43 protein-coding genes and 1 pseudogene are annotated in these 57,671 nt (G+C 60.8%); 30 read left to right on the top strand and 14 right to left on the bottom strand.

The window, feature by feature from the left end; translation table 11 throughout:
* Positions 1–91 precede the first annotated feature (91 nt).
* The 4 genes from LB557_RS30460 (at position 92) to LB557_RS30445 (ending at position 3,806) form a co-directional block, all read left to right on the top strand.
* Positions 92–1,045: a DUF1403 family protein gene (locus LB557_RS30460; protein WP_027033388.1), complete on the top strand. Its 954-nt coding sequence runs from the start codon at positions 92–94 to the stop codon at positions 1,043–1,045.
* A gap of 2 nt (positions 1,046–1,047) precedes the next feature.
* Positions 1,048–1,743, top strand: coding sequence for an SMC-Scp complex subunit ScpB (gene scpB, locus LB557_RS30455; protein ID WP_027033389.1), 696 nt, complete (start codon positions 1,048–1,050; stop codon positions 1,741–1,743).
* Positions 1,744–2,144: 401 nt separating this feature from the next.
* Positions 2,145–2,654, top strand: a complete 510-nt coding sequence (locus LB557_RS30450) for a hypothetical protein (RefSeq protein WP_027033390.1) — start codon at positions 2,145–2,147, stop codon at positions 2,652–2,654.
* A 93-nt stretch (positions 2,655–2,747) separates the two neighbouring features.
* Positions 2,748–3,806 carry a hypothetical protein gene (locus LB557_RS30445; RefSeq protein ID WP_027033391.1) on the top strand — a complete coding sequence of 353 codons (1,059 nt, stop codon included), beginning with the start codon at positions 2,748–2,750 and terminating at the stop codon, positions 3,804–3,806.
* A gap of 207 nt (positions 3,807–4,013) precedes the next feature.
* On the opposite strand, the gene LB557_RS30440 is transcribed toward LB557_RS30445, so the two are convergent.
* Positions 4,014–6,230, bottom strand: coding sequence for a hypothetical protein (locus LB557_RS30440; RefSeq protein WP_152536314.1), 2,217 nt, complete (start codon positions 6,228–6,230; stop codon positions 4,014–4,016).
* A 223-nt stretch (positions 6,231–6,453) separates the two neighbouring features.
* A complete protein-coding gene (locus LB557_RS30435) occupies positions 6,454–11,109 on the bottom strand; it encodes a hypothetical protein (protein WP_032925927.1) in 4,656 nt (1,551 codons plus the stop codon).
* 96 nt (positions 11,110–11,205) lie between these two features.
* Here LB557_RS30435 and LB557_RS30430 point away from each other — a divergent pair, with 96 nt between their 5' ends.
* The 9 genes from LB557_RS30430 (at position 11,206) to LB557_RS30390 (ending at position 25,064) form a co-directional block, all read left to right on the top strand.
* Entirely contained in the window at positions 11,206–11,979 is a 774-nt protein-coding gene (locus tag LB557_RS30430; RefSeq protein ID WP_027033393.1) for a hypothetical protein, read from the top strand.
* A gap of 109 nt (positions 11,980–12,088) precedes the next feature.
* Positions 12,089–13,576 carry a hypothetical protein gene (locus tag LB557_RS30425; protein WP_027033394.1) on the top strand — a complete coding sequence of 496 codons (1,488 nt, stop codon included), beginning with the start codon at positions 12,089–12,091 and terminating at the stop codon, positions 13,574–13,576.
* Positions 13,576–16,053, top strand: coding sequence for a hypothetical protein (locus tag LB557_RS30420; RefSeq protein WP_027033395.1), 2,478 nt, complete (start codon positions 13,576–13,578; stop codon positions 16,051–16,053). The genes LB557_RS30425 and LB557_RS30420 overlap by 1 nt, the downstream gene beginning before the upstream one ends.
* Before the next feature lie 443 nt (positions 16,054–16,496).
* Complete coding sequence (locus tag LB557_RS30415) at positions 16,497–18,509, top strand: AAA family ATPase (RefSeq protein WP_027033396.1); 2,013 nt, start codon at positions 16,497–16,499, stop codon at positions 18,507–18,509.
* 40 nt (positions 18,510–18,549) lie between these two features.
* Complete coding sequence (locus tag LB557_RS30410) at positions 18,550–19,041, top strand: hypothetical protein (RefSeq protein ID WP_027033397.1); 492 nt, start codon at positions 18,550–18,552, stop codon at positions 19,039–19,041.
* A gap of 402 nt (positions 19,042–19,443) precedes the next feature.
* The gene (locus tag LB557_RS30405) at positions 19,444–20,661 is read left to right on the top strand and encodes an AAA family ATPase (protein ID WP_027033398.1); all 1,218 of its coding nucleotides are present in this window, start codon (positions 19,444–19,446) and stop codon (positions 20,659–20,661) included.
* 5 nt (positions 20,662–20,666) lie between these two features.
* A complete protein-coding gene (locus LB557_RS30400; RefSeq protein WP_051429772.1) occupies positions 20,667–23,210 on the top strand; it encodes a S8 family peptidase in 2,544 nt (847 codons plus the stop codon).
* Positions 23,211–23,278: 68 nt separating this feature from the next.
* On the top strand, positions 23,279–24,082 hold the full coding sequence (locus LB557_RS30395; RefSeq protein WP_152536313.1) for a YkgJ family cysteine cluster protein: 804 nt from the start codon (positions 23,279–23,281) through the stop codon (positions 24,080–24,082).
* Between the two features lie 79 nt (positions 24,083–24,161).
* Positions 24,162–25,064 carry a restriction endonuclease gene (locus LB557_RS30390; protein ID WP_027033400.1) on the top strand — a complete coding sequence of 301 codons (903 nt, stop codon included), beginning with the start codon at positions 24,162–24,164 and terminating at the stop codon, positions 25,062–25,064.
* Positions 25,065–25,490: 426 nt separating this feature from the next.
* Here the strand turns inward: LB557_RS30390 and LB557_RS30385 are convergent, their stop codons facing one another.
* From LB557_RS30385 to LB557_RS30345, 9 genes are all read right to left on the bottom strand, one after another.
* On the bottom strand, positions 25,491–26,336 hold the full coding sequence (locus LB557_RS30385; protein ID WP_027033401.1) for an HNH endonuclease: 846 nt from the start codon (positions 26,334–26,336) through the stop codon (positions 25,491–25,493).
* On the bottom strand, positions 26,336–27,871 hold the full coding sequence (locus tag LB557_RS30380) for an AAA family ATPase (protein ID WP_027033402.1): 1,536 nt from the start codon (positions 27,869–27,871) through the stop codon (positions 26,336–26,338). Before LB557_RS30380 ends, LB557_RS30385 begins: the two co-directional genes overlap by 1 nt.
* Before the next feature lie 805 nt (positions 27,872–28,676).
* Entirely contained in the window at positions 28,677–29,699 is a 1,023-nt protein-coding gene (locus LB557_RS30375) for a transketolase family protein (RefSeq protein WP_027033403.1), read from the bottom strand.
* Complete coding sequence (locus LB557_RS30370) at positions 29,696–30,535, bottom strand: transketolase (RefSeq protein WP_106406568.1); 840 nt, start codon at positions 30,533–30,535, stop codon at positions 29,696–29,698. The genes LB557_RS30375 and LB557_RS30370 overlap by 4 nt, the downstream gene beginning before the upstream one ends.
* 19 nt (positions 30,536–30,554) lie before the next feature.
* On the bottom strand, positions 30,555–31,307 hold the full coding sequence (locus tag LB557_RS30365) for an SDR family NAD(P)-dependent oxidoreductase (RefSeq protein WP_027033405.1): 753 nt from the start codon (positions 31,305–31,307) through the stop codon (positions 30,555–30,557).
* Positions 31,308–31,341: 34 nt separating this feature from the next.
* Positions 31,342–32,235: an amidohydrolase family protein gene (locus LB557_RS30360; RefSeq protein WP_027033406.1), complete on the bottom strand. Its 894-nt coding sequence runs from the start codon at positions 32,233–32,235 to the stop codon at positions 31,342–31,344.
* Positions 32,236–32,298: 63 nt separating this feature from the next.
* Positions 32,299–33,255 (bottom strand): substrate-binding domain-containing protein, encoded by a 957-nt coding sequence (locus LB557_RS30355; protein WP_407660607.1) that lies wholly within the window; start codon positions 33,253–33,255, stop codon positions 32,299–32,301.
* 28 nt (positions 33,256–33,283) lie between these two features.
* A complete protein-coding gene (locus LB557_RS30350) occupies positions 33,284–34,288 on the bottom strand; it encodes an ABC transporter permease (RefSeq protein WP_027033408.1) in 1,005 nt (334 codons plus the stop codon).
* Complete coding sequence (locus LB557_RS30345; RefSeq protein WP_080680414.1) at positions 34,285–35,817, bottom strand: ATP-binding cassette domain-containing protein; 1,533 nt, start codon at positions 35,815–35,817, stop codon at positions 34,285–34,287. The genes LB557_RS30350 and LB557_RS30345 overlap by 4 nt, the downstream gene beginning before the upstream one ends.
* Before the next feature lie 103 nt (positions 35,818–35,920).
* Between LB557_RS30345 and LB557_RS30340 the strand changes: the two genes are divergently transcribed.
* On the top strand, positions 35,921–36,916 hold the full coding sequence (locus LB557_RS30340; RefSeq protein ID WP_027033410.1) for a LysR substrate-binding domain-containing protein: 996 nt from the start codon (positions 35,921–35,923) through the stop codon (positions 36,914–36,916).
* Between the two features lie 647 nt (positions 36,917–37,563).
* On the opposite strand, the gene LB557_RS30335 is transcribed toward LB557_RS30340, so the two are convergent.
* Together LB557_RS30335 and LB557_RS31680 are read right to left on the bottom strand one after the other, a co-directional pair.
* A complete protein-coding gene (locus LB557_RS30335) occupies positions 37,564–38,121 on the bottom strand; it encodes an aminotransferase class I/II-fold pyridoxal phosphate-dependent enzyme (protein ID WP_027033411.1) in 558 nt (185 codons plus the stop codon).
* Complete coding sequence (locus tag LB557_RS31680; RefSeq protein WP_263496943.1) at positions 38,024–38,338, bottom strand: aminotransferase class I/II-fold pyridoxal phosphate-dependent enzyme; 315 nt, start codon at positions 38,336–38,338, stop codon at positions 38,024–38,026. The genes LB557_RS30335 and LB557_RS31680 overlap by 98 nt, the downstream gene beginning before the upstream one ends.
* A 203-nt stretch (positions 38,339–38,541) precedes the next feature.
* On the opposite strand from LB557_RS31680, the gene LB557_RS30330 reads away from it, so the two are divergent.
* Both LB557_RS30330 and LB557_RS30325 read left to right on the top strand, forming a co-directional pair.
* The gene (locus LB557_RS30330) at positions 38,542–38,733 is read left to right on the top strand and encodes a hypothetical protein (RefSeq protein WP_027033412.1); all 192 of its coding nucleotides are present in this window, start codon (positions 38,542–38,544) and stop codon (positions 38,731–38,733) included.
* Between the two features lie 687 nt (positions 38,734–39,420).
* On the top strand, positions 39,421–39,903 hold the full coding sequence (locus tag LB557_RS30325) for a ProQ/FINO family protein (RefSeq protein WP_027033413.1): 483 nt from the start codon (positions 39,421–39,423) through the stop codon (positions 39,901–39,903).
* Between the two features lie 312 nt (positions 39,904–40,215).
* Here the strand turns inward: LB557_RS30325 and LB557_RS31900 are convergent, their stop codons facing one another.
* Positions 40,216–40,464, bottom strand: coding sequence for a Tn3 family transposase (locus LB557_RS31900; RefSeq protein ID WP_027033414.1), 249 nt, complete (start codon positions 40,462–40,464; stop codon positions 40,216–40,218).
* 817 nt (positions 40,465–41,281) lie between these two features.
* On the opposite strand from LB557_RS31900, the gene LB557_RS30315 reads away from it, so the two are divergent.
* The 14 genes and pseudogenes from LB557_RS30315 to LB557_RS30255 all read left to right on the top strand — a co-directional run.
* Positions 41,282–42,484, top strand: coding sequence for a cytochrome P450 (locus LB557_RS30315; RefSeq protein WP_027033415.1), 1,203 nt, complete (start codon positions 41,282–41,284; stop codon positions 42,482–42,484).
* 94 nt (positions 42,485–42,578) lie between these two features.
* Positions 42,579–43,868: a cytochrome P450 gene (locus LB557_RS30310; RefSeq protein ID WP_027033416.1), complete on the top strand. Its 1,290-nt coding sequence runs from the start codon at positions 42,579–42,581 to the stop codon at positions 43,866–43,868.
* A 1-nt stretch (position 43,869) separates the two neighbouring features.
* Positions 43,870–44,151, top strand: a pseudogene (locus tag LB557_RS31800) (ferredoxin); the annotation flags it as partial.
* Positions 44,152–44,169: 18 nt separating this feature from the next.
* Positions 44,170–44,994 carry an SDR family oxidoreductase gene (locus LB557_RS30305; protein ID WP_027033417.1) on the top strand — a complete coding sequence of 275 codons (825 nt, stop codon included), beginning with the start codon at positions 44,170–44,172 and terminating at the stop codon, positions 44,992–44,994.
* The gene (locus LB557_RS30300) at positions 44,994–46,337 is read left to right on the top strand and encodes a cytochrome P450 (RefSeq protein ID WP_027033418.1); all 1,344 of its coding nucleotides are present in this window, start codon (positions 44,994–44,996) and stop codon (positions 46,335–46,337) included. Before LB557_RS30305 ends, LB557_RS30300 begins: the two co-directional genes overlap by 1 nt.
* A gap of 150 nt (positions 46,338–46,487) precedes the next feature.
* Positions 46,488–47,453 (top strand): polyprenyl synthetase family protein, encoded by a 966-nt coding sequence (locus LB557_RS30295; RefSeq protein ID WP_027033419.1) that lies wholly within the window; start codon positions 46,488–46,490, stop codon positions 47,451–47,453.
* A 310-nt stretch (positions 47,454–47,763) separates the two neighbouring features.
* Positions 47,764–49,314: a hypothetical protein gene (locus tag LB557_RS30290; protein ID WP_027033420.1), complete on the top strand. Its 1,551-nt coding sequence runs from the start codon at positions 47,764–47,766 to the stop codon at positions 49,312–49,314.
* The gene (locus tag LB557_RS30285; RefSeq protein WP_027033421.1) at positions 49,311–50,213 is read left to right on the top strand and encodes a terpene synthase family protein; all 903 of its coding nucleotides are present in this window, start codon (positions 49,311–49,313) and stop codon (positions 50,211–50,213) included. Before LB557_RS30290 ends, LB557_RS30285 begins: the two co-directional genes overlap by 4 nt.
* An 84-nt stretch (positions 50,214–50,297) precedes the next feature.
* Positions 50,298–51,353, top strand: coding sequence for a type 2 isopentenyl-diphosphate Delta-isomerase (gene fni / locus LB557_RS30280; RefSeq protein ID WP_027033422.1), 1,056 nt, complete (start codon positions 50,298–50,300; stop codon positions 51,351–51,353).
* Between the two features lie 406 nt (positions 51,354–51,759).
* Positions 51,760–53,412: an MFS transporter gene (locus LB557_RS30275; RefSeq protein WP_027033423.1), complete on the top strand. Its 1,653-nt coding sequence runs from the start codon at positions 51,760–51,762 to the stop codon at positions 53,410–53,412.
* Positions 53,413–53,771: 359 nt separating this feature from the next.
* Positions 53,772–53,984, top strand: a complete 213-nt coding sequence (locus LB557_RS30270; RefSeq protein ID WP_027033424.1) for a cold-shock protein — start codon at positions 53,772–53,774, stop codon at positions 53,982–53,984.
* 305 nt (positions 53,985–54,289) lie between these two features.
* Positions 54,290–55,153: a hypothetical protein gene (locus LB557_RS30265; RefSeq protein WP_027033425.1), complete on the top strand. Its 864-nt coding sequence runs from the start codon at positions 54,290–54,292 to the stop codon at positions 55,151–55,153.
* Between the two features lie 244 nt (positions 55,154–55,397).
* Positions 55,398–57,143, top strand: a complete 1,746-nt coding sequence (virD4, locus tag LB557_RS30260) for a type IV secretion system ATPase VirD4 (RefSeq protein WP_027033426.1) — start codon at positions 55,398–55,400, stop codon at positions 57,141–57,143.
* Positions 57,144–57,155: 12 nt separating this feature from the next.
* Positions 57,156–57,671 (top strand): hypothetical protein (locus LB557_RS30255; protein ID WP_224713145.1); only part of this gene is annotated, 516 nt, incomplete at its 3' end.

The following is a 57,671-nucleotide window of genomic DNA, read 5'->3' as shown; positions in this document are numbered from 1 at the left end:
ACATTATCATTCGTTGTTGACGCACGACAGGCTGTGCGTTTTGGCACAAAAGTCATGGCCATAAGCGCACCGGCACTTTACTCTCCAAATCATGATTCGCCTTGATCCCGCGACCGCCAGCTCGGGTGCGCCGCCCTCCGTTCCGGCTTGGGCGATCACAAGCGCCGGCGCGCCGAGCGACGGCGCCGCCGCCTTCCGGGCCGGCGCCGCCCTGGGTGTCCTCGACACGCTCGCCCGCGCACAGCCTGCCTGGGCCGGCGTTTGGCGGCAGCGGCTGGCGCTGAGCTGCGCCGCCGCCAGCATGCGGCTCGCCGGCCGCGCCGAGGACGCGGCCGCCTTGCGCGACGCCTGGTATCTGCGCCCAGCCGGGGCCGACTCCGGACCCGCGGGCACCATCTTTGGCGCCTGGCGGCAGTTGGCCGGACAGCCGCCCGTCGCTACCCCTGACCGGCTCGAAAAGATACTCGACCAGCTCGGGTTCCATTGGGAGAGCGCGGCGCTCGCCGACCTCTGTAGGGACATTGAAAACCTGGCGCGGTCGCAGCGACCGGCGCCGTTCGCCGCCGCGGCGATCGTCGCTCACGTCGTCGCCATGAGGCCCGATGCCGAGCTTTTTGGTTGGTGGCTCGCCGACCTAGTGCTGGCGCAAAGCCTGGGGTGGCCGCAGCCCCTGCCGCTGCTGATGGCTCAGGCCTTTGGTCCGGCTTTTCGCCCCGACGGCGGCGGCAAACGCATCCGGCCAGGGGACAAGAATTTTGAGCGGGCGGTCTGCGTCGCGCTGGTTCACGCTGCGGCCGATGCCTGCCGGCTGGCCACCGAGTTGTCGCGCCGCGCCGCAAAACTCCTGGCGGTGGCGCCGAAATTGCGCTCCAAAGGCGCCGGCGAGGTGGTCTTCCTGCTGTTCAACGAAGACGCCGTCTCTGGATCGCTGACGACGAAGAATCTGTCGCGCTTTGCATCCCGGCGGCTGTTCGAGCGGCTGCAGCAACTGGAGGCCGTGCGCGAGCTCTCCGACCGTCCCACCTTCCGGCTGTTTGGACTCTAGCGATGAGCGAAGCCTCTGCCCGCCGCAAGTCGAACGATCAGCCGGCGCTGCTTGACACCGAGCTCGATCACCTGCCGCCAGAACTGCGCTGGCGTGAGTGGATGGGCCGGGTGGAGGCGGTGATCTTTGCGGCAAATGAACCAGTGACACGCAGTGTCCTCGCGCGGGTGGTGGGAAGGAATTGCAATATCGAGCTGGTCATCGACGACATCCGCGCCGAGCTCGCCGGCCGCCCCTATGAACTGGTCGCGGTCGCTGGCGGCTGGCAGCACCGGACCAAGAAAATTTTTGGCGACGCCATCCGCGCCGCCTTCGGCACGGCAGCGGGCGAGGGGGCAAAAGAACTGTCGCAGGCGGAGGCACTGGTTTTGATGTGCATTGCCTATTTCCAGCCGATCACGCGCGGCGAGCTGTCTAGCTTTTTCGGCAAGGAGGTGTCGCGCGACCTGATCGGCGTGCTGCGGGGGCAGGACCTCATCGCCTCGGGGCCGCGCTCGCCGCAGCCGGGCGCGCCATACACCTATGTAACGACGAAGACTTTCCTGTCGCAGTTCGGGCTCGACACGCTGCGCCAGCTGCCCGAATTCGAGGCACTGGAGGATGCAGGCCTGCTGTCGAAGGAGAAGCTGCTGGCCGGCGACATCGTGCCGGGGTTTTCTTCCAACCATCGAAACGCCCACCCAGAGATCGAGGATTGACTGTCCGGGGCGCGTAGCAACCGCCGGCAGTTGCGTGTCCGAAATGTGTGCAGCATTCACCGCTGCATTCTCGCAATCCCGCGTACCGCGCGTCTTGGCGGCCACCCGGCTCCTCGCAGTGAAACGCCCCGACCTCTTCGTCTGCGTGAACGGTGGCAACACGGCAGGTCTCGCTACTCCCTCTCGTCTGCGCCCACCACCATCGGGTTGAAGAACTACTGGGAGCGGGTGATCGACCCCATCCAACAGGCACCTTGGTACAAGACCCCGCGCCCCACGACATGGGAAATGGAGATGTGGGATGTCCGTGTTGCTATGCTCGATGCTATCTACTACCAGCCAAAGCCCATTGAGGGCCCAACATAGGGCTGGATTACCCTCTTACTCGCCGAGCGTTCTTTATGGACGAAAACGAGACTTACCTGTGGTGCGGCGTCTTCCGCGATCTCAACTCGGAGGCCCGACTGTCGCTGACCCAACTCGTGATTAAGGGTGGCGCCGTCAAAGGCACCCCGGATCAAATTGGTGCGCGACTGGGGCGGACACGGACGCTGGCGCTACTCCGCGTCAAGGCGACTGACCGCATCGTCGGCGTCGCCACGCTAAAAAACCCCCACTCCGGATACCGGGTAAATACGTTCGCCGCAGCGGCGGCTCCGATCGCAGGCTACGAAACTGCGCCGGAGTTGGGATATGTTGTGATCGCCAAAGAGATGCAGGGCAAACGGCTCTCCGGCGGCCTCGTCGAGGCTATCCTCAAAGAGCTCCGCGAGCCTGCCTATGCCACGACCGACAGCAACACCATGAGAAACAATCTTGAGCGGTCCGGATTCACTAGGGCGGGGCGGGAATGGCAAGGCAAGAGGGGTACACTCTCGCTCTGGACGTTCGTTCCTCGTCAAGGGGCATGACCTTCTGCGAGAGATGCGCGAGGAAGGATCCTGCCGGACGTCTCATCATAGTCCGTTTGAAGAATTTGCCCGGCTTCACTGAGTAGGAATAGGATGACGTCGTACTGCACTTTCCTCATATTCAATCCCACTCACGTTGAGGCAGTCGATTTTATGTGCTCGGCTGCGGGCTGGAAAATTCGCTTTATTGCCGACCCGTCAGAACGATTTTGGTTCTACAAAAATGGGGTGACGGAAATCTCGCATCCTGACGCGCTCACTATGCGGCCGACCGGCTCTATAGCCGGCCAACTAATGGTCATCGATTCGGACGAGACGACGGCCAACAACATCATTGGGCTGGTTCGTGCGGCGAACGACGTTATCGAAGGAAATTACAAGCAAGACGCCCCATTCCGCCGAGGTTTTGAACTGCCTGACGATCCATCTGAACAAACAGGCGTTTTCTGCGATGTGTTTCGGAGTCATGGTTTCTTTGAGCAATTCAGCCATGATCCCGACTTCCCGCTTGCAGTGGCGCTGGCTGCAACTGCGTGGCAGGACAGACGTCTGGTGTATGCGATCCACAAACTATCGCGAAGCTTCGAAACGGAGAGCATCACATGGTGGTCAACCCACCCTAGGTATGGCCAGATCTTCGACAAGCGCTCCCAGCTCCACTCAGCTCACGTAAACACCTCGATAGCAATCAATCTTGCCTTCTCAGCGATTGAAGAGATCAAACTCCAAGTGAAGTCTAGCGCAGCTAAAGCGCGGTTTCTGGCGGGCGAGTGGAACCCTGCCGTGTTGAAAGATATTTTGGATAGACTCCAGGAGGCGGGGATAGACGTTGACCAAAAGGTGAATTGGATCGTGAGGGGCGAGATATCCAGGTCGGAAGATAGGATCAAGCCAACGCTTGGGGCGCCGGCTCCGTATAGCGACGGTCAAGTTGTTCGTGATGTCGAATTGACAATCCCCGACGCACTCCACATCAGTAGCTTCATTCGAAATTTCATGACGGCACATGGATTCAGCGATTCCTCTGAATTCCTTGGCCCGTATGAGGTTTTCAACGTTGAAAGTTTGGCTCGCCGGCTCATCCTCTCGAAAGCTCAATTGTGGAATGTCAGTACCGACGATATTTTACGGCGGACCAGTTCTGAAAATTGACGGCTAACCCATTCTTCCCGTGCTAGATCGTCAAGGAAATGCGGCTTGGCGGTAGATGCCTGCTGCGTGAGCATTGATCGCCGCTCAGCCATTGCCACAGTCGTCGGACATTGACGAATGCTCCTTAACCAGAAGGCAACGCATCGTTACCAATACGCTCGATTGCGATCACGGGTCCTGCGAAACCCGATCCGGAAAACTGACCGCCTAGCCGTCGACGTCGTGGAAAATTAAGCCAGGTCCGTCAGAGGGCAGTACTGCCGATTTCTCCATCGAGGTGGGGCTCCAGGCCGAGCTATCAGGAGCCGATTGTAGGGACTCAAGTTCTTCGATGTGGACGTCGATCTCGGCGTAAAGTTCGTCAAAAGAGTCGTCGCTTTTCAGCTCAAAGTAGGCCTGCGCGACCTTCAGATTTTCCTTGAATTCCTTGTACATGCCCGGCGCGTCCTCGGAGGAAAATCGACTAAATTCACCGAATACGCTGGGAATGTCTGAGAGCCATTCCTTACGAAACGCCTCGGCGTAGTCGGCGAACTCAGCATCCTTGAATATCTGTCGGAGCAATGTGTCCGTCAGCGGCTTGGCGTCCAGCCAAGTGATCGATTGCTCGCGGATGTCCGCCACCATTTTCTGGCGCACTTCTTCCGGCAGAAGGCCCCACGACGCCAGGGCGGCGATCAGGAGTTTTCCGCCAAGCGCCTGACCGCTCGCAGGCGCCCGTGCGGCCCACTCCAAAATGTCTGGCCGGGCCTCCAGTACCATGGCGAGAAAGGCTCTTTCACAGCGTGCGCCTAGGAAAGACTTCAACGATTCATCCAAAGGGCTGGCCTTCAGCCGCTCGATGAGCCCCGGGTAGAGAGCGGGAGGGACCCGGATCCGCCCGTCTTCTGCTGCCTTTGAATTACACGCGACTTCACCGAGCAGGCGGTCGAGTTTAGCGCCGTGAGCATAAAGCTCTACCAGTTCGGGCGAGGCTGCGACGAGGGTGGCGAAGGCGTCGGTAATCGTTGGATGGCGGAACACCCACCGGTTGCCATCATCCTCCGATATTAGTCGGGTCAAACTGTCGTTGAGATGCTGCATCGCACGAGCCAGATCGGCGGGCTTTACGCCCACGAGACGAGTGACCATTTCGAGAGCTGGACTCGCGGTGATAGGGGAGGGTACTCCGGCTTGCGAATTCAGGAAGATGAGGGCGACTGCGGCGCGGGACGCGTCGTCCAGCTGCGCCAGCACCTCGGTCAGGAACTCAACCGGGTGCTCCACTAGGCGCGTTAGACGTTCCTCGCCGATGATGAGGTTCTTGGTGAAGAGCGGATCGCCAAGCCGGCGAGCAGTTTCCGGCAAAAACGCTTTGCTGACGGCGATGGCGGGGAGGAATGGCTTCAGGCGATGGCGTATCTGCTGGGGCTGGGCGCGGCGAACGTGATTGTACAGCATCTGAGCTCGCTCCTCGTCGGAGAGCGCATGGACGTTGACAACCACTTGGCTTTCCTTGAGCAGAGAGAAGGAACTTGTTTTCAAGTGGGGTTTGGCGGCCTCCCAGATGTAGTTGCGGGAGGTGAAGACGATACGCGCGCCACCTTCGACAGCGGCGCGCAGGGTACCAAGTTCGGCATTCCAGCGGCTCATCCGAGAAGCGTCGAAGTGATTGGGACCAAACGCATCGTCGACCCAGAGGAACTGCCTCTCCCCCGGGTGCCACAGGTTAAGCTGATCCGGTGAGTTGATCTTCAAGGCGCCCAGGCAGCCGTCATCGATGGCGCCGAGCGCCAAAATTGCCGCGATCGTGGATTTGCCGGAGGCGGGGTCGCCCAATAGAATTACAAAGCCGTGTTCCTGCAATGCTTTCACTGCCGACCGGTAGGCGTCCGTCGGCACGAAGCAGCTGAGGTCGGACCCCATCGATTCCAGAATGGCCTTGGCCTGCTTGTAACCATGACCGGTTATGATGTGGGACAAGTCGCCGATGCCGTAGACGCGGGGCACCAGCATGCGCAGCTTGGGGTTCTCGGTCAGCTGCTGGATAATCCATGTTCCGCCGAATGTGCGGCATCTCTTGACGCCCGCACCTTCAAATGCCGCGCAGATCTGAGCGTCGGCATCACCGGAAACGCCGGCGTTGGTCAGGATGATGTAGTCTTCCGCGAGGCCATCAGCCGCAAGCTTTTCCGCTTTGGGCAGTTCGTCTTTTAAATCGGACAGAGCTAGGTTTGCTCCCGGCTTTCCAAGAAACTTGCATTGGATTGTTGACTTGGAGGTGGCACCGTCCGAGTCTTCCCAGCGCCCTAAGAACGCGGCGTCGCGTCCGCCGTCATTCGATCCGAGAAACGTTTGTACGGGCCGCTTCAATATCTCCGCGGCTACGGCAGCAGCTAAGTCCTGGAATGCCTTCCAACCAAGTGCACTGAGGTCGTAGCTCATAATCCCGCACCCCGTCTTCGATGTCTTAGGCCGGATCAAATCAATCTGCCAAAACTGCACTAATTCCCTTGCGGATCAACTACTTCGAGGGTGCGCTAGGCTCTAATTTCGAATTGGCTGCCCAAATGGCCGTCTGCCCCTTTTTGATTCAAGGCGGCCGGTGGTCTTAGCCCATCCCTGCGGCCTTGCGACACAGAACTGGGTCATCGCAGTTCCGGAAATCTCAATGATCCTTGTCAGCTTTCGCGGCTGCGTCTTCTCGGCGCTTCAGCTGCTTCTTTCCAAGTTGGCGTCCCTCGTGGAGGAATTCGAATGGAAGCGCGTCGAAGACTTCGCTCAGATTTGCGGGATCGTCACGAGCCCAGAGATAGAAAGGATCGACAAGTTCAAGTATGGTCAAAAGCCTGGCCCACTGAAGGGGCTTGGGGGACGAAAGCAGAAGATCACGGTGAGCCATCGCTGTCGTCTCGAGGCGACGTTGACGAAGCGCCATTCGGGCGGCTTGCTGCACAGCGGGCGACGAGTCTCTCGCCAGTCGGTCAAGCCAGGGCAGAGCTTCGCCAGGGGGAACCACAGCCGCTAACTGTGCGGCTGTTTTGCGGTCGGCCGCCGGCAAGGCGCTCGCGAGAGGCGTCACCAACGCCGCCAAAACATTGCCTCCCAAGTGCGCACGCAGTCTGCGCTCGAGCTGGAGGCGCAGCGACGGTTTTGCATGCCGATAACGCTCGATCAACTCGGGGCCGGCCCGATCGGGATTAATTTCAAGCATGAGGTCGCCCGCTACGGCGACCGCATGGCGACTGAGCAGGCGCTGTGCAGCGAAGTAGGCCTCGTCAGGTTCTTCTTTCCGCAGATAGTCGATCGCCGCGATTACATTCCCTCGGTCGAAACCAGAATAGCGATAGCTCGCGCGCACCAACTGTTCTTGGGCCCAGCCGTCGCCGGCCTCGGCAAGCAGCCGCAGCTGACCGCCATCCACCACGAGATGACCATTCGCGCGGGATCGTTGAAGGTACTCCACCACTGCCGCTTTGCCGCTGGGATGTTCGACGAGTGCCGTCAGATACCTCCTTCGCGACGCGGAAGCGCTACCGAGGTCTTGGCTCGACAACCAATCGATCACGGCCTGTCTCGCGCCATCGTCGCCGACCTCGGCCAAATACGTTGCTACGAACTGGGCCTCGTCGTCGATCCGTTCCGCAATCATGTCTCGAGCGATAGGGAGTAGCTCAGGGGTGTAAAAGTGAAGCGCGCGGAACGAAGCCAGAGTCCGGTGCCGAGTCTGCTGCTTTGTCGCTGGCGCCAGATAGATTGCCACCAGAGGCTGCGCCTCCTCGGCCCCCCCGAGGAAGCCGGTGAGAGCAGCCGCTATGTCGAGTGACTCGATGTCGCCCGATGCTAGCAGATCAGCAATGCGAGTACGCAAGCCCGACATGTCGCGATCGATCGAACAGCGCATCCCCACTGCGTTGACGTAAATCGGGGTGCCGGCACGAACCATCGCTTCGAGCTGCTCGTCGCAACAGTGCACGGCCAGTGCTTCCATCCGCACGACCTGATCAAAGGTCTGATTCTCAGGATCACCGGGCGACTTTGCGAGCGCCGCCGCGACCCGGTCATCGTTTGTCCAGCGCGCGGCGATGAACCCGTCCTGGCGACCAAAGACGTTTGGTCGACTGAGTTCAGCAAGGACCAGATCGTCATAACCGGACCCACCGATCATTGCGAGGATACGCTCACACTCATTGCCCGTGTTATCGCGAGTCATCGAGATACGGCCCCGCCGTGCGGCGGCGAACTGCACAAGCTCCTTCTCCAGCTTTGTACCTGAGCGCCTGCGCAGGGCTTCAAACTGCCAGCGCTCGCTAAGGCGCGGCAGGAAATTCAAGGGGTGGTGCAGGCGCCCTTCATGAGCATCGGTGTTCGCATTGCTTTCACTAAACACGCGGAGCTTTTCGGCGAAGGCGTCGAGCACCTCATCAAGGGTCCGCGCATCCATCGCCTCGGGATTGAAGCCATAGTACAAGACGGTATCCGTGAGCGGGTCGTCACCGGCGTGGGCGCGTGCGCGAATTGCGGCCGCAAGACCATCGGGATCCACCGCCGCCAGTTCGTCAAACCACCAGTTCGCCGCCCCCCATCCGTAGCTGTCGGTGCCTTCCGCGATCTGGCGAATTGCCTCGTGCGGTGCAACACGGGCGCGGCTTCGTAAGACGCGAGCATGCGTCCACTCTCCTGAGCTCGGGGCGGCATCCAGCATCGGAAGGAGTGACGCTTCTTGAAAATGACCGATCGCTTCGATAAGCGCGGCGCTGGGAGTTGGCATAAGCGCCACGATACGTTCACGGTGCCTCTCCCAAATTTCGGCGGCGAGGTCGCTATCGACTGTCTTCTCATCCTTGAGCATCCAGAGCAGTTGACTGACCGCGATCTCGTTGGTCTCGGTAGCAAGCTTGGGGTCTAGCCAACCTGGGTTCGCGCTTATGGCTACGTGAAGCGCCTCCGAGCTCAATTGCTGCGCGAAGATTGCCTGCGAGCGGGTGTCGACGTCCGAAGCTAACCTCGCCTGCTCATAGGCGAGAGCGCGTTTGAGATGCTCATCCCAAATGGCGGTCAGCGCGGCTGGCGCTTGCACCAAGCAGGCTGCACGCAGCCCTATGTCCACCGCCACCTCATTTGGAGACGCGACCTGGCGGGCGATCAGGTCGCCAACCGGCCCAGGGTCGGATGCCGCAACGGCCGCGAGGGCGTGCGGGACGTTGCGTAAAATGCCCAAGTCCCGCTCGTCAAACGTACCAAGCGTAAGAACCTCCAGCGCGGATAGTATCGCACCTCCGAGACTGCCGTAGCCGTTCCGCCATTGGTCTTCTGAGTGGGTATCCTCAGGAAGCCGTGCGACATGTTCCTGGATGAGGTCGGCAACGAATTCGGGCTCAGATTGACGCGCGAGCAGCCAAAGCGCGTCGAAATAGACATAGCCGAGACGCGATCCAATCGGTTCTTTCTTCTTTGTCTGGAGCCCGTCGATGGAGGCGAAAAGCGCTTCAGCTTGCTCGGCTGAAAGCTCGTCCTCCTGAATATTGTCCGCCAACGACTCCGCGATCGCCCAGTTCAGCATCCGGTCTGCAGCAAACAGGAAGCGATCGGGCACTGGCCGGCGAAGCAGCCCAACCTGTTCAAGCCTCAGTACCGCGTGATCGTCGAGGTTCACCGCATGGAGGTCAGTGACGCGCCAAGGATAGTAGCCCTTTCCGGTTAGAAGCCGAGCAGCGAGCGACCGCAACGCATATTTGTCGGTTGGATGATCAGACTGCTCACGTGCTCGCAGACTTGCATACTCCCAGTAGGCGCTGAAGAGTTCATATTCAGAAACGCCGGCCCAGGATGCTCGTTTTGGTAGCTGCACGAAGATGCTCGCGTGGACCGGCTTCAGGAGCAACTCGAAGACGTCGTCCGGCATCGTCTCCAACGCTTCTGCAAGGTCGTGGTGCCTCAAAAAGCGGTGTAGATCCGCACTGCGAAAATTGCCGATTTCGATGATCTGGACTCCCTCACGGATCGACCGGATCACGTTTGTGATGCGCGGCTGTGCGGAGACTACGATGCGGACGCCGTATTCATCCCACTTCGATCGAGCCAGCCTCTGCGCGAACTCGCGATCCTGAACATCGTCAATGTAGACGGTTAGCCAGTTACCGTTTTCGTCGCGAAACGCGTCCCCTAGAACCTTTGCGACGACCGCGATCGTCCCGCGGTCCGGATGCGCCGGTTGCCAAATCCGTTCGCTGATACAGTTGACAACGTCTTCAATCTTGGTGGGCGAACGCATCACAATGGCGAGTTCGCCACGCGCGATCTGGTCGAACGCGAGTTGGGCGAGTGTCCAGGTTTTTCCCTGTCCGGATTCACCGGAGAGGATCGCAAAGTTGGAGACCAGTTTGGGAAGTGCTAGACGAGCTTGTTGAGAAGGCACGTAGCCAATCAACTGGGCGTCCTCGTCTACGTGGCGGGCGAGAAGAGCTGGCAAGGACTGAATATGAGCGAGCAGGCGATGGGCCTGCGGATTAATCAGGGTGAGCAGTTCCGCAGGTGTCAGCTTCGCGCCATCGGTTGCGAGCGTCATTAACTGCCCAAGCAGCTGGAAACGCTTGTCACTGGCGACCTCGTCTTTCCTCAGCAGTGGTGTTAGGGCCTTGTCGATTGCATCCTGAGTAACGTCGGCGGCAATGATCTCGATCTCAAATCGGTCGAGCAGGTGTCGCAGCTCGGCATTGACTTTGATAAGACCGGCGGCCTCTGCCAACCGCTGTTCGAACGCGATGGTTGTGAGACGAGCGTTGCCCCAGCGATGCTGTCGCTCCGAGCTTTTACCTCGGGAGGCGATATACGCTTGGAGCGGCGCGAGGCCCTCAGCGTTATTTGTCACGAAGCGAAACTGCTGGTCGGCAGCCAGTTTCACGGCCTTGAGCAGATCTGGAAAGACTTTCGACGCGATTTCACCACTTGTCCATTTGCGACGGCTGGCGCGCATCTTTACCTGCTCGACGATGTCACTCGCACCGCCAACGACCTGATGATCGCTGCCCTCAGCTGGCTCAAGGTGGAGGACCATTTGTGTGCCGTCGGCTAGCGGCGACAGGGTCAGGGTCATGTCCAGACCAAGCTTGATGCTCCGCAGAATCTGAAGGAGGAAGCCGGCGATCGCCCGTCGTCCGGCCGTTTCTGAATCCAGGTTGATGCCGATCAATCCTCCGGTTGATGGCACGAGCTTATTCATATCTTTTTTTCCGGCGGCCGGCCCGACACCTTCTGTCAGCCCAGTGGATGGTCCGCTACCGCGTTGGTTCACCATGGAAATGTCATAGCCGTGAACACCCATCGACCCAATCCCTGCGTCGAAAAATACTAGTGCAATCCGTCAGAAATGACGTTGACAGATATGGCGTTTTAGAAGCTGTCGAGTAGAAGTTGTTTAATGGGGATCGTGCTCTATCGACAATACCGGCAATCTTTGAAGGTTACGCCATTCACTGGCCGATATATGCCCTACAACTGGTCGAGCTTGCCCAACCCCCTGGACGCCCAATGGATGGCGTATTCGTGGATGCTCGACGAATTCGGTCGTGAACTGGCCAATACAGTCAATGGATTTACTAACGACGTTCACAGCCTGACGGCTTGGTCGACTGTTGTCGAGCCGCTGACGCAACAGAGTCAGTTGGAGGCCAACCGCGAATTCATCGACAAGCTTGCAACCACCGCAGTGAACCTTCCCTATGTTGTGAAGGGGCGCTTTGCGTTCGCCGCGGCTCACCTGTGTCACCAGGCGAACATGCTAAAGTTTCCAGCTACTTGGCGCGACGACCTGCCGCTCGACTGCGAGATCTATCCTCACGTTGCTGACAGCTATGGCAAATCGTGGAAAGGCTACAAGCGGCTGAAGCGCGCGCTTGATGCCATTGGCGCACGTGCCTTTCGCGATGGCACCGGGGACTTCCGCCACGCCTACAATCATCGCTTCTCGCCGCGGTTCGTGGTTGGGATGACTCAGTTCGTAACGCGCACCGTCAATGCGTCTACGGGGCGGGTTCGTTACGGATTCGGTGGACGTTGCCCGCTTGATCTTGCCAAGATTGTGAAGCTGCTGGAGCAAGAACAGATGCGCTTCTACGCGGCCTTCGAGAGCTTCCAAGAACTCGTACGCGAACACGAAAGGGCAATCCGGGATCACGTCGAAGCCAAGCTTTGATTTCGCGTTCGACTGTGATGCAGATGTTCTATCCAAGCTTCGACTGCCCTTTCATGCGCGCGCTGCAGATTTTTCGTAGCCCAGTTATTGAACTCATTGGGGATCGAACATGAATATTGCTTGGGGTGCGCGTCTCAGCAGCGAGACTAAGGGCCTCGATGTTATAGGCATCCGAGCACTCGACCAAAATATCGAGGCCTCGCTGACCAATGGGCTCACGACCATCTCAATTCGTGCCCGATACATTTCGGTCCTTCCGTGGGCGATCGGCCAATATTTTGTTCACGAGAGTGCTGGCGGCCGCGTGCGGCATGACAAAGATGCGCTTGCCGTCCACCTAAACCGGGTTCGGTTTCTTGTGCTCGCAGCGACGTTCGTCGATGAGGGTGCCTCACGGATAGGTACCATGGGGTCGGACTTCTATCTCGACGAGATGGCCACCCTTGTCACTGGCAAGACCGTGCGCATGCCCGACGTCGGGAACCTCGCAGTGCTCGCGACGTATTTCGGGCCTGCCAGCGCGCTCGGTTTTGTCGAATCTCGTCCTGGATCAAGTGGCCTGCCATTCGGCCTGTCCGCGCGCGGCACAGCCATGTATCAAGAGCGTAGCAAGGCGCTCGGAAGCTCTCGATTGGTCGATTTGCTACGCGACGGCGGCGACCTCGACTACGACACGGCGCGCGAAGCGGTTTCAGCCTTCTCTCTCGCCAGAATTGCTGATTTTGGCCGCGAGGTGGATCTCTTGCGAGAAGCGTTTGAACAGCCATGGGTGCCGGGGAGCTCAATAGCGGCAAAGCTGGTTGCTCAAGCCTATCAGCGGATGATCGATACACGTTCATGGCTGCATCGAGAACTCGAAGTCGAGCCAGCCAGTGCCAGCGAGCTGATCGCCCGAAACTATGATCGTGCAGTACTCGAGGGTGCGGACGGTATAGAACTTGAGTGGGCGAGCTTCGAGTGGCACCGGCGTGTGCATTTTGCTCTTGAGTTGCTCCTCGCGGCTATGACGAGAACGCTCCTGGACGACGGCAGCATGTCGGTCGCGCAGTTGATCGCCATCTGGTCCTCACACGCTGTTGCTTCTGAGCCGCTCACAGATCACTGGAATTCACCGGTCGACGTCGCGGCACTTACTGTGCAGCCTGGAGCGTTTAGCGGCGGCCTGTTGCGTCCCGCCGACTTTCATCTCGAACCACACATCCAGGCAATCCGCGCCTTCGAAATTCTGGTGACGCAGGCGCGGGACGCACAATCCATCGGCGTCGTTCCAGGCGCAAGCAGCGGGGCGTCGGCGCCCTCTGCACGAGCGATCCAGCTGGTGGCAGCCGGAACTGGCACACTCGGGGCGGTGCTCCGCGCTATCTGCGATGAGTGCGTCGCGCAGCGCCATATCGCCAATACGATGCGAAAGATGGGTAACCATCAGGACTGTTCGCTGCGCTTCTATCCTGAAGGTCCAGTTCTCGTTCCCACGGATATTGACTTCAGCCCCAACTATTCTGGCAGCCGTCTGCAGAATACGATGCGTATCCTTGGCGACATAGGGATGCTCAACATTGGCTCTGGTGGCGTGATCGCCGCAGATGTGGTCGGCTGATGGGTGAGGTCAACGTTCTCCAGCGCTTGGTCGATGCGAGTAAGCGCGCCACGACGGCCGTGGTCCTAACCCACAACATCGACTTCATGTTTGCGCAAGCCATCCTGGTGAACCAGTTGCGCAAGAGCGGCGCACCGCGGCTCACGGTGTTCGCCGATGCAGGCTGTGCCGCCGCATCTTTTAATCGGCAAAGCGTGATCGCTGACCGCGTTGGTCGGTCATACCGTGTAGTCCCGATCGATCTTGGAGTCGGGCGGCGCTTCCATCCCAAAGCAATCTTCCTCGCAGGCGAGGAAGGCACCCGACTTGCTATCGGAAGCGGCAACCTTGGCCATGGGGGATGGAGCAGCAATCGCGAGATCTGGACCTATTTCAACTTTCCAGGTGAAGGCGGACCGGCAATCGCCGCTTTCCGTGACTACCTCGAAAAGGTCTGTGGCATGGCTGGGGCGAGCGACGCCGTGCGTGCGACAGTCCTCGACCCGTTCCGCTCAGAAGCATGGGCAGCCGACCTGCCTGAGCCCGATCGCCTGGTCGAGCTACCTGCGGACACTCCGCTCATGGATCGAATGCTTTCCCAGTTCCAGGAACCCCCAGCCTCGTTCGACATGATGGCCCCTTATTTCGACCCCGAGGGGGCGGCGGTGAACGAACTTGCAGCCCGTCTCGGCGTCCCCATGCGCGTGCTAATCCAGCATGGTAAGGAGGGGCTCTCTTCAAAGGCGGGGGCCAAACTGCCCTCGTCTGCACGTATTGTTGGGATTGCGCCGGGCGCCGGGGAACGGCAAACGATTCACGCCAAGCTTTACGCGGCGCGTTACACCGATCACGTGGTGATACTAGCCGGGAGCGCCAATTGCTCGCGCGCCGCATTGCTGCGTAGTGATAACGGCAACGCCGAGCTAATGGCGATTTCCCATCTTTCTAACGCAGAATACGAAGAGCTTCTTTCGGGCATCCAAATATCGGATAGTCCTCCCGACTTACCAGAAACCGCGCCTAATGCAGATTGGGACGAAATCGAAAATCCTCCGGTGCGAGTGCTTTCAGCCAGCTTCGACGCAGGTTCGTTGGTCGTGCGCTGTGCCTTCGCCGGCGGCGATACCCCGTCCGACATCAGGGTTGTTTTGCATACAGGTTCACTAATTGCAGTCGCTGACGAGACCGGCTCTTTTCGTGTGTCTGTTCCCGGTCCCGGAACCCGCCTTTGGGTCGAAATCGACACGCCTGCTGGCGCGGTCCGCAGCGCTCCGATGTGGATCGACCACGAGGCTGAACTCCGTGTTGGTCGGCCAGAGTTCGACGTTCAAACGAGGCTTGCCGGAAACGAGGGAACGATCAGCTCCGAAGGCCTCATCGACATCTTTACGCTTGTCGTCGAGCACTACAAGAGCCCGGTACCTTGGGCCGGCACGCGAGGCGCGAAGGGCGCTTCGGCGATAGACTACAATCTTGAAGACGTGTTCTCGACTGGGTTTGGCCGGCGCAGCTATGCGCCGGTTTCGGGTGGGGGATACCTCACGACCGACGAATGGAGTCTGATGAATGACTATTTCAGACTCGGCGGGGTCGGCCCGCGCAACGGAGATCCATCAGACAATTCAACCGACAATCCGGACGGGAACCCGCCGGAGCCGAAAGAACCACGGGCACCTGCCAAGCCGCTCGAACCAACGCAAGTCGAGAAACTCGCGCGGCTGATCGATAGAGCTGTGTCATCCATGTCGTCGATGGCATTCCTCGAAAGCAGGCCTCCGCCACGCCTTGCTGCCGACATCCGTACAGTTGCTCTGCTTTTGGGTATCGCGAGACGGCGCGAAGGCATGGACAAGGCGAGAGTCGACAGCGCCAGTGCAAGACTATTTCATGCGTTATTCTTCGGAAACGGAAGCCGCCCGCTTCTTGATCTCTACGTGGAGGCTCATCCAGAGGCACCCGCGCTTATGCAGTCGTCGGACCTGACGGCTGCGATGACGCTCTGGATCGCAGATCTCATCAACAAGCCAGAGGCAGGGACCTGGTTCAATTTTGCCGCGACACGTCTCGCTGCGGCCCATCCATGGCTAACCCTGGGCGATGATGAGGCTATGGACAGCCTCGAGCGACTGTCGGTACATATTGCGGGCCTCGTGGAAGCCCTGCCTGACTTTTGGCTGAGCTGGGTTCAAGGTGGCGCCGCCATCCGAGCATTGATGAAAAATCTGACCGATCCGGATCAACTGCTCGCAACAGTCACCCGTCCGCGCATCTATTCCGGCGAGATTGTTTGGATAGGCAATCAGTTCGCCGTCGCCGAGACGGATTTCGACAGGAAAAGCAACGCGGGCTTCTTCCTGCTAGGGGAAGCCCGGCACGCAAGATATCAGGGAAGTAGGGCAGTTCCGATTCTCGATGTTATCGATGCGGTCGAGCTTCCCGAGGCCGTGAAGCATACCATCAAGCAAATCCTGACACCGGCTAGCCTCTCGTTCCGATAATTCCATACTGTCCTGAACGAGGAGCGGTCTGCCCCGGCCTGTACGATTTTGTCATTTCCCCGGCCGCCGGCGTCAACGGACTGCCGAACTCTACGCGCCCGCCTCAAGAGCCTTTATGAGGGGCTGCCGGAACTGGAATACTCCTTCCACGACCGCGACATCATCGTTACCGCATGCGGCAGCAAAGCGTAACCGGCGGCGGTCGCATCAATTGCAAAATGGCATTTTGGAACAGGATTCTACGCGGGTACGAAATCTCGGCCCGCGCATGGAATAGGGGCCTTTTGGACGAAGATGCGGGAGCAGGATGTCAATTGCCAACTTCCCCGGCCGGTGACCGATCCACAACATACAATTCGTTATTCACCGGCTATCGAGCGAGCGGCCATTCTCTTTGAAAAAAGCACGTCGTATACAATCCTCTGCGTACAGGGGAGGGGCTGATGAGACTAAAGAAAGCGCGAATTACAAACTATCGCAGCGTGAAGGATTCCGGCTCTATTGAGTTGGAGCCCAACAAGACAATCCTCGTTGGGCCGAATGAGGCCGGCAAGTCAGCACTGCTAAAGGCCCTTCAGCAGATCAACCCACCGGCAGGTGTCCCTGGCTTCGACGCTCTCCGTGATTACCCCCGCGGCGACTATAACGACATCACTTCCAAGCGGCTCAAGCCCGAAGACATCAAAGTTGCCGTCGCACATTTCGAACTCGAAGATGACGACAAAAAAGCGATCGAGTCCGAGTTTCACTCGGCCACTTATGTCTGCTGGCGAAACCTGGACAACTCATGGGGGCATGAACTTCAGGGTGTTCCCGAGAAGCCGACCATCGAGGACCTAAAAAAAGACCTCGCCCGCCTTGCAGCGCACGTCGATAGTCGGCAGAAGGACGGCGAACCCCAGCCCAGCAAAGAGCTCGAAGGCATTCTGGCGGGCTACAAGGACAAAAACTATTACATCCAAGGTGAGGTTGCTACGAAGCTGATCGACTGGCTCGAAAAGCACTACCCGCTCGTCGATGAAGACGATGAGAAGGAGGAAGATCGCTACACCAGGCTGCTTGGCCACTGCAAATATGCCGATCGGCTAAAGACCACCCGGACGGCGCTCCGAACGAAGCTGCCGGTGTTCGTCCTGTTCAGCAATTACTTCCGCGTGCGCCCGCTGATCCACCTTGATCACCTCGCGACCCGCGTCGAGCAAAACCTGCTCGACGACGCCCAGTACGATTACGGAAACCAATGTCTCCTCAAGCTCCTAGGCTTCACGGCGCGAGAACTGTCAGACCTCGGTAAGGCGGCCGAACCAGGCGCCAAGGACACGGACGCCCAGAAGAAGTACCGGGACCAGCTCGACAATCGCGCTTACCAGCTGAACGCTGCGAGTGTTCGCCTGACGGATCAAATAGTCAAAGTCTGGAACCCTAACCCGGAGCGGGCGGAAGCCAGCCGCCTTAGGATCACCGCCGACGGTCAATACCTCAAGGTCGTGGTCGAGGATGGCTTGGGCGTTGAGATCGAGCTGGATCAGCGATCGGAGGGTTTCCAGTGGCTGGTCTCGTTCTTCGTGGTCTTTTTCTCCGAGACCGAGGACAAGCATGCGAACGCCATTCTGCTGCTTGACGAGCCGGGCATGAGCCTGCACGCGCTGAAGCAGCGTGATTTCCGCAACACGATTTCCATGCTCTCGGAATCCAACCAAACAGTCTATACGACGCACTCGCCCTTCTTGGTCGGCCCGAATGAGCTCGATCTTGTACGGGTCGTCGAGATGGCGGACCGGAAGGTCGGCACCAAGGTGCACACAACAATCACAGCGGCGGATCCAGCCGCCCTGCTGCCGCTGCAAGAGGCATTGGGCTACGATCTTGCGCAGAGCCTGTTTGCGCAGCAACGCAACCTGATCCTCGAAGGCCTGACCGACTTCTGGTATCTCGAGGCCACATCGGAAATGTTGCGGGTTGGCGGCGTCGCGGATCTTAACGACAAGATCGCCCTGATCTCGGCCAACACCGCGAGCAAGGTCGTCTATTTCGCGACGATCCTGATCGCCCACAATTTGAAGGTCGCGGCTCTTCTCGATTCCGACAACGCCGGCGACCAGGCCGCAAAGCAGGAGGTGCTGGTGCATCGCCTCGGCGCCAAGCGCATTCTCCGGACGATGGACTTCACCGTTCCACCCAGACCGAAGGCCGAGATCGAAGACCTGCTGCGCGACGTGCTAATACCCCTTGCGGCAAAAGAGCTTGGCATCGACGTGACAGCCGAAGCAGCGGCCACGCCGGAAAAGCCCTTGGTCGACCTGCTGTTAGCAAAGGGCGGCGCCAATTTTTCAAAATACAAGCTCGCAAAGGCTTACGTTCGCTGGACCCGTGACCATACCGCCCAGGATCTTAGCCAGGCCGAGCGTGACGCCTGGATCAAACTGATCGGAGCCGTCAATTCAGCATTGAAATAGAAGCTTCCGGCCCTGCCGGCCTTTAGGAGCATCCTAGCGTATGATCTGGCCATTTGTAACAAAGCAGACGGAACCCGCAAAGGCGCAGTCGGCACCAATAGCTTTCAGCACCGCGGATCTGGAATTGGCAGCGGTTGCTGAGAGGGCCGTTGCCGCCTTCGTCGACTACCTTGGTGCCGATACCATGGTTGGCGAAATTAGGGATGTGAAGGTCCTGCCGGGGCCTAAGCAAGCGCTCGTCAACGCCTTCACGCTTGCGTTGGCTCTTGAAGGCGATGCCGAGCGTCGGGATGCTTTGCTCCGTTATGGCCTGTTACTCTCTCATTTCCAGGAAGGTGTCGGCGACAAGCCTGTGCGCCAGATGCCCGATTTCTCTGGGGACGATGAGGCAATCCTGGAGGTAGTTCTCGCCCACAAATCCGAGTTTGACCGGTTTAACCAAGTGTATCCGACGGCTATCGCTGAGGCCAAGCAGATGGCGGAGAAATACCAACGATCCATCGATGCTGCTGTGCGCCGCGGCGGTGCATAGAGGTGCGGGGAGCTAGTCGTAACGCACATTGAACGGTCGCCGACTACTCTGCGCCTTCGTATACTGTTGATTCAACGGCCAGATTGCCGTTTGACAGTTATTCAGTATGTGACACCAGCGCGGGACAGCAAGCAGCATCTCCCGGAAGGCTTTAGGACACTGCGCCTCCCGGTGGCGCTAAAGCGTGTCACATGATGTTCATCATCCGTTCGACCTTAGCGTACGATTTTGAGCAGTTCTTGTTCCGACCCCTAGGAGGACGCTATCGCGAGCCGGACTCTTGCGAAGGAGACCGCGATGCATAAAGAGTTGGATGTCAGGAATGAAAAATAGAACATATTGCATAATTTGATGAAATAGTGCATATTAAAGCCTTGGATACTCCAGAGTCGAGGCTGCGCTATGGAACATTTCGACATCGTTCTCGCCATTGCAAGAATTGCCCTGAGTGGCGACAGCGAGCGGGCAACCCATCAGGTAAAGCGCCTTCGGGAGGCAGTCAGCAAAGCGAAGCCCGATCAGGCCGAGAAGCTGGCGCGACTTCTCAATCGCGACGATCGCAGACACTCGGTGGCGCCAATGTCGTTAGAACAGATGCGCGTCAGCGGATCGTCACCGCCAGTCATTCCGGGTGAGAAACTAGGCCGAAACACACCGTTACCGAACGATCGCGAGACTGCGACGCCGCTTGTTCGGGTAGTTTTTCCCGAGGACAATGTGGGCGCGGAACCCGTGTTGTCGCCGGTTCTCGCGGACGCCCTCGATGGTCTCATTGGCGAGTGGGCTCACACGGAGGAACTCGCTGCTCTAGGCGTACAGCCTAATATGCGCTGTTTGCTGTACGGCAAACCCGGTGTCGGCAAAACCATGCTCGCGCGATACATTGGCGCCAAACTGGGTCTGCCGATCGTTGAGGCTCGACTCGACGGTCTGGTGTCTTCTTTTCTGGGAACCACCGCCAGAAACATCGGCGCGCTTTTCGACTTTGCCGACCGCTATCGTTGCGTCCTATTTCTCGATGAGTTCGATGCCATCGCGAAGGCCCGGGATGATGCCCAGGAGGTTGGTGAGATCAAGCGAGTGGTAAACGCGCTCCTGCAGTGCCTCGACGCTCGCGGCCGGCGCGGTTTTACCCTTGCCGCGACAAATCACGAGCATCTTCTCGATCCAGCGGTGTGGAGGAGATTTGATGGCCGGATTGAGATTCCCTTGCCGGATGCCGATGCTCGAAAGAACCTGCTAGCACGGTTTCTGCCGCCGCTCACTCCGGGTGAGGCAGAGATGAAGATGCTCGTCTGGATGACCGAAGGAATGAGTGGAGCCGATATTGAAACACTTATCAGCGGTGGAAAGCGGTTTCTTGTGATGAAGGAGGCTAGCGGCGCATCTGGCTCGCGGCGCAGGGGGCTTCTAGGCGGGCTACGGCGCCAGGCAACATTGAGCGGTCAGCTGTTCAGTGTTGAACAGCGCGCTTTGCTGTTGGGTAGCAATGAAGAGCTTGCAGCTGCACTGGTTGATAATGGCGGCCTGACGCAAAGAGAGGCAGGGCTATTGGTAGGCGTCTCGCAAAGCACAGTTTCTCGTCGCCGCCGCGACACCGCCAATCCATTGGAGGCGTGATCGCGATGGCTGAGCCCCTTGCACGACCAATCCAAGTATTCCTTGACACGCAGCGGCTGATACAAATTCAGGCAACGGGAACACGCGGTCCCAATCGCGACTTTTTCGCCGGCAACAACTCGGGCTTTCAACGGCACAAGGCGCGCTTGCGCCAACAGCTGTTGCAAGCGAGTTCGGCTCTAAGGACAGAGGCTGATCCGGCGGGTTTCGTCTTGGTTCAAATGCGTGAGGAAGGGTTGGCGAAAAGCTATCGGCCTCTTGGTGCGTTGTTCACCACGCCGAACCGTTTCGCGCTCGTGGGTGGAGCCGCGATTGGTCAAATGTATTTCCAGACAACCCCCGATGCGTTGGACCGGCTAAGTGAGCTGATTGAGCAGCGAGCTGAAGTGCAGCCGCGCCTGAGGGAGAACCCGGAAACTGGCAGGATGGAGGAACGGGTTTCGGCATATCGAAGCGAAGTCGGCGCCATCGACGAAATACGCCTGCCGACCCCAGCAGACAGGCTAGGGTTCTCCGCTCGAGATGCGGTCATGTGGCTCGAGCAAGAAACGATCATCGGCGGCTACGTGGTCGAAATGTTCAGGCCTGATCCCAGAGTGACCCCTCAGGCGGTGGAGGCGATGATTGCTCGATTTCGCGGCCGCCTTAACGAACTTGGTGGCTTGATTGCCGTACCCTTCAGTTCGCGCACCACGAAAGCGACCGCCTCCGCCTTAACGCTCAGCATCGATCTACGGAGTGATGGCCGGCGCGCTATCAGCTTGCCGCTCGTCCCGGATGTGGATGCAGAGCAAACGGAGGGCGTACCCGACCTTGGCCCGCGCGCACCTGACAGGTCACTGGCCCGTCATCAAGCCCTGCTTGACCTCTTGGCTCGAGAACCGCTGGTTCGCCGTGTTGAACTTCCACTACGTCTCGAGTCGGGATCGGCCAGTTCGATTGGGCTCGGAGCCGAAGCCTTAGTCCAGCCACCGGTTGCAAATCAAAGCTATCCTGTGGTTGGTGTCATCGACGCGGGCGTTGCTGCGATCTCCCAACTCGAACCTTGGCGAGCAGGAACGGCGGGTCTGATCTCGCCGGCGGATCGCGATGAGGCGCATGGGTCGTTCATAGCAGGGCTGCTCGCGGGTGGCGGTGGGCTGAACCCAACGATCGCGAACCGTCTGGAGCCAACGCCGTGCCGCTTTTTTGATATTGACGTCTTGCCGCGCCGCGGTCTCCTTGGTCAATATTACCAAACCCCTGACGAATTTTTTGACCAACTCGAAACCCAGATCGAAGTCGCGAAGGCGGAGGGCGTGCGTGTATTCAACATGAGCCTCGGTGCTCCGGGCGTGCGCCAAGGGTTGGGGTACAGTAGCTTCGCCGCCAACCTCGATCGTATAGCGCTAACGCACGACGTGATCTTTTTGGTTTCGGCTGGGAATCTCCGCGGTCGCGATGCCCGGCCTGAATGGTCGGCCACGGCCGAAGATGCGCTCGAAATGTTGGCCACCCGCGCAATCGCGGAGGAGCGTATTACGGCGCCTGGTGAGCATCTTTTCGGCATCACGGTTGGAGCGATCAACGCTCCGAGCGTATTGGGTGCGGTGGCTGACGTTCCAACGACCTATACCCGTCGTGGACCCGGTCCTGGCGGCGCGCGTAAGCCAGAACTTGCTCATATTGGCGGGGTTTCACCGCGAGCTGGAAGTTCTTGCGGTCTTCATTCCATCGGCGTTGACGGCCAGTTGGTCGAAGGTTCTGGTACAAGCTATGCGACCCCGCTCGTCACGGGTTCCCTAGCCGCGCTTGACCACCGGCTGGAAGGTCAGGCTCCACGAGAAACGCTTCTCGCGCTGAGCGTCCACAAGGCCGAAAAGCCGCATATACTATGTGCGAAGCCCTTGCGTACGGTCGCGCGAGATTTTGTCGGGTTTGGCGTGCCACGCCACGCCGATGCATGCTTGTCGGATGATCTGAACAGTATAACTCTGGTATTTGCAGACATATTGCCGCCACGGCGCGAACTGTCTTTTATCTTCACGTGGCCGCGTTCGTTGGTAACGACGGAAGGAAAATGCCGTGGCCGGATCGACGTAACACTGGCTCACACGCCTCCCATCGATGCGGCGTTCGACGCCGAATGCCAACGGGTCCAGCTTGGCGTTGGTCTCCACCAGCTCGAGGAAAAGGAGAACGAAGATGGCGAACTGGTTCCCGATCCGCAACAGCGGCTGAACGCATGCGACAGCCAGCTGCCACAGCATCTCGACTACACTGAGCGCTATCTTCTGGAAAATGGGCTCAAGTGGACGCCGATAAAGCGCTATGAAAAGAACATCCCGAAGGGTTGTGGGACGACAAGCGAGTGGAAGCTGTCACTGAAGGGCTTAACACGCGCCGGAGCTCTGTACCCCGAGGAAGGAGTGCGCTTCGCGGTTCTGATGACCATCGCGGATCCACGCGGCACTGCTCCAGTGTACGAGGAGGTTCGTGCCGAGATATTGCGTCGCGGCCTAAGGCTCGCCGACATCACGGTCGCACAACGACTCCGGACGCGAGGATAGCGCTCGGCTTCGCATTGTGTGTCTGGTAGGTCTGGCGCAGAAGTCGCCGAACTCGAAGGGTGGGGCTCGTGGGCGAAGCCAAAAGAAGAAAGCAGAATGCAGCTCTCGCCTCGACGATGGACGCTGAGCAGGGCGAAAAAGTTCTGAGGCAAGCTTATCAGAACACGTGCCGGGCGTTCGATGTTTATCCAGATAATATTGTCGACGCGCTGATCGCTTCATATGCGGGGCGGAATGCTTCTCTCGATTTGGTGGCTCGAAACAATCCCCAGGGTGTCGTCGCCTTCCGAGCTGGTTGTTCCGCGTGCTGCCACCAGATGGTGCTCTGCAGTCCGTTCGAGATATTCATCCTTGCGCAACTGCTGCTCTCGACGCGCACAGATGATGAACTGGCAAGCATCGAGCGTCGCTTGTCCGAAATATCGAAACTTCCGTTGAACCCTGATGCGAGATATGGGAGCCACGCTACCTGTCCGCTTCTCGTGGACAATCAGTGTTCCGTCTATGATCGCCGGCCGGCCGTCTGCCGTGCGCTGTTTTCGAATTCGAGGGAAAGGTGTGAACAGGCCTTGGCCGGTGGCGCCGGCGACGTCGCATTTCTCGTCCATCCGAAGTTGATTTCGTCTGCGTTGCAGGTCGGCATCGACAGTGCCTTGCACGTGAAACGTGGACTGAACACAGAACTCGCAGAGATGTGCGGCTCGTTGCTTGTAGCTTTGCGGGACTTTGATGCATCCCTCTCTGTTTGGTTGGATGGGGGGATCCATTTTCGGTTTTCCACGCGCAGCGAGACGGTGCACCGTCAAATGCTCAGCTCGTGGAGAACGTCGCGGCTCGACTGGGGCTTTGAGGTCGAACGCCCACCACCTTGACGGAAGGATTGCGGTTTCCGAGATTTTAGAATGCAACCATTCATCGTAGACATTTGGTGCGGATCAAGGGACCATAGCGATGGATCAGCTCAGAGCTGTCGAACTGAAACTGGTGGATGATCTGTTCGGAATAAGCTCCGGATGGGTACTCGATTTCACGAACGCAACATTTGACGATTTCTTCCGTAGGGAGGTCGGTATCGACATCTACGATGATGCGTATGCATCTGGGAGTGGAAGCAAGGGGAAGCGCCTGCGGGCGCTTCTGACGATTGGACACCCACGAGCCATTGTCCGGGCACTGACGGCATTGTGGGAATACCGCGAAACCATCCGCATCAGTAGGGGAGATCCGGAGACCGTTGTCAATGCCCGAGCGCGGCTCAGTTCGATTGTCGAGAGACTGGGTGGGGCCCTATTGCCCTCTTTCGACATCAATGTCGGTTCGTCCCCCGCACAATCACATTCCGCAACGAAGGCAGGCCCAGATCATGCCGCACTTGATCGTCTCGAACGCGACTTTATAGCGCTCTTTGCGATGACGGATGAGCCTCACGCTCGAGGATATCACTTCGAGCGCCTCCTGACTGCATTGTTTAATGCCTGGGATATGGACGCGAGGGAAGGGTCCCGGCTGGCGGGCGAGCAGATCGACGGGTCGTTCCAACATGGCGCAATCACATATCTCCTCGAGGCGAAGTGGCATCGTGCGAAGACTGGAGCTGAAAACCTACATGCCTTTCAGGGAAAACTGAGCGAGCGTCTCGAAGGGACGAGAGGGTTGTTCGTCAGCTTCGAAGGCTTTACGGATGGAGCTCTCGAGGCATTCACAGCCAGGCGAATTATTCTCGCCGACGGGATGGACATTTTCGATGCGTTGAAGCGAAGGATTTCGTTTCCCGACATCATCGTTGCCAAGGCTCGGTACGCCTCGGAGTATCGCAACCCGTTCGCACGTGTGCGGACTCTGTTCCCGGCGTAGCAGCCGACTGCTGCAAGTGCGACCGGAGCATACGATTCAGGCAAAGAACTTCGGTGACGATAAGCTCTCGATCACAGCTATTTCACGCCGTGCAGCAGAGACAAAATTCTGTTTGAGGTCTTAGAGGACCTGCCTCGGCTTAGCATCTTCAGCTGCGTGCGAAGCCAAAGCACTTCCGCAGATTGCCTCGCAGCTTCAATGACAGGATCTGAGCCGATTAACTCGATTTCAAATAGTCGAGCGGTGAGGACCTCGAAAGCAGAGGCCTGCGGCCTTGGTGGATGAGGTGATCGGCTTCGGCGACTAACTCGGCGTATACCCAAACGAGGTCTCCGTTCGGTATCACCCAGACGCCCGTTAGGTGTTCTGTCCTCGGAGCCGCCTTTTGGTTAAGTGGTGCTAAGTGGCACCGGCATGGACTTCGACCTACACGTGCGCAAAGCCCCCTTGGCAGTACCAGTCACTGTTCGCCAGGGCCTGATACGTTGCCGTGCGCCATGCGTTCATATTCGCCGCCCGACAGCTATCCGCGAATTGCTGCAGGAGCAGACGCACTTCGTCTGGGCCGCCATTGGCAAGATGTGTCCTTAGCAGGTTGTGCAAGTCGGTCAGCTCTTGTGCCCCCTTGGCAGCATATAGTCGCGCGAGTTTCAGCATTTGAAATTGACGCAATACCCGGGCCGTCAGCGTGTCACTCCATCCAGGTGAAGGCGAAACAAGGAAGCGTAGTGCAGCGGGCGCACTTTCGACGACCTGGGCTACCAGCCAGAGATCACCGTCGATGTCGTCATAATATGGATGAAACGCCTCTTCATCCGCCGTCAGCGGCCGGGTATCAGATTTCGCCTTGTTGCAGTCATGACAGGCAGGAACAAGATTCCAGGGAGCTACCGCGAGCGCTGGATAGCGGGTTTTTGGAAGGTAGTGATCGAGAGTGGACACAATATGCTGCCCGCATAGAGGACATCGGCCATATTTAGGTGCGGCCAGTAGCTCGTCATAGATAGTTCGCCCCGGGCTCCCTCTCGCGACCATTCTTCCGGCGTACACGCCCGACATCTCCTTGATTGTCACCACGCCGTCGACGTTTGGGCTAGGCTCGATAGTATGAATTTCGTTGTTGGACGCTGCCTCGTCAAAGTCGATTGAGGCCTGAATGATCGTGGCGGTGACGCTCTCAAGTCGCCCTTTTAGACCAACATCGGCAACGCGACTGATAGCCGTGATGAAAACATCCTCGGCAGTAAGTTCCGGCTTTGGTAGTTTCCACATTATTCGTGACCGTCCGCATCGCGTGCGGCGATGAGGCCCCGAATGATTGCCTGGCCTTCCAAGCCAACCCGACCACCGAAATGCTCGAGGATGTCTTCGAAGTCTCCACCCTCCTCCACCTTGTCCCGCAACATCTTGTGGAAGCCCGAATCGGTGACCTCCAAGCCGAAGATTTCCCTGGTCAGTATTCCGACGTTTTCTCCAAAGGTTTCAATCTCGGGCCTCTCCGCGATCACAGTTCGTCCATTTCGTCGAACTTTCCAGACGCAGCTCATTGGCACCTCCTGCAGAACGACAGGCGAGTGTGTTGCGATGATCGCGACGCCGTTGCGGTTGATCAGGAGGTCGGAAAGGGCTCGGACAAATGCCGACAATAGCGGTGGATGGAGATGCGCTTCAGGTTCGTCCAGAAGGACGAGTGTCCTCTCCTCAACGGTTTCCACCAGACGGGTAATCGTCAGTAGAACGATTTTGTGACCCGAGCTGAGCTGCCCGAATAGGCGTGACGCTTCTGAGGAGGCGTCATCTTCATCCTCTGCTGCCAGCTGCGCCACATCAGCGTCCTTGAAAATGGGATCTGCCTCAAGCATCTGGAGGGCGCGTCTCCACCGAGAGGCCCTCGCACCGCGCCGACAAATCTGGACGCTTTCGGCGAAGTCCCGACCTAGATAGTTGGGACTCTTCGGCGCCAGCGGCTTTCCCTCAGGAGATAGCCCGACTTTCTTGAGACCGATGTAGGAGTATTGCAGTCCCGAAGACTTGTCTCTCGGAACGCTGAGCGGTGTGAAATCATCGAACGCGCTAAAACTCACTGAGACAAGGCCGGTGAACGTACCAGTGTCGTCACCGTCATGGTTGACTACAAACCTCCCTTTTGCGCGTTCGCCGTCGTTTAGAATGGACTCAGTCATGGAATTGAGCAGGTGGGTCTTGCCGACGCCGTTCCTGCCGGTGATCACGTGTATGTTGGTTGGCGGCTGAACTTCAGGAGACACCGCAAACGTCAACTCGATCCGACTCGTGTCCGAGCGGCGGTCACGGGCAGTTGTGTAGGACAATTCGTATGGCGTGACACGCGCGCCACCACGAGCCATACGACGGTACTGACCTCTTACAGCTTGCGGGGTTACGGAGCGGAGTAAGGATATTCCGGTGACTCGTTCATCGAGTGACCGCTCAAATAGATCTGCATCAAGCGCGACATCTCGAAGGCCTTCGAGGATTCGGTCGCGAAGCTCTGGACCTAGGTCGTTCAACCCCGCGTAATACGTGTCATCCTGCCCTAAGGCAAAGAACGGGTCATCCAAGGCATCGAAACGATTAGGGATGTTTGGGCGGCGCTGACCTTTCTCCATCCCGACCTGGCCGATTTTTACGGAGCCGATATCGTGCTGCTCGCCAGCAGTATCGACATAGGTCAGGAAGTACATGGTCGAAAATTCGAACCAGTCGTCCCAGTTGTCCGTGACCAGAAACGCGCGTGAACGCGCATTACTTGGCGGGCGTACGCCCGCAGCCAATACCGTAAAGAACAAAGTCGCCCCCAAGACTCTTGTTGTAGCCATACCATTGCAATGGCAGGGAGCGCCAGACCTCTGACCGGAAAGGAACAATTCATGATGCGTGGGCTTCTTGGAGTCCGGGTGGGCTTGCGCAGTGCCAACCTCTGCCTATTTCGACACACTTGATCCAGCGGAAATCGAGCCCTGTGTTCCGGTACGACCGGTTTCAGCGTTGACGATGTCGGACTCCACCGCGCTACAGCAAGGATTTAAGGCATTCGAACAGACGCCGGCCTTGGGTGTTCGCGATTTGTGCTTCCATGTTGCAACCAAGTTGGAATGTCGCGCTGCCAGCAAAGTAGAAATGTCGCCAAGGTCGTTTCGGAGGACAGGGCGCAGCAAGTCAGAAATGCGACAGTGACGCGCCGCCTGGCACCAACGCAAGCGCCCTCCAAAGTCGCATAAATGGCAGTGGGGAACTTCAGTGCTGCCTCGGCTGCCCTGCGCGCTCGACGATTTGGTCGATCTGTCATCGCCGAACTACAGCGGGGGCGGCCCCGTCCATAGCGTGCTGTCTTGCGATTGGTCGAGCTCGCCAAGAACATGCGAAGGGAGTACAAGACCGGGATGCGCGAGGGGAGCGTTGCTTCACGAGCCATGCTCGCCTGGCTGACGCGCGATCGCTTGCCGGAGAAAGCATCGCAGGAGCGACGCGTCAGGGAGCATTCCCGGCGCTGACCATGCCGCGGATCGCCTTCACGCTAGAAACCGCGTTTCAGGGGCACATTGGCACCATAGGGTCAGACCCCAAGCCTGGTTACGCGTCAGGACCTCGTATCTATTTCACCCACTTGCGTACGCGGCGCACGATCTCTGATGTTGAGATCCCGTAGCGGTCGTGAAGTGTCGGTAGCGCGCCGGCGTCGAGAAATTCGTCGGGCAGTGCGATCTGGCGGAAGACAGGGGTCACGCCCTCGCGCATCAGCAGGCCAGCGACACCTTCGCCCAACCCGCCGATCATCGTGTGGTTCTCCGCAACGACCACCATCCGTCCAGCCCGGCGCGCGGCGGCAAGGATTGCGTCCGTATCGAGCGGCTTGATGGTCGGCACGTGCAGCACCGCGCAGTCGATGCGGTCCGCTTCGAGCGCCTTCGCGGCCTCCAGCACGCGCATGGTCATCAGCCCGCTGGAAATGAACAGCACATCCGCACCGTCGCGCAGCAGCCGCGCCTTGCCGATCTGGAATGTGTAATCATATTCGTCGAGCACGACGGGGACCTTGCCCCGCAACAGCCGCATGTAGACCGGCCCCTTGTAGTCCGCGATCGCCTCCGTGGCCTGTTCGATGTCGAGCGCGTCGCATGGATCGATGATCGTCAGGTTCGGCATGCCGCGGAAAATCGCGATGTCTTCCGTCGCCTGGTGGCTGGGGCCGTAGCCGGTGGTCAATCCCGGCAGAGCGCAGACAATTTTGACGTCGAGGTTCTCCTCGGCAATCGCCATGCATATGAAATCGTAGGCACGTCGCGAGGCAAAGACAGCGTAGGTCGTGGCGAAGGGCGTGAAACCCTCCCGCGCCAGGCCAGCGGCAGCGCTCATCAGCACCTGCTCCGCCATGCCCATTTGGTAGAAGCGATCCGGATGCTCCTGCGCGAAGACATGTAGGTCGGTGTATTTCGCAAGATCAGCCGTCAAACCCACGATCCCGAGCCGCTCGTGTGCCAATCTGGCAAGTGTGTGCCCAAACGGCGCGTTGCGGGTCGCAATGCCATCGGGCGCAATCGAGGCGATCATTGCCGACGTCGTTTTGCGCTCACCCGCGTTGACGGCGTGGCGCGGCGCGAACTTTGACAGCCTCAATGCGAACGTCCCCTCTCCAAAGCTTCGAGGGCCAACGTCCATTCATGCGGCTCGACCCGAATGAAGTGTGCAATGTCGCGGGATTCAAGGAACGGCACGCCCTTGGCCATGCGAGTGTCGCAGACGATGACACGCGGGCGAGGTTCCTTAAGCCCGCGCGCCAGATCGAAGGCCATGCGGACTGCCTCAATGTCGTTGCCGTCGACACGCTGTGCGTGCCAGCCGAACGCCTCGAACTTGTCGGTCACCGGCTCGGAGGAAAGCATCGCGGTCGATGGGCCGTCGGCTTGCTGATTGTTGAAGTCGACGATGGCGATGAGATTGTCGAGCCTGTGGTGTGCGGCCGACATCGCTGCTTCCCAGGTCGAGCCCTCGCCGAGCTCACCATCGGACATCAGATTGTAGACGAAACTGCCGCTCCGCTTGCGTTTCAGCCCCAGGCACATGCCGACGGCAATGCCAAGGCCGTGGCCGAGCGACCCGCCGGTGATCTCCATGCCGGGCGTATACGCCGCCATGCCGGACATCGGCATGCGGCTGTCGTCGGTGCCATAGGTTTCGAGCTCTTCCTCCGGGAGCACGCCCGCTTCGATCAGCGCGGCGTACAACGCGATCGCGTAGTGTCCGATCGACAGCAGGAAACGGTCGCGCCCCTCCCAACGCGTGTCGGTAGGCCGGTAACGAAGCGCATGGAAATAGGCGACGGCGAGCACGTCGGCGACCCCCAGAGCCTGTCCGACATAGCCCTGGCCCTGGACTTGACCCATGCGCACGGCATGCCGACGGATACGATAGGCACGTTCGGCAAGGCCGACATTGCTGCCGGCCCGAGGCATATCGATCTCCGTTGTCCCTTCAGCCATGGATCAGCATCCCACCATTGACGTCGATGACGGCGCCGGTGATGTAGCTGGCCAGATCGGACGCGAGGAAGAGATAGGCGCCCGCCACGTCGCGGGCATCGCCCAGCCGACTGAGCGGGATACCCTTGATGATATCGGCGCGCATGGCGTCGGTCAGTTTGTCACCGGTGATGTCGGTCTGGATGAGCCCGGGCGTGACACAGTTGATGCGGATGCCGTCGGGTCCGAATTCGCGCGCCATGGCCTTGGCAAGCCCGAGCACGCCCGCCTTGGCGGCCGAATAGTGTGGGCCGCCGAAGATGCCGCCGCCGCGCTGTGCGGAAACCGACGACATGCAGATGATCGATCCGCCGCCATTCTCGCGCATATGCGGGATGAAGGCCTGGCTGAGATAGAGAACGCCGCGCAGATTGACATCGAGGATCCGGTCCCAATCAGCGGGGCCGATATCCAGTGTCTTTACTGGCTGCGTGATCCCGGCAATGTTGCACAGCACGTCGACCTTGCCGAAGACCTCAGTCACTTCCGCAGCAGCTTTCTTGCAGGCATCGAGATCGGCGACATTGCAGGCGAGACCAATGTGCTCGGGCCCAAGCGACGCGGCTGCGTCACGGGCTTGTCCCTCATCGAGGTCAAGAATGGCAATGCGCGCGCCTTGCTCGGCCATCAGCGTTGCCGTGGAGCGGCCAATTCCTCTAGGGCTCGCGGCACCCGAAATCACCGCGGCCTTGCCCTTCAGCAACATGTCAAAGTCTCCTGCTGTTTACGCGACGAATGGTCTAAAGGCGGTAGTACCGGGCGGCGTTGTCGTGGAACAACGCAAGCCGCTGCTCATGGGGGTAAGCCTTCGTGATCTCCTTGAAGGCATTAACGATGGCGTCGAAGCTCGAGAACAGCTTGTCGACCGGAAAGTTCGTCGCGAACATGCTGCGGTCGACGCCGAACGCGGCGATCGCTTCCTCGACATAGGGACGGATCGATGCAGTGGTCCATCGCCAGTCGCCCATGCCGAGACCCGAGATCTTGCAGGAAACGTTCGGCGCCTGCGCCAACTTGTGCATGGCTTTTCTCCATGCCCCGAAATGTTCAGGGCCATCAACTTGCATTCCGGTGTGGTCGAGGATGATCTGGACGTCGGGAAAATCGTGCGCGAGCTCAAGGAACTCACCCATCTGCGGATAATAGAGCTGCAGGTCGAAACTCAGCCGGCGTTTCGCCAATTCGCCAAATCCTAGCCGCCATTGTGGCGTCCGGCTCACTTCAGGCCGGGCCTGATACGTCTTGGCGGAGTCGGGATGGTAATTCATCGACTGCCGGATACCCCTGAAGTTCGGATACTCCATGTGCTGGTCGAGAAGGTCGCCCACATCGGGTTTGGAGAGGTCGGCATAACCGACGATGCCGTGGGGAAACCCACGCTTGTTCGCGATCTCCTGCAACCAGCGAGTCTCCCCCACTGGATCGCTGGGATTGAACCCCACATCGAGATGCACCGATTTGACCAGGTTCTGGTTCCTAGCGTCTTCCAGATAGTCATCGAGAAGGTAGCTTTTTCGGATCGCCTCGTAGTCACCGAAAACCGACGGCTTAACCCCGTCGGTCAGCCAGGGATAGTAATTGGTCTCCAGGTCCCACAGATGATGGTGCGGATCGATGAACGGCAGCTCGGCCACGGTCGGGATTCCTCGCTCGGGTTCAGGACCCGCCAGCTAGCCGGCGGGTCCACTGGGTGGCGGTCAGTTGCTCGGGGGGAAAACGCGGGCGATGACCTTCTTGGCCTCAGGACTGTCGACCTTGTCGGCGGTAACAAGAGGCATGACCAATGCCATGTCCTGGGTCACCGGCGCGCCCGTCAGTGCGTTGTAGACCTGTTGGGTTCCGTCGATACCTTGGCCCACAGCCTCCTGGAAGAAGATGCCCTGGATCGCCCCCTTCTTGAGCAGCGCAATCGTGGTTGGCGAGCCGTCGGCGACGGTAATGCCGATCTTGCCGTTCAGGCCACGGGTTTCGACCACCTTGGCGGCCCCGGTGCCAGCTTCGTCATACATGCCGTAAATGGCCTTGATGTCGGGATTGGCCGTCAAGAGGTCATTTGCCTGGGTTACAGCTTCGCTGATCGTCAGGCCCCGCGTCTCCAGCATTTGGACGAGGTCGCAGCCTGCAGCCGCGAACGCCTCCTTGGCGCCTTTGAGGTACTTCTGCGCATTCTCCCGATCCTGCGGCAAGGACAGCATGCCGACCTTCTTGCTGCCACGCTCCTTGGCGAGCTCGCAGGTGAATTTCGCTTGCGCTTTGCCGGTCTCATAGTTGTTCGCGGTGACCGAGGACGTATAGTTCGTGAGGCCCGGCTGTGGCCCGATGCCGGCAAAGGCGATCGGCACTTTCTGCTTCGCCAGATAGTCGAGCAGCGGTGGTGTCGACGTCGAGCTGACAGGGCCGATCACAATGGCCGAGACACCTTTGGTGACGGCTGTCCTGGCATTGTCCATCTGCTTGGCAGGCGAATTCTCCGACGTATACTCGACATAGTCCATGCCGAGTTCCTTGGCCTTCTCCTTCACGCCGTAGCCGACCCATTGCCAGTAAGAGATGTCCAGCGATGGGGCGATATAGGCGACGGTCTTCTTGTCTTCAGCGTATGATGCGCTGGACAGTGCGGCCGCTGCCAATGCTGCAAGCAGGATTGTCTTCATTTTCATTTTGGTTCCTCCCGTTGATGATCTAGATTCGGTTCTTGTTGCTGAAGCGGTCGATCAGAACCGCGAGCAGGATTGCGGCGCCTGTGACGGACCCCTGCCAGAAGCTGTTCACGCCGATGAGGTTCACGCCGTTCTGGATGCAGGTGATCATCAGCGCGCCGAGCACAGCGCCGATCGCACTGCCCGTCCCGCCAAAGAGGCTTGCCCCGCCGATGACGACGGCGGCAATCGCCTGCAGCATCAGGCTGGCGCCGGCCGTGGCTTCGGCGTTAAGGATGTAACTAACGGTCAGCAGCCCGGCGAAAGAGGCAAGCAGGCTCGATGCGACGTAGGCCGCGAACTTGATGCGCAGAACCGGGATGCCGAGCAGTCGGGCAGCAATTGCCGACGAGCCGACGGCATAGAACCAGCGTCCGACGACGACCTTGCGCAGCACGTATTCCAGCGCGACCATCAATACGATGCAGAACAGAAGATGGTTGGGTATGCCGGGAATGATCTCGCCCGAATTTAGGAGCCAGAAATCCGGCGCACCGATCGGCATCGAGCGACCATTGGTGACGATGAAGGCAAGGCTGCCCGCCACCGCGTAGGTGATGAGGGTGACGACGAAAGGCGCGAGCCCAACGACCGTGACCAGAAGACCATTGATCGACCCGAACACAAGGCCGACCGCCAGGCCGGCAGCGCTCGCGGTCAGTCCATCAGCGCCACTGGCCATCGCCAGCGCGGTTACCATTCCGGTGAGGGAGAAAACTGAGCCGACCGAAAGATCGATGCCGCCGGTGACAACGACCAGCAAAACACCAAGCGACATAATGATTAGAGGCGCGGCGGCCTGAATAATGTTTTGCAAATTGCCCATGCTGAGTGCGGCGGGCACGAACATGCCGACGGCCAGCAGCAGGACGACGATTGCCGCGGCAATCGCGACTTCGGTGCGGTACGAAAAGAGAACTGCTGGGACGCGGAACCTGGTGGTCCGGAGCTTGTTGGTTGTCGTGGTGCCGTTGGTTGCGTCGGTCATGCGGCCATCCCCGTCAGTTCGGCGAGCCCGCCTTCGGTATAGCGATCCTCAGGCAGAAATCCCTTTGGCCGCCCATCGGTGTCGAAGGCGAAGATGGCGTCGCAAAGCTCGAGCAGTTCGACGTTCTCGGTCGACCACCAGATGATGATCGCGCCGGCGTCGGCCATCTGCCGGATCAAGCCGTAAATGTCATGTTTGGTGCCGATGTCGACGCCACGCGTTGGCTCTTCCAGCACCACCATGCGCAGCGGCAGCCCAAGCAAGCGTGCGACCAGAAGCTTCTGCTGATTGCCGCCGGACAGCGAGGCCGGCAGGTCCCAAATCGAGCCGGCTTTCAACTTCAGCGCCGACACGAGATCGCGACATTCCTGCCTCTCGGCCGCGGCGACGATCCGCCGCCTCTCGCGAACCCTGCGCGCTGCGAGCACGTTGTCGACGATCGGAAGCTGCGAAAGGATACCCTTGGTCGCCCGGTCGCCCGAGACAAAGCCTATGCCGGCGCGCGCCGCTGCCGCCGGGGACGGGAAGCGGTCCCCGAAGCCTTCGCCGGAGAGGCGCCAACCAGCGCCGGGTCCCGCGCCCACAAGGGCAGCAATGAGACCGGTCGGACCCGCGGGTGCGCCGGCCAGTCCCAGGATGGTGCCGGACAAAATTGAGATCCGGACGTCGCCTGGGCCAAGGAGTTCGATTGGTGAGCCCTGGCGGGGGTTCTGCTGCGGGTTGCGGTGCGTGGCCTGACGCTGCGTGGGTTGTCCCATCTGCTGGACGATCTCCCCGTCGCTGAGCGAGGCGAGGGGCGCGGCATTCGCGATGGTGACGCCATCGCGCAAAATAGTGCAGACGTCGCAGAGCTCTCGGATTTCCCGCATACGGTGAGACACAAAGACGATGCCGATGCCTTCCTCGCGCACCAGCCGCTTCAGCACCGAGAAGAGTTTGGCCGTCTCGCCGGCGGTGAGATTGGCCGTGGGCTCGTCGAGAAGCAGCACTTCCGCTCCAGTAGAAAGCGCACGAGCGATCTCGACGATCTGGCCCTCATGAAGCGACAATTTGCGTGCCGGCAAATCGATGATTTCTTCGCCGATCGCTGGGTCGATCAGGCGGAGCGCACCAAGCGCAATTTCGCGCATGCGGCGACGGCTGATCAGCGACCAGCCTGACCTGGCATGCACAATGCCGATATTTTCCGCCACCGATAGCTCGGGCAACAGCGCCAGCTCCTGATGCACCACAGCGATGATCGGGCTGGTGCGGTCGGCCTTCGACGAGCGCAGGTCAATCCCACCGGCATCGCGCGAGGTCAGCCCCGTGATGATGCGGATGAGGGTGCTCTTGCCGGCGCCGTTGCCGCCCAGGAGCGCATGGATTTCGCCAGCCCGGACCTGAAAACTGACGCCCCGAAGGACCCGCGTCGCGCCGTAGCTCTTCTCGACGTTGGAAGCTTCGATCAGCGTCTTCCTGGCTGATGCCAGCCCAACGCCCGGTAAATTGCCGGTAGTGCCCAAGCTTTGAGCTGAACCCGGTTCCATCCTCTATCTCCTCCCAATACCGAAGGATCATGCGACCGATTGACATTCGGCTCAATTCTCGTTTCTTAACATTTTGTGTAGCTAAGCTTAACTGACGAGCACGATGTCGGATTTCAAGTTCAATTCCATGACCCATTTCGAGGCGGTCGCGCGTCTCGGAGGCGTGGCGAAGGCCGCGCAGGAATTGCGCGTGACACCTTCGGCGGTCAGCCAGCAACTGCGGTTGCTCGAACACCAGCTCGGGGTGCGGCTTTTTCAACGCGAGAAGCGTCATCTTTCGCTCACGATCGACGGCGAGCGGCTCTTTCAGACCACCACCCAGGCTTTCGAATCCATCCGCGAGGTGCGCAACGCCATCGTGCGGCAGCGTGAGAGCTTCCAGCTCAGCATCCGTGTCAGTCCTTCTTTCGGTGAGAAGTGGCTGGCACCGCGCTTGGCCGAGTTCAGCAAGGACTATCCGAGCTGGAATTTGCGGGTCGACGCGACACCCAACTTCTCCGACTTCGAAACGGAGGTCATCGATCTCGATCTTCGTTACGGCGACGGCGGCTGGGCCGGCCTCTATTCCGATTGCGTCGTCAACGACTTGATCCTGCCGATGTGCTCGCCTTCCTATCTTGCCGAACTGCACGCGATCTCGCCGGATCCGCGCGAGCAGCTTCGCCATGCGCGATTGATCGACAGTGTGAAGGCCTATTTCCGTTGGGATTACTGGCTGCCGCGCAACGCCATCCAGGGGGCCCGCATGACCTATCCCTATCGTTTTGACCGTTCATCGATGTCGGTTCAGTTGGCTAAGGATGGGGCAGGCGTGGTCCTGGAGAGCACATCGATCGCATTCGAGGACCTGGTGTCGGGCTCCCTGGTGCCGGTCTCAACCGAGTTCGACGTCATAGAGTTTCCGGGCTATTGGCTGGTCTGTCCTTCGCGGCATATGAACCGGCGCGCGGTTCGCCTGTTTTCGGAATGGGTGTCACGGATCGGAAAGCGTGATACCGATCTGGCTCGCCATTTTCTGTTGGAGAAGCAACTCCACATATCGTTCGAGCGACGGCCGCATTTCGGCGCGCAGGATGACAGAGCCACACCAATGGCGTGATACAACAATGTTGATCCCGTATTAGAGTTTTTCAGAACGGCCAAGTTGACCTTGTGCGCATGGCGACAATAACGTTCTCAGCAGGTCGAGGCGCACCATGCGGTGGTCCTGTCGCAAGGAGGCAAAGCCAATTCCACCGAAACAGGAGGTCATAATACGCACGAAGTCGACCGGATATCTTTCCGCCTCCGTGGTGGCTATCTGAAATCCCGACACGCCGACCGTGGTCTGCGGGCGGGTTCATTGGGGCAAAGGCCCTAAATCGAATGAGTATCGCAGGGCGGCCGAGCAAATTCGGGCTGTGACGAAGATGCCTAGGAACCTTCTGGAAAGACTGACAGGATTTTTTCTCTCGGCCGAGCTGCACCGCTATCGGCTCGGCCGCGTGCGCGAAAGCAGTTGAACGATGTGCTGAAGTTCGGCTTTCATGACGGGCGTAGCCGAACCGGAATGCCTCGGGCGCGTTCGCGGGGTCGAGTGCAAAGCGAATCCCGGGCGTGATGGCAAGGCCCGCGCTGGCCGCGTTCGCGGCCCAGGTTTCCCCGCTCAGCCCGTTTCGCAGGCGCAACCAGAGTGCCAGGCCACCCGCCGGGAGGTCGAACATGACATCGTCGCCGAGATGCCGGCTGGCTTCCTCGGCCAGGAGATCACGCCGCGACGCGTAGATGCGTCGGGCCTTGCGGGTGCCGTTGCAACACTCCGTCTCCAATCAGCCTGGCCAGGGCTTGTTCGAGTGGGAAATCTCCCTGGCGGTCGATGGCCTCTCGCCGGTCGGCTATACGCGCCAGGATGTTCGGCCGCGCGGTTATATATCCGATCCGGATAGCGGGTGTGAGCAGCTTGGACAGGGAGCCGACATAGACGGTGGGCTGTTCCGGGTGCGCCCGTGCGGCTAGCGGCAGCACGGGTCGTCCTTCGAATCGGTATTCGTGATCATAGTCGTCCTCGATGACGACCAGTCCACGCTTTCGCGCGATGTCGAGCAGTTTTAGCCGGCGACCGGCACCGAGCGTCGGGTATTGATGGTGTGGCGTGACATAGATCGCTTTCGGGGCCGTTTCCTGCTGGGCGATATTTTCGAGTTGCGTGACGTCGATACCCTGGGTGTCAACTGGTACGGCGATGATTCTGGCGCCTGCTGCCCGAAACGCCGTCCACCAGAGGATAGCCTGGCACCTCCACGGCAATGGCTTGGCCAGGGTCAATAACCGCAGCCGCTGCCAGGAACAGCCCCATCTGGCTGCCCCTTGTCACCAGTATCTCATCAGGCGAGGCCGCAAGTCCACGATCGCTTGCTAGATAATCGGCAAGTGCCAGCCGCAGGACGCGCGCACCACGTGGATCGCCGTATCCAGCGTCGGACGCAAAAGTGCTGGACTGACCAGAAACTCGGGACGGCTTATTGGAGGATGCTGGGGACATATTGGCAGGCTCGCTTTAGCAACCCTATTGCAGAGTCCACCGGGCCGCCGGCGACATAATCAAGGGGCACTCGCATAGGACAAGCCGGTGTTTGGTTTCTCCCGGATCATCTGCGATTTAAATCAAATCCGTCTGTGGATATTGACGATTGCGTGACCCTCACCTCGTAGACGGCTAACGCGGGCGGCAACTGAGAGGGTCATATGACAAGCGATTTTTCTGCCGCGCGAGTGCATCTAGATCGAGCGTATCATTATCTGCGAGGCGATGACCCGATGAGCCAGAGGGGGCGCGAAGCCTTGGATCTGCTAATTGAGGCAGTTGCCGTCGAGGAGTTCAAGCAGCCGAGCCAAAACGCGCAGGTGCTAATGTTTCCGATTGGGCGCCGCTTCTGAGGCGATCTCCATGGCGGTAACCATCAACGTGATGTGCAAACATTCTCAGTGCCCGCCAATGCATGAGCCGAGTCGGCAATCGAATGGGAGTCCGAAGCCTGTCGCTCGCAATCTTCCGAATTTCGCTGCGCCAATTGTCATCGGCGGCAGCTATTCCGGAAAGGCCGCCGCCCGGCAGTTCCGCCAGGTTCTGGTGACCGACGCCGGTTTACGGCGGAACGCTTTTTGCCAGCCATTCGCCTGCCTTCCTGTCCCAGGACGGCGTCGATCCGGCCGAGATCACGGAACGGTCGCCTGAATAGCTTTCGCGCTGCGCGACGCGCTGGTACTACGGAACGGCCGAACGGGTGAGGGGAGCCGCGACGGTTTCGGGTCCTACTCGCCGACGGCCCTCAGCGGAGGGAGTCTTTTCGCTGCCGGCGTTTCAGATGCGCCGCCAAGGGTCAATGGTTGGCGGAGAATGGGGAAACAGCGTTCCACCGACCCTGCTGTATGGCTGTGAACTTAATCCGGACGGCTCGGCGTGATTGGTGCCGATCCTGCTCGGTCCACCAGGCACTTCGTCTGTCCGAATGAGGAGGCGGCCGCTGCTTTGCCCTGCGGGGCGAATGCCCATTTTCCCATAATCATTGCATATATCAGCGCTAGGAAGGTCCAAATTGGAAACGAAAAAATGGGGCGAGGCTTATGATGTTGAGCTGTAGCCGAGGCAAATCGCCTGCACAGCTTTTCCGCTATCTATCGGCCAAGTGGCCTGCGGCGTTCAATCCGAAAGCGCCCAGGCCGCTCAAGATCGGCATCCATCGTGACATTCGAGTGCTCGACGGCGAACTGTCTGATGATGAATTGAGGAGAGCCCTGCTGGCGTATACCAAGATGGCCAGATACTTGGCAAGACTGGATGCCGGCGCCGCACGGATCGATCTCAATGGCAAGCCGGCCGGCATGGTCTCGGATGCGGACGCGGCGACCGCCAAGGCTTTACTTTGCGCCCGCAAGGACAAACAAAAGAGCAAGCAAACGCCGGAGCCAAGGGCAGAGCCTCAAGCGCTACCCAAACCAAAACCGAAGCGAACCGCCGTGTTCAAGGCGAAGAATACGGCCGACAGCCCGACCGGCGTAGTCGTTGAGACCAAGCGTCGCCGGTCATTCCGAAAGCCGATGACTTGATCGCCGCTGAGCGATGGCTCTTGTCGACCGGGACAGCCCCTCGGGGTCGGAGCACATGGCGCCCGCGCCAATCCAAATTGCCGCGATCGCAATGGAGCTGCCGCATGCGCGAAAAACGGACCGGTCGGTCATCCCTTCTTCGAGATGAACGAAGGCCGGACGCTATTCCGATGTCGTTCTGGCCGGCCCAGATTGACTGTGGCCATACTGCTGCTCGACCTCCTCCCAAGTGAGGACCTTGGAAAGAATGGGAAGCATTTGGCAATTCAGCGCGCAGGCCTGGCAGCGCCAGCTTCTGCCAGGCGATCGCCCTCAGGCGTGGCGGCAGGTTGAACCCGAGCAGGCGGCAAAAGGGACGCCGAGGGCGCTCTGGCCATGGCTGTCGACATATTGGCGCTGGATCTCCACGTTGGTGTAATGTCGCAGCAAGACCTTGGTCATCGCCGCGACCTCCGAAGACGAACAGCGCTTGAGCTGCGAGAAAATGCAGGTCGAGCCCTTTTCGACATGCCAGTAGATCATCACGGCGCGACCGCCATAGCGGACATGCCATTCCGTCATCAGGTTGCCGTCCCAAGCGCCGAACTTCTTGGGCCGTGCCGGCTTCGCCCCAGATGGCGGTGTTGCGGATCGCCTGTGTTGCATTGGCAACGAGCCCGCAAGCCGCCTCGAGCGCGCCCGGAGCAAGCACGTGACCCCTGAGCCAACCAGGAGCCCCTCCTATGGGGCAATACGGTCAGGTCGCCTGCCATCATTCCACGACAGGACAACTAATAAAGAAGGTGTCGCCGGTCTGGCGTCTGACGACCGTATACTATCCGACACTGTTTTGTCGCCTTTGTTGGGTCCGCGACACCGGGCTATTTCATCGAGCTCTTGTCTGCCTCAGGCTAATCCCCTGAAAAGCAATCACAATGTTTTTCTTCTGCTGGGTCGGCCAAATTGGCACGAGTTTTGAAACTCCTTCGTTGGGAGCCGGGAGCCGACGACCGATCTTCATTTCGTGGATGACACCGCGATCGATGGAACGAAGAAAGAAAAGCATAATGTCAAATCCGCATCAGATAGCATCCTATGGCAAGGGGGCCTTGGCGAAACCGCCCGTACCCAAACAGGCTGCCAACCTTGTCGACGCTTGCGCAGGAAATCTTGATGGCCGGCTGCGACTCAAGGGCCCACCACACTCGCCTTAATCCTGAACTCGAAGGCGCAGGATAAAGTTCTGCATCTCGCCGCGCGGTATGCCTAGACAGTTACACGTTGGCCGATCTTGACATCGAGTCGGGCTACTCCCCGGAGGACGTCTACGTGCCGTCGTAATCATTCGCTGCCCGCAGCGCCTTCCGCCCTTCCATCGCTTAGAGAGTGAAGTGCCACCATGTCCGAACAACCCTTGCCGACGCTGCCGATGTGGCGCGTCGATCACATCGAGCCCTCGCCTGAGATGTTGGCGCTACGCGCCAACGGTCCGATCCACCGCGTACGCTTCCCGTCCGGGCACGAAGGCTGGTGGGTGACAGGCTACGACGAGGCCAAGGCGGCGCTGTCCGACGCGGCGTTCCGGCCCGCGGGAATGCCGCCGGCGGCATTCACCCCGGATTCGGTGATTCTCGGTTCGCCGGGGTGGCTGGTCTCGCACGAGGGGGGCGAGCATGCCCGGTTACGCACGATCGTGGCGCCGGCCTTCAGCAACCGCAGGGTGAAGCTGCTCGCGCAGCAGGTCGAGGCGATCGCCGCGCAATTGTTCGAGACGCTGGCGGCCCAGCCCCAGCCCGCCGACCTGAGGCGCCACCTCTCCTTTCCGCTGCCGGCCATGGTCATCAGCGCGCTGATGGGCGTGCTCTACGAGGATCACGCCTTTTTCGCCGGGCTGTCCGACGAAGTGATGACGCACCAGCATGAAAGCGGCCCGCGCAGCGCGTCGCGCCTGGCCTGGGAAGAACTGCGCGCCTACATTCGCGGCAAGATGTGGGACAAGCGCCAGGATCCGGGCGACAACCTGCTGACGGATCTGCTCGCGGCGGTCGAGCAGGGCAATGCGACCGAGGAAGAGGCGATCGGCCTGGCGGCGGGCATGCTGGTGGCGGGGCACGAGAGCACCGTCGCGCAGATCGAATTCGGCCTGCTGGCCATGTTCCGCCATCCGCAACAGCGCGAACGCCTAGTCGGCGATCCATCCCTGGTGGACAAGGCGGTGGAGGAAATCCTGCGCATGTACCCGCCGGGCGCGGGCTGGGACGGCATCATGCGCTATCCGAGGACCGACGTGACTATCGCGGGCGTGCATATTCCCGCGGAGAGCAAGGTGCTGGTCGGCCTGCCGGCGACGTCGTTCGATCCGCGCCATTTCGACGACCCGGAAATCTTCGACATCGGACGCGACGAAAATCCGCACCTGACGTTTTCGCACGGGCCGCACTATTGCATCGGCATGGCGCTGGCCAGGCTGGAACTCAAGGTGGTGGTCGGCTCGATCTTCCAGCGCTTTCCCGCGCTGCGCCTGGCCGTGGCGCCCGAAGAACTGAAGTTGCGCAAGGAGATCATCACTGGCGGGTTCGAGGAGTTCCCGGTGCTCTGGTGACGCGCGGACGCCGCCCGGAATCGCGATCTTCTCCGCAATTTGCCGGCGCGCCTAGCACGCGCCGGTCAGATCAGCCAGCCAACAGGTAACCAAGATGGACGTGCAAGAAACCACGGCAGCATGCCGGGACGCCTTCGCCGAACTTGCGTCGCCAGCGTGTATCCAAGACCCGTATACGTTCATGCGGTGGTTGCGCGAGCACGATCCGGTGCATCGTGCGGCGTCGGGCCTCTTTCTGTTGAGCCGCCACGCCGACATCTACTGGGCGCTCAAGGCCACGGGCGATGTGTTTCGGGGACCGGCGCCGGGCGAACTGGCGCGCTATTTCCCGCGTGCGGAGACCAGCCTGTCACTCAATCTCCTCGCGTCCACGCTAGCGATGAAGGAACCACCGACGCATACGCGTCTGCGCCGGCTGATCTCGCGCGATTTCACCATGCGCCAGATCGACAACCTGCGGCCGAGCATCGCGCGCATCGTCGCGGCGCGCCTGGACGGCATGGCGCCCGCGCTGGAGCGCGGGGATGCGGTGGACCTGCATTGGGAATTCGCGCTGGCCTTGCCCATGCTGGTCTTCGCCGAACTGTTCGGCATGCCCCAGGACGACATGTTCGGGCTGGCCGCCGGCATCGGCGCCATTCTGGAAGGCCTGAGCCCACGCGCCAGTGATCCCCAGCTCGCCGCGGCGGACGCGGCCAGCGCCAGGGTGCAGACCTACTTCGGCGATCTCATACAGCGCAAGCGCACTGATCCCCGCAACGACATCGTGTCGATGGTGGTCGGCGCACACGACGAGGATGCCGACACGCTGTCGGATGCGGAGTTGATCAGCATGCTGTGGGGCATGCTGCTGGGCGGCTTCGCCACCACTGCTGCGACCATCGACCATGCGGTCCTGGCGATGCTGGCGTATCCCGAACAGCGGCACTGGCTGCAGGGAGACGCCGTGGGGGTGAAGGCATTCGTCGAAGAAGTCCTGCGCTGCGACGCGCCTGCCATGTTCAGCTCCATTCCGCGTATCGCCCAGCGCGACATCGAACTGGGCGGCGTGGTGATCCCGAAGAACGCGGACGTGCGCGTGCTGATCGCGGCCGGCAATCGCGACCCGGACGCCTTCGCCGATCCCGACCGCTTCAATCCCGCGCGGTTCTACGGCACCACTCCTGGCATGTCGACCGATGGGAAGATCATGCTGAGCTTCGGCCACGGCATCCACTTCTGCCTCGGTGCGCAACTGGCCCGGGTGCAGTTGGCCGAGAGCCTGCCGCGGATCGAGGCGCGCTTCCCCACGCTGGCATTGGCCGAGCAGCCGACCCGGGAGCCATCCGCGTTCCTCAGGACGTTCCGCGCGCTGCCGGTGCGACTGCATGCTCAGGGGGGCTGAGATGCGCGTCGTGATCGATCAGGATCTATGCGGAACCACCGGGCAGTGTGTGCTGACGCTGCCGGGCACCTTTCGCCAGCGCGAACCGGACGGCGTGGCGGAAGTGTGCGTGGCGACGGTCCCGCAGGCGCTGCACGCCGCCGCGCGGCTCGCGGCCAGCCAGTGTCCGGTCGCCGCCATTCGGGTCATCGAAAGCGACGCTGGCGAGCGCGCCAGCGCCGACCCTGCGCCTTCTCCGGCGCAGGCTGAGCGGCATGCCGCGAAAGACCAACGCAACCCAGGAGGACGGTTTGAAGGCAAGGTGGCCGTGGTGACCGGCGCCGGCGCCGGCATCGGCAAGGCATGCGCCCTCGCCATCGCGCGCGAGGGCGGCAGAGTGGTGGTGGCCGACATTGATGGCTCGGCGGCCGTCGCCTGCACCGCGCAGATCGCGGCCGAAGCGGGCCACGCGCTGGCCCTGGCCATGGACATCGCCGATGCGCAGGCGGTGGCAGCGCTGTTCGAGACGGCGGAGCGGCACTTCGGTGGGGTCGACCTGCTGGTGAACAACGCGAGCGCCATGCATCTGACACCGCGCGACCGCACGATCCTCGACCTGGACCTGGCGGTCTGGGATCAGACCATGGCGACCAATCTGCGCGGCACGCTGCTCTGCTGCCGGCAGGCCATCCCACGAATGATCGCCCGCGGCGGTGGCGCGATCGTCAACATGTCGTCGTGCCAGGGGCTCAGCGGTGACACCGCGCAGACGTCCTACGCCGCGTCGAAGGCGGCGATGAACATGCTGTCGGCCTCGCTCGCCACCCAGTACGGTCATGCGCAGATCCGCTGCAACGCGGTTGCGCCGGGTCTCATCATGACCGAGCGTCTCCTCGCCAAGCTGGACGAGTGCATGCAACGGCATCTGAGCCGGCACCAACTCCTGCAGCGCGTCGGCCGCCCCGAGGACGTGGCCGCGCTGGTGGCGTTCCTGCTCTCCGACGATGCTGCGTTCATCACCGGCCAGGTCCTGTGCATCGACGGCGGCATGCTGGCGCATGTGCCGACGTACGCCGACGGTGGCAACAGCCGCGCCGCGCGGCCTGCCGGCGACACCGCCAAAGCGGCCGCGGGGCCGCGCTGCTGATGGACATGCTGCTCAACCCGCTGGACCGTCGGCACCGGCTGCGGGACGACATCCCGGTCGTGCCCGGCGCTTTCCCCCTGGTCGGACATCTTCCCGCCATCGTATGCGACCTGCCGCGCCTGCTGCGGCGCGCGGAACGGACGTTGGGCAGCCACTTCTGGCTGGATTTCGGCCCTGCCGGACACCTGATGACCTGCGTGGATCCGGATGCGTTTGCACTGCTCCGGCACAAGGACGTGTCCTCGGCGCTGATCGAAGAGATCGCGCCCGAATTGCTTGGCGGAACGTTGGTCGCCCAGGACGGCGGCGCGCACCGGCAGGCGCGCGACGCGATCAAGGCGGCGTTCCTGCCCAAGGGGCTGACCCAAGCCGGCATCGGCAACCTGTTCGCGCCCGTCATCCAGGCGCGGGTGCAGGCGTGGCGCGACCGCGGCGACGTAACCATCCTGCGCGAGACCGGCGACCTGATGCTCAAGCTCATCTTCAGCCTCATGGGAATCCCAGCGCAGGACTTGCCGGGATGGCATCGCAAATACCGGCAACTGCTGCAGTTGATCGTCGCGCCCCCGGTCGACCTGCCCGGACTCCCCTTGCGGCGCGGCCGCGCCGCCCGCGACTGGATCGACGCGCAGTTGCGCCAGTTCGTCCGCGACGCGCGCGCGCATGCCGCGCGCACTGGGTTGATCAATGACATGGTGAGCGCCTTCGATCGCGGCGACGATGCGCTCTCCGACGACGTCCTGGTCGCCAATATCCGCTTGCTGCTGCTTGCCGGCCACGACACCACCGCCTCGACGATGGCCTGGATGGTGATCGAGCTGGCGCGGCAGCCTGGGCTGTGGGACGCCCTGGTCGAGGAGGCGCAACGCGTGGGCGCGGTGCCGACCCGGCACGCGGACCTGGCGCAGTGTCCGGTCGCCGAGGCGCTGTTCCGCGAGACGCTGCGCGTGCATCCGGCGACCACGCTCCTGCCGCGTCGCGCGCTGCAGGAATTGCAACTCGGCCAACGGCGCATTCCTGCGGGCACCCATCTGTGCATCCCGCTGCTGCATTTCTCGACCTCTGCGCTGCTGCACGAGGCGCCTGATCAGTTCCGCCTGGCACGGTGGCTGCAACGCACGGAGCCGATCCGGCCGGTGGACATGCTGCAGTTCGGTACCGGCCCACACGTCTGCATCGGTTACCACCTGGTATGGCTGGAAATGGTGCAGTTCTGCATCGCCTTGGCACTGACCATGCACAAGGCCGGGGTGCGGCCGCGGTTGCTGAGCGCCGTCGAAAAAGGTCGGCGCTATTTCCCGACCGCACATCCGTCCATGAAAATCCGCATCGGATTCTCATGAGCTGGCATCGCATGCCCCGTGTGGCGAGGCAGCTGCGCCGGCGACGCGCGGCAATGCTGCACTTGGCGCGCGCGCTCGGTGCGACGCCGCCAACACCGCGGCGGCTCGGACGCTCGCCGTGGCCGTGCCAGGTACAAGGACATGAACGACATGCAGACCGATTCCACGCTACACGACGACGCGCAGGCGCGTGGCGCATCCGGCAGGCTGCCGCCGGAGATCTGGATGCAGGACGGCGCAAGGCGGGTCGAACAGGCGCTGGCGCGTCTTCTCTGCGCCGAAGACGACGGTGAGACCGAGCTGATGGCGGCGATGCGCTACGCCACCTTGCATGGCGGAAAGCGCACTCGCGCCTTGCTCTGTCTGGCTACCGGCGCACTGGCCGACACGCCGGCGCCCATGCTCGACGATGTCGGCGCCGCCATCGAGATGATGCACGCCTGTACCCTGGTCCACGACGACCTGCCCGCAATGGACGATGACGTGCTTCGCCGCGGCCTTCCGACCGTGCACGTCAAGTTCGGCGAAGCCACTGCGATCCTGGTCGGCGATGCGCTGCAGGCGCACGCCTTCCTGACCCTGGCGAGCCTGGATGCGCCGGGCGACAACCGTATCGCGCTCGTGCGCGAACTGGCGCAGGCGGTGTCCGCCGAGGGTGCCGCAGGCGGGCAGGCCATGGATCTGTCGCTGGTAGGAAAGCACGTCGAGCTGGACAGGATCGTGGCGATGCACCGGATGAAGAGCGGAGCACTAGTGCGCGCGTCCGTTCGCATGGGCGCGCTATGCGCCATCGCGGAGGATGCCGCCCACGCTGCGCTGTACTGTGCGCTCGATCGCTACTCCGCCTGTTTCGGCCTGGCGTTACAGGTGGTCGACGACATTCTCGACGCGACAGCGGATACCGCGACGTTGGGCAAGACCCCCGGCAAGGACGCGGCGGCGCAGAAGCCGACCTGTGCGTCGATCATGGGGCTGCAGGCAGCGCGCCAGTTGGCGCTGGATCTGTTGCGCGACGCCGGGGAGGCCATCGCCCCGCTGGGAACGCGTGCGGAACGGTTGGCGCAGATGCTGCAGCGGGCCAACGCGTATCTGTTCAAGCACGCGCCATGCGCATGAGCGCGCCCGTCCGCATGGAGTCGCCCCTGTGCCGCTGCGATCGATCGGCCGGCGTGAGCGGTGCATGCTGCACTGTGTCCAAGTCGGCGGCGGCGATCGCAGCGGTTGCCCAGCACGGCCGCGGCTCACGCGGCGCGCTGCGCGCAAGCCTATGCGGCGGACCGGCCCCAGCATGGGGCGCGTCGCCGCGCCGGAGCAGGGCGGCCGTCCGGCGCTGCCCGTGCGCCGGGCCGCGACGGGCCTGCGGCGACGTGCGCGGCGTCTGCCCGATCCAGGTTCCCGTCAACTGTCTGCAGAAGGAACATACCGCGTGAACGCGCTGTCCGAACAGATCCTTTCCGAATTGCGCCACCTGCTGATCGAGATGAGCGACGGCGGCAGCGTCGGTCCGTCCGTCTACGACACGGCGCGAGCTCTGCAGTTCCACGGCAACGTCACCGGTCGGCAGGACGCATACGCGTGGCTCATCGCGCAACAACAGGCCGATGGCGGATGGGGAAGCGCGGACTTCCCGCTGTTCCGCCATGCGCCCACCTGGGCGGCGTTGCTGACATTGCAGCGTGCCGATCCTCTTCCCGGCGCGGCCGACGCAGTCCAGGCTGCAACCCGGTTCCTCGAGCGCCAGCCCGATCCCTACGCGCATTCGGTGCCGGAGGACGCGCCGATCGGCGCGGAGCTGATCCTGCCGCAGTTGTGCGGCGAGGCCGCATCCTTGCTGGGCGGCGTGGGGTTTCCGCGCCACCCGGCGCTGTTGCCGTTGCGGCAGGCGTGCCTTGTCAAGTTGGGGGCGGTGGCGACGTTGCCGAGCGGCCATCCGTTGCTGCACTCCTGGGAAGCCTGGGGAACGTCGCCGACCACCGCATGCCCCGACGACGACGGCAGCATTGGCATCAGTCCGGCGGCCACCGCCGCGTGGCGTGCGCACGCCGTAACACATGGGAGCACGCCGCAGGTCGGGCGCACCGACGCGTATCTGCAGGCGGCATCGCGGGCGACGCGCAGCGGCATCGAAGGTGTCGTTCCCAACGTCTGGCCGATCAATGTGTTCGAGCCATGCTGGTCGCTGTACACCCTGCATCTGGCCGGGCTGTTCGCGCATCCCGCGTTCGCCGATGCCGTGCGCGTGATCGTCGCGCAGCTCGACGCCCGCATGGGCGTGCGCGGTCTGGGCCCGGCCTTGCACTTCGCAGCCGATGCCGACGACACCTCCGTTGCGTTGTGCGTCCTGCGCCTTGCAGGTCGCGACCCGCCGGTCGATGCGCTGCGCGATTTCGAAATCGGCGAGCTATTCGTCACCTTCCCCGGCGAGCGCAATGCCTCGGTGTCGACCAACATCCATGCCCTGCATGCGTTGCGACTGTTGGGAAAGCCCGCCGCCGGCACCAGCTACTACGTCGAGGCCAATCGCAACCCGCACGGTCTATGGGACAACGAAAAATGGCACGTTTCGTGGCTGTATCCCACCGCGCATGCGGTCGCTGCGCTGGCGCAAGGCAAGCCCCAGTGGCGCGACGAGCGCGCGCTGGCGGCGCTGCTGCAGGCGCAGCGCGATGACGGCGGCTGGGGCGCCGGTCGCGCGTCCTCATTTGAGGAAACCGCCTATGCGCTGTTCGCGTTGCACGTCATGGACGGGAGCGAAGAGCCGACAGGGCGCCGGCGCATCGCGCAGGCGGTGGCGCGTGCGCTGGAGTGGATGCTCGCTCGCCATGTGGCGCATGCATTGCCGCAGACGGCGCTGTGGATCGGCAAGGAACTGTATTGCCCCACCCGGGTCGTCCGCGTGGCCGAACTCGCCGGGTTGTGGCTGGCGCTTCGTTGGGGGCGGCGCGTCCTGGCCGAGGGAGCAGGAGCGGCGTCATGATCCAGACCGAACGCGCGCTGCAGCAGGTGCTGGAGTGGGGGCGTTCCCTGACAGGGTTCGCCGACGAGCATGCCGTGGAAGCGGTCAGGGGCGGCCAGTACATCCTGCAGCGCATCCACCCGAGCCTGCGCGACACCTGCGCCCGCACTGGCCGCGATCCGCAGGCCGAAACGCTGATCGTGGCGTTCTATCGCGAACTGGCGCTGCTGTTCTGGCTCGACGATTGCAACGACCTTGGCCTGATCGCGCCGGAGGAGCTCGCCGCGGTGGAGCAGGCGCTGGGGCAGGGCGTGCCGTGCGCGCTCCCCGGATTCGAGGGCTGCGCTGTGCTGCGCGCTTCGCTGGCCGCGCTCGCCTACGATCGTCGCGACTATGCTCGGCTGCTCGACGACACTCGGTGCTACTGCGCGGCGCTGCGCGCCGGACACGCGCAGGCGGTAGGGGCGGAACGCTGGTCCTACGCCGAGTACCTGCACAACGGCATCGATTCGATCGCCTACACGAACGTGTTCTGTTGCCTGTCGTTGCTGTGGGGGCTGGACATGGCGACCTTGCGCGCGCGTCCGGCGTTTCGCCAGGTCCTGCGGCTCATCTCCGCGATAGGGCGCCTGCAGAACGATCTGCATGGACGCGACAAGGACAGGTCGGCGGGCGAGGCCGACAACGCGGCGATCCTGCTGCGGCAGCGCTATCCGGCTATGCCTGTGGTGGAGTTCCTCAACGACGAGTTGGCCGGCCATACGCGCATGCTGCACCGGGTGATGGCGGAAGAACGCTTTCCAGCGCCGTGGGGAGCGTTGATCGAGGCCATGGCGGCCATCCGCGCGCAGTACTACCAGACCTCGACCAGCCGCTACCGCAGCGACGCTGCGGGGGGAGGCCAGCGTGCGCCCGCCTGAACGGCGGGATGCGGCTGCGTGCGCGCGCTGCCGTCGGTCCGATCCGATGCAACGCCGTCCCCCGATGCGACGGATGGAGCGAGCATGAGCGATAGCGACAACATCCCGAGCCGGCGCAAGGACGACCATCTGGACATCGTGCTGGATCGGCGAACGGCGCCGGCCACGGTCGCCGCCGGCTGGGAGTACATCCGTTTCGAACACTGCGCATTGCCCGAGTTGGACCTGACGCAGATCGACCTGCGCGCCTCGCTGCTGGGCAAGACCATGCGCGCGCCGCTGCTGATCAGCTCCATGACCGGCGGCGTGCCACGCGCCGAGGCCATCAACCGGCATCTGAGCGAGGCAGCACAAGCCTTGGGGATCGCCATGTGCGTCGGTTCGCAGCGCGTGAGCCTGCAATCCCGCAACTCCCAGGGGCTGACGCGCGCGCTGCGCCGCATGGCCCCAGACATTCCCTTGCTGGCTAATATCGGCGCCGCGCAACTGCGCGAGGCCGACGGCCTGGACCTGGCGCGCCGGGCGGTGGATGCGCTGGAGGCCGATGGACTCATCGTCCATCTCAATGCGCTGCAGGAAGCGGTACAGCCGGAGGGCGACCGCGACTGGCGCGGCGTCCTGGCGCAGATCGCTCGCGCCGCGAGCAGCGTGGACGTGCCGATTGTGGCCAAGGAAGTGGGGTCGGGTCTGTCCGCCTCGGTGGCCTGCGCGCTCGTCAAGGCGGGCGTGGCGGTCATCGATGTCGCCGGCGCCGGCGGCACCAGTTGGGCCGCGGTGGAGGGCGAGCGCGCCCGCGATGCCGCCGACCGTGCAGTGGCGATGGCGTTCGCCGACTGGGGGATTCCGACCCCGGCCAGCGTGCAGGCGGTACGTCGGGCGCTGCCAACTGTGAAGCTGATCGCGTCGGGCGGGATCCGCGACGGCGTCGACGTGGCCAAGGCCATCCGCCTGGGCGCGGACATCGCCGGGCAGGCGGCCGGCGTGCTGCGCGCGGCGACGGTGTCCACCGAGGCGGTTGTCGCGCATTTCGAGATCGTCATCCGCCAGTTGGCCGTTGCCTGCTTCTGCACCGGCTCGGCTGATCTGGCGGCGTTGCGTCAGGCGCGGTTGTTGCCCTCGGCGCATCTGCCCGCCGGTTGATGCCGGCGTCGCCCGCACGTGGCGGCGGGCGCCTAGCAGGCTGCTGAATACCTACGCCAAAGATAGACTACTGATCCACCTTGGCGAGGCGGTTCAATGCGCGGGAGCTCGTGATCACCAGAAGGGAAGTCGATGCCCAGGACGTGGCTTGGTTGGAGACGCCAAGGAACGTCAAACTGACGATTCTTGTAACGTGGTCGGGGATCGAGAGCGACAGGATCGAACCGGTCTCGTCCCGCATAGCGGAACGATAGCTCCACCGGAAGCATTCGGTTCTGCCACAGCATCGGCCAGGCAAAAATAACTTGCGTTGCGCGGATAAAATGCCCTGATCCTGCCATTCCTCCATGGGCACGTGGGCGGGGAGAAATCTCATACAACTGGCAGCGAAGGGAGGCTCGGCCCAATGAGCGGGGTGGCGCGTGAAGAAGTTAATCCGGTGTCATCGGCAACGTTCGCGCCGCTCGAGAATTCAACTTTCCGTCCGATCTGGATTGCCACACAGGTATCCAGTCTAGGGTGGCTGATTCAAATGGTTGCCATCAGTTGGCTGATGGCGACCATTTCGACATCGGATGTGATGGTCGCCTTGGTGCAGGCTTCGACAACCTTGCCCACATTCCTCCTGTCAATTATCGCCGGCGCCCTAGCGGACAATTACAGCCGCCGCAATCTCATGTTCGCTGGCTGGTGCGTGATAGCATTGTCCTCGACGATGCTGACTGTTCTTGCAGGTCTCGGAATTTTCAATCCATGGATGGTTCTTGCATTCAGCTGTTTGGCCGGAGTAGGCGCCGCTTTCACCGACCCCGCCTGGCACGCGTCGGTTGGCGATATCCTGCGAAAGCGCGATGTTCCGGCCGCCGTCACGCTTATCTCGGTCGGATATAACGCCGTCCGAAGCATCGGTCCGGCTCTCGGTGGCGTCGTCGTTGCTTCCTTTGGCCCTTTGACGGCTTTCGCAGTGGCGACGCTTACATATCTGATGCTGCTGTGGACCATAGGGCGCTGCAAATGGCATGTTCGCTCGTCACCGCTTCCGAGTGAACCATTGACCACGGCGATCCATGACGGAGCGCGCTTCACTGCCCTGTCATCCGAAATCAAGGCAGCAATTGCCCGCGGTGCCCTTTTTGGGCTGACGAGCATCTCCATACTAGCGCTCTTGCCTCTCGTCGCCCGCGATCAGCTGGGGGGAGGGCCAGTCGTTTACGGCATCCTGATGGCCGGCTTCGGGACCGGCGCCTTGTTCGCCGGCATCTGCAACAACATTCTGAGACGGAGGCTGTCCCAGGAACGTTTGACGACACTGTCGTGCATCGCCTGTGCGGCTTGTTGTCTATCGCTTGCTTTCACCCCCTCGGTGGCGGTGGCGGCTATCGCGCTGGCGCTCGGCGGCGCGGGCTGGGTCGTGACCTGGACCGGGCTGGACGTAAGCGTCCAGTTGGCGAGTCCAAGGTGGGTCGTTGGTCGCACGCTCTCGATCTATTATGCCCTTTCATCCGGCGGCATCGCGGCTGGCAGCTGGCTGTGGGGTACGGTGGCCGAGAGCTATTCGCTGAGCTCGGCTCTGGAGCTTTCAGGTGGCGCGCTGCTGCTGGTCGCTGGCACCGGCTTCCTGCTGCCCATCCGTCAATGGAAAGATTCCGATCAGGCTCCTCTTGGCTTCGAAACGCCTCAGGTTGCCCTGGATTTGAAGCCCCGAAGCGGGCCGATCGTCGCCAAGATCGAATATTCAATACCCGAAGCAAATGTCGAAGCGTTCCTGGAGCAGATGCGGGAACGGCGGCGAGTACAAAGCGGCGTTGGTGCGCGACACTGGAATCTCCAGCGCGACCTCCAGCAGCCTTCGCGTTGGACAGAAACCTTCCGCACCCCGACCTGGATGGACTACCTTCGCCTGAACCACCGCCTTACGGCAGCCGACAAGGAGTTGGACCAGCGTCTCCTCGCATTGCACCTGGGAGAGCTTCCTCCTCGAACCACGCTTGCGATCGAGCGGCCGACTGGAGCTGGCCGCAAGCGGGACCAATCGATGCGGTTCTTTTTCCGGCGTTGACATCCGTCCAGGCGTCCGCGCTGGTGAGACAGGATGGGTTGGAAACGAGCCAACGCTCTCGCCATCCGTTTTGCAGATCGGCTTCGATCCATTCGGGTGGTTGCCGAGCCGGCATACTGGGCGGCTCAGACGTATCCTTGTCGGAGAGATTCCTCGGCACTCGAGCGTCTTGCAGCGCGTTGCGCTCAAGCTCACCGGCACCTGTTCGGTGCGTTCCCAAACAGAGCAATGGCTTTTCGCGCCGCAACCCCGAGGTGGGCTTGTAATTTTCGTTTTTGCTGGGTTTAACTCTACGAAATATGAACAGGATCGGCTTCACGGCCCGTCTGGTTCGCATGGCCACAGAGGAATACACAGATATGGCGACCGGAACAGTGAAGTGGTTCAACAGCACCAAAGGTTTTGGCTTCATCCAGCCCGATGACGACGGTCAGGACGTTTTCGTCCATATTTCAGCTGTAGAACGGGCTGGACTTTCAAACCTCGTTGATGGGCAGAAGATCAAGTACGAGATCGAGCAGGACCGCCGTAGCGGCAAGTCCTCCGCAGGTAGTCTCAGCAAGGTAGGCTGATTTTCTCGTCGGACCCGCAGAGCGCGAAGGATAAGTCAAGCCGAAGGTACCATCGTCATTCGCGGGGCGTATCGCGACGGACTCTCTTATACGAGACGATCCTGATGCGTCACGCAAACGGTGAATCACGAACGCTCTCGCCGCAAACCCTTCCGCCCGGAAATCTGCCCCGGTTACGGCTCTCGGCGTATCCCAGAGTTGGGAGAAGTTTCTGCCAGACTACAACTGTAACCTCATATCGGTTTAGCAGGTCAAGCGTCGGTGGTACCCTGATTGGGTAACTTAACGACTTTGGAGGCCGAGCAATGGATCGCGATAACAAACGGGCACGCGCAGCTGCAAGTTCATCCCAAGACGTGGGGAATCGCAGTACCCTCCGTGACCTTCCATACGGACCATTGACCGATGTTGCAGAACGGCTGGTAAGCGCTAACCCGCGCGATACAGCGCGAAATCTTGGGACCTTCAAAGAACTCGGGAGGCGAGAGCGCATAGCCGTTCGGGGCACTCGAACCGAGCCAGAAACTGACCTCGCGAAGTTTGAAACGCGGACCAATCAGCTTGGACGATCAGCCGTCGATCTGGGGGATAAATTGACTGCCGGGTTGGGACACACCCCGGATGAAGTAGCATTGGAGCAATTCAGAGCAGTCAGTAATGTGTCTCATTACCTTCGGCCAGAGACACAAAATAGTATTGTTAATCGCATTGGCAACATGGACCCGCCTTCGCAAGCTATCGGAGCGCTTTACGCTGCGCAAAACTTCAGCAAGTTTAACGCTGAAAATAAAGCACGCATTTTTGATCAGGCCGCTGAATTGGCTACCGATCCGGATGGCCACGTCAGGTCGACAGCATCCAATGCTATGTACGCGATGTATCACCAGTTAGATCCAAATCAACAGGCCCAAGCTCACTCAATTCCCGGCATGCAAGACATCTTGCCGCAGATGCCTCCTCCGCGGCATGCAGCAGAGGAACGCAGTGCGGATCTGGACGCCCACATAGCAGGTATTGGGGCTGCAGTCCGTGATACAGTTGGCCCGCAAACCTCCCACGAACAGCTGCAGCGGGGTGGTCAAGTCGGCCGGGACATAAGCCACTCCTACAATCACGCCCGAGAGGATCTAATGGAGGCTAGGAGAAGCAGAGATCGCACCGGCCGTTGAGGTCTCGGCCATGGCAGTAACGCTTCCTCTCATGAATTCCGTTCACGGCCTTGCTGTTTCCAATTCGCTGGCCGTCGACGTACCTGCTTCGTGAAACTTTCAAAATCCACGTCTGCCGGGGGGCGCGATGCAAGCATCGCACTACCCGCTGCGGCATCGATCTGTCGAGCGTCGGCATCGCGCGACCTCGGTTCGGTGTCTGAAGCAAGCGCAGCATCAGCACCGCTAATTCGGCCACGGAACAATGTCTTCTACAAAAACGACGTCCCCCAACATAGCCATTAGCATCGCGTGCTCACTCGCCTTGGGGTTCTGTGCGGCAAGTCTGTACGCAACCTTCCGCCACGGGGGTAGCGGCGAGGCTCTGATGGCGTTTGATGTCCGTGCCTTTTGGTTTGAGACGCCCTTCTATTTGGGTTTCGCAACCCCCGTTTTCTATCAGGGCGCGGCTATCGTGCTCTCGACGTCCGCGGTTGTCTTGCTGATTCAGCAGGTCGTATTGCGCCGCAAGCTCGAACATCACGGGACGGCTCGTTGGGCTCGAGTGGATGAAATGCGACGCACGGGATATCTGCGACGATACCGTGGCGTGACAGGGCCGGTCTTCGGGAAGACGAGTGGTCCTTTCTGGCCTGGCTATTACCTGACCAATGGCGAGCAGCCTCACAGCCTCATTGTTGCGCCGACCCGCGCTGGCAAGGGTGTCGGCATAGTCATTCCAACGCTACTTACATTTAAAGGCTCTGTGATAGCTCTGGACGTCAAGGGGGAGCTCTTTGAGCTCACATCGAGGGCGCGTAAAGCCGCAGGCCACGAAGTGTTCAAATTCGCGCCACTGGATTCAGAGCGGCGCACAAACTGCTACAATCCACTGTTGGATCTCATAGCACTGCATCCACAGCAGCAATTCACCGAAGCCCGCCGCTTGGCCGCGAACCTGATTACGGCCAAGGGGGAGGGGGCGGAAGGTTTCGTCGCCGGCGCGCGAGATATCTTTGTCGCGGGGATCCTTGCCTGCATCGAGCGGGGCACGCCAACAATCGGCGCCGTCTATGATCTGTTCGCTCAGCCGGGGGAGAAGTTCAAGCTCTTCGCGCAGCTCGCCATGGAGACCCGGAACAAAGAGGCACAACGCATCTTCGACGACATGGCGGGGAACGACACGAAAATCCTAACCTCCTACACGTCCGTGCTCGGCGATGGTGGGCTCAACTTGTGGGCGGATCCGGCTGTCAAGGCAGCTACAAGTCGCTCGGACTTTTCGGTCTATGATCTTCGCCGTCGCAGAACGTGCATCTATCTTTGCGTTGGTCCGAACGACCTTGAGGTGATCGCGCCTTTGATACGCTTATTTTTTCAGCAAATCGTTTCAATTCTACAGCGGTCGCTGCCCCGCCAGGACGAAAAGCACGAGGTTCTCTTTCTGCTCGATGAATTCAAGCACTTGGGGAAGCTGGAGGCGATCGAGACCGCAATTACGACTATCGCGGGCTACAAGGGGCGTTTCATGCTCATCATCCAAAGCCTTTCGGCACTAACGGGGGCTTATGGAGAGGCTGGTAAGCAGAATTTTCTCAGCAATACCGGACTGCAAGTGTTCATGGCCACGGCCGATGACGAGACTCCGAACTACATTTCCAAAGCCATCGGTGAATACACGTTTGAAGCCAAATCGATTTCCTACAGCCAGTCGCGAGCGTTCGACCGGAACATTCAGAATTCGTTTCAAGGTGCGCCGCTGCTGCGTCCCGAACAGGTTCGGCTGCTCAATGACGAGTACGAGATTGTTCTCATCAAAGGTCTGCCGCCATTGCAACTGAGGAAGGTGCGATATTTTTCGGACCGCATTCTGAAACGCATCTTTGAAAGCCAGACAGGCGCCCTCCCGGAGCCGGCACCCTTGACGGAAGCAGAGGAGGGATTCTCCGCAGAATCTCGACTCGATGAGCCGCTGCGTGGATTGGCGCAAGACTTTGACGATACAGTTTGATGCGAGGCTAATGTGGACCAGCGAAAAAATCCATCCCGTGTAACAGCTTTGCCGCAGGTGCAGGACGCCGGCCTGGAAGAGGATCAAGCGGTCCAGGCCAGGCAAGTGGGCGTTGAGCAGCACCTTGCCGAGGCCCGGAGGCTGTTCGATCAAGCTGACGAGTCGCCAACCAATCCAGAGGAGCTTCAGCGACTGGACCAGGGGTTCCGCGAAGTGCTTCAGCAATGGCAGGATGAGCAAGCCGCCTCATCTTCTTTCAGCGCTGAGGTTCCCGAGGCGCTCCGGCCGCTGTTCGATGATCGAGCTCACCAGCCGCCAACCAATGCAGAGGAGCTTCTGCGACTGGAACAGGGGTTCCGCGAAGTGCTTCAGCAGCGGCAGGATGATCAAGCCGCCTCGTCTTCGCTCAGCAACCCAGGGATGCATGCTGGACCGGAGGACCCCAACAGAGGCGTGTCGGACGCTTTCGCAACATCTGGGCACGCCGGAGTTCAGGCCCCCGCTCCGCCAGTCTTGGCTGCCAGCCAA

The organism is Mesorhizobium sp. BR115XR7A, from assembly GCF_020165315.1.
Classification (GTDB): domain Bacteria; phylum Pseudomonadota; class Alphaproteobacteria; order Rhizobiales; family Rhizobiaceae; genus Mesorhizobium; species Mesorhizobium australicum.
The sequence above is the reverse complement of the archived record's forward strand: the minus strand, read 5'-3'. Positions and strand labels throughout refer to the sequence as shown.

Coding starts and splice junctions, on each gene's coding strand:
- LB557_RS30390 (WP_027033400.1), top strand. CDS start 24,162: ATGGATCAGCTCAGAGCTGTCGAACTGAAACTGGTGGATGATCTGTTC.
- LB557_RS30285 (WP_027033421.1), top strand. CDS start 49,311: ATGATCCAGACCGAACGCGCGCTGCAGCAGGTGCTGGAGTGGGGGCGT.
- LB557_RS30415 (WP_027033396.1), top strand. CDS start 16,497: ATGAGACTAAAGAAAGCGCGAATTACAAACTATCGCAGCGTGAAGGAT.
- LB557_RS30345 (WP_080680414.1), bottom strand. CDS start 35,817: ATGGAACCGGGTTCAGCTCAAAGCTTGGGCACTACCGGCAATTTACCG.
- LB557_RS30450 (WP_027033390.1), top strand. CDS start 2,145: ATGGACGAAAACGAGACTTACCTGTGGTGCGGCGTCTTCCGCGATCTC.
- LB557_RS30410 (WP_027033397.1), top strand. CDS start 18,550: ATGATCTGGCCATTTGTAACAAAGCAGACGGAACCCGCAAAGGCGCAG.
- LB557_RS31680 (WP_263496943.1), bottom strand. CDS start 38,338: ATGTCCCCAGCATCCTCCAATAAGCCGTCCCGAGTTTCTGGTCAGTCC.
- LB557_RS30350 (WP_027033408.1), bottom strand. CDS start 34,288: ATGACCGACGCAACCAACGGCACCACGACAACCAACAAGCTCCGGACC.
- LB557_RS30385 (WP_027033401.1), bottom strand. CDS start 26,336: ATGTGGAAACTACCAAAGCCGGAACTTACTGCCGAGGATGTTTTCATC.
- LB557_RS31900 (WP_027033414.1), bottom strand. CDS start 40,464: ATGACGGAATGGCATGTCCGCTATGGCGGTCGCGCCGTGATGATCTAC.
- LB557_RS30430 (WP_027033393.1), top strand. CDS start 11,206: ATGGGGATCGTGCTCTATCGACAATACCGGCAATCTTTGAAGGTTACG.
- LB557_RS30440 (WP_152536314.1), bottom strand. CDS start 6,230: ATGAGCTACGACCTCAGTGCACTTGGTTGGAAGGCATTCCAGGACTTA.
- LB557_RS30270 (WP_027033424.1), top strand. CDS start 53,772: ATGGCGACCGGAACAGTGAAGTGGTTCAACAGCACCAAAGGTTTTGGC.
- LB557_RS30330 (WP_027033412.1), top strand. CDS start 38,542: ATGACAAGCGATTTTTCTGCCGCGCGAGTGCATCTAGATCGAGCGTAT.
- LB557_RS30355 (WP_407660607.1), bottom strand. CDS start 33,255: ATGAAGACAATCCTGCTTGCAGCATTGGCAGCGGCCGCACTGTCCAGC.
- LB557_RS30265 (WP_027033425.1), top strand. CDS start 54,290: ATGGATCGCGATAACAAACGGGCACGCGCAGCTGCAAGTTCATCCCAA.
- LB557_RS30300 (WP_027033418.1), top strand. CDS start 44,994: ATGGACATGCTGCTCAACCCGCTGGACCGTCGGCACCGGCTGCGGGAC.
- LB557_RS30425 (WP_027033394.1), top strand. CDS start 12,089: ATGAATATTGCTTGGGGTGCGCGTCTCAGCAGCGAGACTAAGGGCCTC.
- LB557_RS30400 (WP_051429772.1), top strand. CDS start 20,667: ATGGCTGAGCCCCTTGCACGACCAATCCAAGTATTCCTTGACACGCAG.
- LB557_RS30325 (WP_027033413.1), top strand. CDS start 39,421: ATGATGTTGAGCTGTAGCCGAGGCAAATCGCCTGCACAGCTTTTCCGC.
- scpB (WP_027033389.1), top strand. CDS start 1,048: ATGAGCGAAGCCTCTGCCCGCCGCAAGTCGAACGATCAGCCGGCGCTG.
- LB557_RS30310 (WP_027033416.1), top strand. CDS start 42,579: ATGGACGTGCAAGAAACCACGGCAGCATGCCGGGACGCCTTCGCCGAA.
- LB557_RS30405 (WP_027033398.1), top strand. CDS start 19,444: ATGGAACATTTCGACATCGTTCTCGCCATTGCAAGAATTGCCCTGAGT.
- LB557_RS30460 (WP_027033388.1), top strand. CDS start 92: ATGATTCGCCTTGATCCCGCGACCGCCAGCTCGGGTGCGCCGCCCTCC.
- LB557_RS30275 (WP_027033423.1), top strand. CDS start 51,760: ATGAGCGGGGTGGCGCGTGAAGAAGTTAATCCGGTGTCATCGGCAACG.
- LB557_RS30295 (WP_027033419.1), top strand. CDS start 46,488: ATGCAGACCGATTCCACGCTACACGACGACGCGCAGGCGCGTGGCGCA.
- LB557_RS30365 (WP_027033405.1), bottom strand. CDS start 31,307: ATGTTGCTGAAGGGCAAGGCCGCGGTGATTTCGGGTGCCGCGAGCCCT.
- LB557_RS30340 (WP_027033410.1), top strand. CDS start 35,921: ATGTCGGATTTCAAGTTCAATTCCATGACCCATTTCGAGGCGGTCGCG.
- fni (WP_027033422.1), top strand. CDS start 50,298: ATGAGCGATAGCGACAACATCCCGAGCCGGCGCAAGGACGACCATCTG.
- virD4 (WP_027033426.1), top strand. CDS start 55,398: ATGTCTTCTACAAAAACGACGTCCCCCAACATAGCCATTAGCATCGCG.
- LB557_RS30435 (WP_032925927.1), bottom strand. CDS start 11,109: ATGGGTGTTCACGGCTATGACATTTCCATGGTGAACCAACGCGGTAGC.
- LB557_RS30445 (WP_027033391.1), top strand. CDS start 2,748: ATGACGTCGTACTGCACTTTCCTCATATTCAATCCCACTCACGTTGAG.
- LB557_RS30315 (WP_027033415.1), top strand. CDS start 41,282: ATGTCCGAACAACCCTTGCCGACGCTGCCGATGTGGCGCGTCGATCAC.
- LB557_RS30370 (WP_106406568.1), bottom strand. CDS start 30,535: ATGCCTCGGGCCGGCAGCAATGTCGGCCTTGCCGAACGTGCCTATCGT.
- LB557_RS30420 (WP_027033395.1), top strand. CDS start 13,576: ATGGGTGAGGTCAACGTTCTCCAGCGCTTGGTCGATGCGAGTAAGCGC.